This is a genomic window from Oceanobacillus alkalisoli, from assembly GCF_021556485.1.
Lineage (GTDB): Bacteria > Bacillota > Bacilli > Bacillales > Amphibacillaceae > Oceanobacillus > Oceanobacillus alkalisoli.
The window spans coordinates 230,686-285,989 of sequence record NZ_JAKGBW010000003.1; the positions used below are offsets into that span (position 1 = coordinate 230,686).

The window sequence follows — 55,304 nt, forward strand, 5'->3', positions numbered from 1 at the left end:
CCATCAGACCAGGCACCATTTTGAACTTCCTTTGCAGTAGAAAACGGAATTCGTCTTGCCTTTGTTCCAACTACTGCTGACGAGATATCCAGATCGTCAGCATTATAGATTAAATAGTCATCTTCTGTCTGGTTACGGAATATATTGTATTTCGCTTGCTTATAATTTTCGAGTGATTTGTGATAATCAAGATGTGCTTGATAGATGTTTAAGATGACTGCAATATTCGGTCGGAAATCTATTGTACCTTGAAGCTGGAAAGAAGACAGCTCTAAAACTAATGTTTCATCATCTGATAAACTTTCCGCAACCTCAGTAGCTACGATACCGATATTACCAGCTACTTTAACCTGTTGCTTGCTTTCCTTTAACATTTTAGATGCTAGGGTCGTGGTTGTTGTCTTTCCATTTGAACCAGTAATTCCGATTAATGTACCTGGAACAAGCTGATAAGCTATTTCTATTTCCGTTACGATTGGAATATTTCGCTTAACCGCTTCAACTAAGACAGGATTATCATAGGAAATACCCGGGTTTTTAACAACGACCTCAATTCCTTCCAAGACAGACAATGGATGGGAACCAAGAACCATTTCTGCACCGAGTGCTATAAGATCTTGCACCACTGTTGATTTAGTCGTCAATTGCTGGTCGTTTACCCTTACTTGTTTACCGTTTTTGAGTAATGTTTTTGCAGCTGCTGTTCCACTTCTCGCCAAGCCGAGAACAAGCACATGATGATATGGAAAAGCTTTTAGTTTTCTCAATTTAAGCCCACCTCAATAAAAATCCCTAATGCGGCAAACACGAGGCCAACTAGCCAGAACGTTGTTACAACCCGCCATTCCGACCATCCGATCAACTCATAATGATGGTGTAATGGGCTCATTTTAAAGACGCGTTTACCAGTCGTTTTAAAGGAAATCACTTGGATAATAACAGATAACGTCTCAATAACAAAGACACCACCGATAATAACAAGCAGTATTTCCATTTTTGTAAGAATTGCTACAGCGGCAATTGCTCCGCCAAGTGCAAGGGATCCTGTGTCACCCATAAACACTTTAGCAGGATGAGCATTGAACACAAGAAAGCCTAGCAGTGCTCCTGCTGCTGCCAATGAAAAGACCGCGATATCGTTCTGCGGCATCCCGTATAATGCTAAGATAGCAAAAGCACCAAATGCTATAGCTGCTGTTCCTGCAAGCAGTCCATCCAATCCGTCCGTCAAATTGACAGCGTTAGAAGAACCAACAAGCATAAAAATAACTAAAATGGCATAAAACCAGCCAAGTTCCCATTGGATATTCGTCCCTGGAATTTGAATATAGGTTGAAAAATCATTTGCCTGTAAAACGAAAAAGAATAAAAGTGCAATCACAATTTGGCCGATTAATTTCTGTAGTGAGGTTAAGCCGAGATTCCGTTTCAGTGCGACTTTGATGAAATCATCCAGAAAACCTACGAGACCGTAACCGAATAGAACGAACAACAATAGCCACATTTCGTATCCGATTGCTCCGCTCACTTTCCAGATCATGATCAGTGAAGTAATAATAATGCTTAATACAATCATGATCCCACCCATCGTTGGTGTACCGGTCTTTTTTTGATGTGATTCTGGTCCTTCTTCGCGAATACTTTGTCCAAACTTTAATCTTCTTAAAAATGGAATGAAAAGCGGCGAAAAAAGAACAGTAATTAAAAATGATATCCCTATCGTCATTATTAAAGTAGTTATACTCATATCAAGTTCCTCCTCAATTACTGCTCCTTATCTTCTTGCTTCGTCACGATGGCTTCAACCATTGTTTCAAACTGAAGGCCACGTGACGCTTTAAATAAAACAAGACTCATCTTTGTAAGGTGCTGGTTTAATTCGTTTATTAATGCTTCTTTTGTTTCGAAATGTTTACACTGAATTTCACTTTCCTGAACACTATCCGTAATTAATTTTGCTTTTTCTCCATATGTATACAAATGAGTGATTGGAGAAGTAATCACTTCGGCTACCGAACGGTGCAGTGCATCTGCATAATTTCCCAGCTCGAGTATATCTCCTAGTACAAGTATTTTCGTATCGAAGCCTTCCATCTGTTTAATTACTTCTATCGCTGCTTTCATCGATGTTGGAGAGGCGTTGTACGAATCATTCACAATGGTTGCCTGATTTTGTTTTGACTTTAATAATTCAAAACGCATGGCGGAATGTGCCAGCTCTTTTAGGCCTGCTTCCTGTTTCTCTTCAGATATATGCAGTAACTCGGCAATCTGAAGCGCGAACCCAGCATTTTTTGCGTGATGCTTACCAAAGAGAGGCACTTGGAAGCGGCGGCCGTGAGCATTTGTGAAAGATGTCCCATCCACTGTAATATCTACGTCATCCAAGCGGACCTCATTATCCGCATTAAAGCCACAGTTGATAACATCCACTGAATCGTCCGTATGTATAGCTTGTAAGAGAGGTTCATCACCATCAACAATCAACTTGCCGCCTTCTTTCAGCCCATTGATTATTTCAAGCTTGGCTTTGGCAATCCCTTCCCTTGAACCGAGGTATTCGATATGTGATTCCCCGATATTCGTAATAATTGCATAATCCGGCTTTGCAATTTTCGTCAATACATCAATTTCACCGTACCCGCTCATTCCAAGCTCGAGTACAAGCACTTCCGTATCGCGGGGCATACTAAGAATTGTCAATGGTAAGCCGATATGATTGTTCAAGTTTCCTAATGTAGCATGTGTATGGTAAGTTGTCTTCATAATCGCGGCTATCAGGTCCTTCGTAGTTGTCTTCCCATTAGATCCGGTAATCCCAATCACAACTGGATTAATCTTGTCTCTGTAATAGGCAGCAATTTTTTGCAGACCTTCTGTTGTGTCTTTTGTATAAAAGACAGGAAAATCAAGCGGGATGGAAGGGGGTAACTTCTCCAGCTCATCCCACAAGATTGCGACCGCACCATTTTCTATCGCTTGTTCGACATAATCGTGACCATTAAACTGATCACCGACAATCGGGATAAACAAAGAATGATCCACTTTCGACCGGCTGTCTGTTGTAATTCGGTCGATTGCAATTGAATCATCAAGTGATTTTCGATTGTTCGTAAATAGTTGCTTTAATTCTTTTACTGTAAATAACATCGTTAAAACTCCTTATTTAAAAACGCATTTTTAGCTACAACACGGTCATCGAATGGATACTTCCTGCCATTAATCTCCTGGTACGTTTCGTGACCTTTGCCTGCGATGACTACAAGGTCTCCAGCTTCTGCAGCGGACATTGCTTTTTCTATTGCCGTCAATCGATCGATGATGACTTCATAATTATGGACATGCCCATCGAAAATCTGGACCATGTCGTCAAGAATAGCTCGCGGGTCTTCCGTACGCGGATTATCAGAAGTAAAAATTGCATAATCTGCGTGCTTGATTGCTTCTTGCGCCATGAGTGGCCGTTTTTCCGGATCACGGTCACCCCCGCAACCAAGTACACAATAGAGCTTACCTGTTTTTATTTCTTTACATGTTTCAAGAATGTTTTTCACCGCATGAGGAGTATGCGCATAGTCCACAATAATACCAAATGGCTGCCCGAAATCAACCGTCTCGAACCTGCCTGGAATAGGTGGGACAACCTCGAACGTATCTTTAATAATATGCAAAGGAATCCCGTTAACCAATGCAGCAGATCCCGCTGCAAGCATATTATAAATGTTAAACTTCCCAGTAAGCCTACTCGTAATTTTAACCGTTCCGACCGGTGTTTTCAATTGAAATATTGTCCGGCCCGGTAAAAGCTCAATATCATAAGCCATTACATCTGCTTCACGCTCGATACCGTAAGTTACGATTGGAAAAGCACTTGTTTTTTTCAGCGTTTCCGCATAATGATCGTCTGCATTGATAACGGAAAACTTCCTTCTGCCGTCATAGGTATTCCCGAGACGTGAGAATAATTGACTTTTAGCAAAGAAGTAATTCTCTTCACTCTTATGATAATCCAAATGATCCTGCGTTAAATTGGTAAATATTACCGTGTCAAAATCACAGCCGTACACCCTTCCCAAATCAAGACCATGGGAAGACACTTCCATTATTACTTGTTCTACTCTTGAATTCTGCATATCATGAAAGAGTTGTTGGAGGATGAGCGCATCTGGAGTTGTATTACTTGTTGCACTGTATCGGTCACCTACTTTATTGTGAATGGTGCCAATCACACCGGTCTTTTTTCCAAAATGGTTATACAATGCATCGAGAAGGTAACTGACGGTTGTTTTTCCATTTGTTCCGGTTATCCCAATCAAGGGGAGCTTTGTCGAAGGATAATCATAAAATGTATTTACTATAATTGCAAGAGCCCGTACCGAATTATTTACATAAATGACTGGAACCGTGCTTTTCACTCTTTTCTCTGCAATTATGACCTTTGCTCCCTTTTCAATCGCATCTTGGACATAGAGATGTCCATCTGTCTGGAAACCTTCTATACAAGTGAATAGACTCCCTGGCGTTACACGACGCGAATCTGTATGAATAGCAGTAATCTCTATCTCCTCAGATTCTGTCGTTAAGCTTATAAATGGCAGCGCCTGAATCAATTCTCCTAATTTCATCGGTTCACCCTTCTCCTAAGAACTATACCGATGGGAAAAGGATGACAAATCTGCAGGCTTGATTAGTCACTTAAAAATATCCGCACTTTCGCTCCTTCCATCACTTTTTCACCTGGTTTTGGAGCTTGATCAATAATCTTTCCGCCACTTCCGCTAACATCCACAGATAAATTCAGCATAAACTCTGACAGTTCTTGTGGTGTTAGACCAATTAAATCCGGTACTTCAACAAGCGGTTCCTCTGGCCACTGATATTCTTTCTCCAGACCATCTGAACGCTTCTCAACATCCATAACCGGCAAACTATCATCGATAATCTTGCCGACAATTGGTGCTGCAACAACCCCTCCAAATTGAACTGTATTTTTCGGGTTATCAACAGCTACATAGACGACAATCTCCGGATCATCGGCTGGAGCAAACCCAATAAAAGAAACAATATAGTTATTTTGCATATAGCGACCGTCCGGACCTACTTTTTGTGCGGTTCCTGTCTTTCCTCCCACTCGGTACCCTTCAACATATGCAGGTCGGCCCGTCCCCTGTGCAACTACAGATTCAAGTGCATATCGCAGTTCTTCGGACGTTTCCTCCGCAATCACCTGATGCTTAATGGTCGGTTCAATTCTTTCGACAACTTCTTCTGTCACCGGATCAAGCCATTCAGAAGCTATATACGGCTCATATAAAAATCCGCCGTTAACAGCAGCTGCTACAGCCATGACCTGTTGAATCGGAGTTACAGACACACCTTGACCGAAAGCTGTCGTAGCAAGTTCAAGTGGGCCTACATTCTCAGGATTAAAGAGGATTCCATTTCCCTCTCCTTCCAAATCAATCCCTGTTTTCTTACCAAATCCAAATGCATCAATATAAGAAAACAATCTCTCCGTACCAAGCAGTTGCCCTAAATTCACAAATCCAGGGTTACAGGAATTCTGTACGACTTCAAGATAACTTTGGTGACCGTGTCCTCCTCTTTTCCAACAATGGATATGAGTTCCAGCAACATTAATATCTCCATCATCATCAAAATGATCTTCATGAAGATCAACTATCTTTTCTTCCAATGCAGCAGCAAGGGTAATGATTTTAAAAGTAGATCCCGGTTCATATGTGCTCCAGATTGGAAGATTTCGGTCAAACACTTCCGCATCTGCTTCCTGATAATATTCTGGATGAAAGTTAGGTCTTGTCGTCATTCCGAGAATACCACCAGTTTTCGGGTCGACTGCGATGGCCATAGCGCCGTCTGGATTATACTTTAGAGCAGCTAAGTCCATTTCCCGTTCTAAGATTGCTTGTACTTGGGAATGAATCGTCGTTTTTAAATGCAACCCATCCTTTGGTGGGGTATACACGTCCGCAAGTGTATCTAACCGGTTACCACGTGCATCGGAAAAGAATGATAAACTGCCCGCCGTCCCGTTTAATTTTTCATCATAATATTGCTCTAGACCCATTAATCCCTGGTTATCGATACCAGTAAAACCGAGCACATGGGAAAGGGAAGTTTCATAAGGGTAATGTCTTTTCGAATCTTTCGCCAAATAGACACCTGAGAGATTTAACGTACGAATTGCTTTCTCCTCTTCAGCCGAAATCTTAATCCCCTCCGGCCGGATTGTCACACTTGAAGCCTGTCGTGTAATCGTTTCATACACTTTATCAACTGAAGCGCCCAGCACCCCTGCTAACGCTTCTGCTGTCGATTCAGGATCTGTTACTTGCCGCGGAACAATTGTAACGGTTGGAGCCGTCACATTTTCAGCAAGAGGGGTTTCATTCATATCTAATATTTTCCCTCGTTCTGGAGCAAATTGGATATCCCTTGTCCAAAGTTCATTCGCTTCTTCAAACAATTCGTCACCCATTACAAATTGGACATAGGCCAACCTGAGTATGATGGTAATTAAGATAATTAAGGCAAAAAGAAAAACAGTAACGATTCGTTTTTTGACTGTAATCGTGGATACGCGTTTCATACTTGCACTCCTCTTTATAGATAGGCTTGTATCCACTATATGAGTTTCAAAAAACGAATAGAACACTGTTTTCCTTTGTCTTTATTCGTTTATTTCTTCTTGTTCCACTTGCTCTTCCTGTTCTCCGTCTGATGTTTCCTCTTGCTCTTCGTCACCTGGAATTTCTTCCCTTTCTTCCCCAGGTGGTAACAACTCGATGCCAAGATAAGCTCCTTTGCTTAACGCCGTTCCTGGTTCAACGCTTTGCATCACAACATACCCATTTCCAAAGCTTTCAAGTTGTAAATCCATCATGTCTGCCAACTCGACAACTTGACGTTTCGACCAGCCCATGATGTCTGGCATAGCCGGTTCATCTGTAATTAAGATAATATGTTTTGTCGGCAAGGTTTTTTCTCCTGCTGTCACATTCGCTTTCGTGACCTTTGTTCCACTACCAACCGTCGTTACGTTAAACCCTTTTTCTTCAAGTTGAGTGGTTAATTGTTCTGGATCTTTCCCATTCAGTTCAGGTATTTCAACCCGTTCAATTTCCTCTATATCTTCACCGTCCGGATCAATATTCAGGTAATGTAAACCATTTTCCATAACATTTTTTACGATAAAGGAAACAGGTTGGGATCCATATTCACCAGCCTCAAGATCTGGCTGCTGAACAGAGACAAACATGACTAATTCCGGGTCTTCAATCGGAGCCATTCCTAAAAACGAAAAAATCATATTTTCCCTGCCACTTAAATAACCGCCCCCATCCGGATTAGGGATTTGAGCTGTCCCGGTTTTCCCGCCTATAGTGTAGTCTTCCAGACGGAATTGTTTCCCTGTACCATTCTCCCCTTCAACAGCACGCTGTAATAATCCACGCACCTGTTCGGCAGTTTCAGGCGATATTGGTTCTGATGTAACTTCCGGTTCATTCCCGTCAATTACTTCGGATGTTGCGGGATCCACAATTTTATTGATGACATACGGTTTTAACATTTTGCCGTCATTTGCAATCGCTGTTGCTGCTTTCATCATTTGGATTGGCGTCACTGTACTACCTTGCCCGAAGGAGGTTGTCAGTTTTTCACGCGGCCAATTATATAAAATCTCGCCTGTTATTTCTCCTGGTAAGTCGATATCTGTCGGTTTATCAATATCAAATGCATGCAGATATTCTAAAAACTTTTCCGTGCCAAGCTTCTCCCAAACGAGCTTCGAAGCCGCAACGTTTGAAGAACGTTCAAATCCTTCATCAAACGAAATGGTTCCCCAACCCTTTCCTTCGTTCACATCTCGAATGGGGATGATTTTCTCGTTTACATTATATGTTCCGGATAGGTATTTTTCATCCCCGTTATAGACGCCCTCTTCAATGGCAGCAGCCCACGTGAACATCTTCACGGTTGAGCCTGGTTCAATTGGTGTCGAAATAACGTCATTATACCAATTCTGTACATCTGCCGGATTATTCGGGTTATAACTTGGTCGGCTGCTCATCGCAAGGACTTCGCCGGTTTTCGCATGCATGACGACGGCAGTCATCCGCTCCGGGCTATAAGAACTCTCTACAGTAGACATTGCCTCATCAACCAATGTTTGGATTTTTTGATCAAGCGTTAAGTATACATCGTTTCCGTCTTCCGGCTCTTTAATAACTTCATTTGGGTTTAGTAGTTTCGAATTATACAAGTCTCGTTGATAGGAGATATAGCCACTCTCACCTCGGAGCAGCTCATCCATTTGCTTTTCCATACCGGTAACGCCTGCAATTTCAGACCTTATCTCCCCGTCCTCATCCTCGAATTCTGATTCTCTAGCAAATCCAATGATGTGGGATGCGAACATACCGTTAGGATAAAAGCGCATCGCTTCCTCGTCAAAGTATATTCCTGGTAATTTAAGTTCCTCGATTTCTTCTTTTTTGTTTTGGCTAAGTTGTCTTCCAGCATTACCAAATTCCACTTGAAATCGTGGCGGGTCTGCATCAAGTCCTGCTTGTAAGGAATCGCGGATCATACTAGCATCCACCTCCAAGATTGGAGCAAGAGCTTCAGAAGTCTTGTCCACATCCACGACATGCCGTGGTTTTTCTGGGTTTTCCGAGTATGCTTCATCAAGAACAGCGAATACACGGTATGTCGGCCGGTCATAGGCGAGAATCATACCGTTTTTATCGAGGATTTTCCCTCGTTCTGCTGGAAGTGTATAAGAAGCAGTCCGTTTTTGATCCGCCCATTCTTCTAGTGAGATATTATTTACTTCTCCAGTCGCCTGGATATAAATAAACCTGCCCGTTAGAACGATAAAAATCGCCACAAAAAATATAATCAGTATTCCCGCCATCATATGTGTCGTCTTGTTTTTCCTCATACGATAACCTCTTACTCCTGTTCTACTGCTTGCGCTTGTTTTACCTCAGCATTTTGAATGGTTAACCCATGTGACTCAGCAATCGAGATAATACGTTCTGGACGGGATAGTTCTTTCACTTCGAAAGCAAGACCTTCATTTGCGATTTGTTGTTGCTGGACGGATTTTTCAAGCTCTTGCATTTCCCGATTTAAAGCGTCAGTCTGAGAAGATAAAGAAACCATAAATACACCGGCGATGATTAAGCCAGCTGCAATCATCGAATAAATGACTTTTTCTCCCTTCGTAATCCAACCTTGCTTTTTAACTTTAACGGCTACTTTTTTCGGTTCACGATTTGGATTAGGAGACGGATTCGTGTTCCAGCTCCTCGCTTGATTTGCACTCATTATTTTCTCCACCCTTCCTCGTATACAAATGCTTTATCCCATTTTTTTATTTTCTCTACGATTCTTAATTTAGCGGAACGTGATCTGCGGTTTTCTTCAAGTTCACTTTCCCTCGCTACAATTGGTTTTCTTGTAATCAACCGAAACGGCGCTTCATGTTCTTTCGGTATAATTGGTAGATTCCGTGGTGTTTCTTTCGCTGTGCTCCATTTTTTGAATGCCTGTTTGCATAAACGGTCCTCCAGAGAATGGAAGGTAATGACAACAACTCTTCCGTCGATGCTTACGAGTTCTGCTGCCTGATGGAGTGCATCATTAAAAGCAGCCAACTCATCATTTACTGCAATTCGTAATGCTTGGAATATCCGCTTTGCAGGGTGTCCCCCTTTTCTTCTTGCGGGGGCAGGAATTGCTTCTTTAATGATTTCTACAAGTTCAGAGGTTGTCTCAATCACAAAGGTCTTGCGGTAGTCTTCAATTTTTCTTGCGATTTGTTTAGAAAACTTCTCTTCACCATATTGGAAAAAGATGCCGACTAACTTTTCATAAGGCCACTCGTTTACGATTTCCTTGGCTGTCAGTTCACTCTCTTGATTCATCCTCATATCGAGTTCCGCATCCTGATGATAACTGAACCCTCTTTCCCCACGGTCTAACTGTGGGGATGAAACACCGAGATCAAATAAAATACCATCGATTCGTTCTCTATCAAGCTTTTCTAATTCCTTACTGATTTCGCGGAAATTTGCATGAATAAAGCGAATCCGATCCTCGTATGGTGCTAATCTTTTTTTTGCTGCTTCTAGTGCATCAAGGTCCTGATCAAAAGCGATAAGGAGCCCATCTTTGTTCAATCTTGATGCTATTTCTTCTGAGTGGCCTCCGCCACCAACTGTACAGTCTACGTATGTACCATTTGCCTTAATATTCAAGCCTTTAATTGTTTCCTGTTTCAATACACTATAATGTTCAAACAAGCGATCACCTGCTTCAATTACTTCTATCAGCGTCTAGCTCCAGCGCCCAGCGACTAGCGACTAGCGACTAGCGGACTTCCTGAACATCCGTGGGATAAAGAAGAGTTGCCAATTGGCTAAGACATGAGGCTTAGTCGCACTTATACCCTTGCGGTGAAAGTCAACATCAGCTCAAATCTAAAGGAGGGCCGACTAAGTACAGGCCAAGACCCAACTCACGTCTACCCCTAAAGAGGCATGCTTCCTATATCTCCCACTGTCCAGTCCGTACGTCGCTAAACGGTCGCTTGCGCTTTTGTTTTAAATATCAAAATCCAGTAGATTTTCAGCAATCTCAGAGAAGGATTCCTCCGATTCTTCCACGTATTCTTCCCATTTATCACCAGACCAAATCTCCACTCGTTCAGAGACCCCAATGACAACACATTCTTTTTCCAATGCGGCATATGTTCTCAATGTGGATGGAATATTTATTCTTCCCTGTTTATCCACTTCGCATTCAACTGCACCAGAAAAGAAGAAGCGGGTAAAGGCTCTGGCATCTTTTTTTGTTAGGGGGAGTTGTTTTAATTTCTCTTCAATAATCTTCCATTCGTTCATCGGGTAAGCGAACAAGCATTTATCAAGACCGCGGGTCACAACAAAAGTATCCCCGAGTTCTTCACGAAACTTGGCGGGTACAATCATTCTGCCCTTCGTATCAACGTTATGCTTGTATTCCCCCATGAACATATTCTTCTCCCCACTTTCGTAATATTATATTACCACAACCCTCCACTATCCTCCACTTCTTTTTCGTTAATTTTTAACTTTTTCGCTTAAGCTAAAAATAATTAGGGAAATAAAAAAAGAGAAAAGCTGTTATATCAATGTTTAACAGCTTTTCTCTTCTCTTTTTCAAAAGTGGTGGAAAGTGGTGGTAAATGATCCCAATGGGTATTATAAATAAACAACATAGTGTGAGTTTTGGAAAGAAAAGGAAGAACGGGTTACTTCCGAGATAAACGATACACCATATTCATTTAAAAACGGGAAAACATTCCACATCCGTTCTTGCAACCCTTCTTCCGGATGTGTCAATAATTGAATCTCATCAAATTGTGCAAGGTCTTTCGCATACTTCTCTTCCAAAGCAAGTTTCATACGGCGCTTTAGAAACTCAATTTCTCTTTGTACGTAATGAAGATTTTTCTCTGCAAGTGCCCCAACATCATCTCGGATTGATTCTGCCGTCTTTCGAAGCGGTTTATGGGCTTCTGCAATTGTATTCTGCAAATTCTTGGCTAAATCATCAATTGGCGGCTCTTGTTTCGTTAACAGCCATTGTTCCCTTTTCGCCGTGCTTCCCTCGTTAACTGCTTCCTCGACAGTTAAATCTGTGGCATATAAGGCTTTATTGATTGTTTCAGGAAGATAGGTAAATGAAAGTCTAGGCAATACAGGAGGCATTTTCAAATCCAATGCACGGAATGCTGGCTTAAGCAGGGCCCAGTAACTAATTTCTCCTGGTCCACCAATAAATGCAAGTGTGGGCAAGAGGAGTTCTTGCATCACCGGCCGCGTAACAACATTATTACTAAGCTTCTCTGGATTTGTTTCTGCAAGACTCAGTAACTCCTCTGTCGTCAGCTCGATTTCATCTTGCTTACCTTTCCATGTGCCTTGTTCTGTCCGGCTTAGTAAAATTCGTTCTCCATCTAAATGATAGAATAGATGACCATCTGCTGGTTCTAGTTCAAGTGCAGCTGTGTAGCCTTGCTCTTCCAGTTCCTTTGCAACCTCACAAACACCTTGACTGATTTTTGGCTGATTCTCAATCATGCGGACAAAATAATCCTGCTCAATATTTCGGATGCGTTTGTCTGCTGCATCTATCAAGATAATACCTTCTTCTTGAAAAAGCTTATGAATGATCCTGGCAAAGAAATCAGTGAAACTTACAGATTCCCGCAGCGTGTCCGTCACCATTTTATAAATATCTTTCGTATGTATTGTTTCCGGAAGTTTAGAAAAAAGTTCATCGACCCATTTTCCAGCAAGTTCCTGATCGAGTGTAATTTCTGTGACAGGAAGTTTTTTATAATGGGATTGCTTGAGTGGATACTTGTTCAGTTCTGTTCCTTCAGGAAAAAACACATGATTGACTTCCTCGTAATCATGATCTTCTCCAGCTATCCAGAAAACCGGTAATACAGGTACGTTTAAACTCTTTTCCTGTTCTCTTGCAAAATGCAGGATAGAGATTATTTTATTAATTGTATAGAGCGGACCTGTAAGCAGACCAGCTTGCTGCCCTCCCACAACGACAACACTTTCCGGGTTCCGCAGCTGTTCGATGGCTTTTAACGTTGTTTCTCCTGCGCCCCAGGCCGTGTTCCGCTCTGCAAGAATCGTCGCCAATTCTTCGCGTTTGAATGTTCGATTTCTTAACTCATTCATCCTTTCATCCATTGCTCCAAAAGGATGATAATCAAAAAATTGCATAACCGATCTATTGTTTCTATAATCAGTGATCAACTGACCTTGATTTCGTATATTTACCGCGTCGATTCGCATCTGATTCTACTCCTTTATCACGCATTAACGGTCTGCAATACCTCCACCCTTAGACAGGAGAAAAGCCCAAAGTATAAAGATGAAGGCTAAACAGTCCGTATATCCCTGATTCTGTTCAATTTATATTCAGCGGAGATAGCCCCCACTGAATGAAGTTTCACTCTATGAATAAGTCCAAGTTGTATTGTATCTAATTCTGACAGTAATTTCATGTTTCTTGTTTACGTTGCCAAATATTTAATGATTCCTGCAATCATTAAGCAGCCGTAAAGAATAAAGAATAACAAAAATGAAATTCTCCATAATAATTTAGCGGCTTTTTTGAATTGGACATCCCGTCCCGTTCTCCACTGGATAAATATGATTAATGATAAAGAAACGAGCAGGAAAATCAAGACAACCCCAACAAAGCTCCGATCAAATATAATTCCGAGCATAATTGTTACTGCGATAATATATAAAATAGTCGTCCAATTCACTGCAGAATGAAACGCCTTTAACTTGTTCCACTCCCGGATCATACTAATAATATAAACAAGAAAGCTTGCAAGCAGCGGGATTGTAATAAAAAAAGATAGGACATAAACGATAATATCTAGCATTCCGAAGTTTCTCCTTATGTAATTTTTCAATATATAATCCAGTTCCACCACTCAAAACAGTGAATTACTTTCATACAGCGTAAGTGTGCCAAACTCCGAAACTTTCTACTGGAGGTCCGCAGTCCAGACACCTCTCACATCTGCTGAGCGGCCGGCAAGTCTCCTCGCGCTGAGCACTAAGGGGTCTCGCCAGGCTTACCTCCGAACAGGAAGTTCTAATGCCGGCGTTGGTCACAGGACGTGACCGTTCTTTGCCGGCCTTCCGCAGGAGTCTCGAGGTGTCTGCACTGCTACCAGGAAAAGCCAAATTGGAATCACTGTTTAATGTTCTAAAAAAGTATACTCCTTATCGTGGCCGAATAATTTCTATTTAAAATAACCATCTAACCAGTTCAGTTGCCCGGGGGATGGTGACTCCTACGGGAAAAGTACGTGTCCAGACCTGAGCAGGAAGCGGTTTTCTTCCGAGGCAGACTAAGAACGCCACGTCCTGTGGCAACGTCTGCATTAGCACGTCCTTTGCGTCGAGGCTGAGGCCGTGGAAAGCATCCGTCCCCCGGGCAACTGAACGGCGATTGAAGCTCTGAATGAGTGAAAGGGCCAAATCACTCGCGCTGTATGAATGTGTGTAGGATTGTGTATTTTTGATTGCACTATTTTGATTCTACTATATTCGAATTAAGAATGTTACACAACCTCAAGATTTAAAAAAACTATTAATTGATGTATAATTATAAAGACAGTGAATACATTCAATATACTATTGCAATCTAACGTTTCATGAATGAATGAATGGTTAAGATAAACAAAGGGGGATGTAAGCATGAACAAAGTGAAGGTCGAAAATTTATTAATCAACTACAAAACTCTTGAGAAATTTAAGCGATTCAAGGAATATGGCAACCAGGAGCTCTCTATGCTCGAGGATTTACAGAACAACTTTATTGAAAACAATAGTGAATCACCTTTTTATGGAATTTATATCGGAGAGAACTTAATAGCCAGAATGAGTTTATACAGAATTAAGGAAAAATATGATAACTATTTTGACCCGCCACAGGATTATTTAGCGCTTTGGAAACTGGAAGTATTGCCAGACTATCAAGGCCACGGATACGGCAAATTAATGGTGGACTATGCAAAAAGCTTTAATTTGCCAATTAAAACGAGTCCGCGGATCAATTCACAAGGATTCTGGGAGAAAATGAGCTTTCAAAAAGCACAATATGATTTGGAACGGGACCTCGGGGAAAATCCACTAATTTGGCTGCCTCAAGGTGTCCAGGAGAAAGAGGCACAACATAGTCAAGAGACAGAATAAAAATTACCACGTGAAGTTAGCAAATGAACTTCACGTGGTTTTTTTAGACATCCGGATTGCTTTCCATATTTCCATCCACCCAATTCCATAACTTCTCCATTTCACTCCAGGCATTTTTATATCGTTCAAGTTGTTGATTCAATTGTTCATTTTCTTGTTTAAGTCTTTCAATCAATTGTACTTGTTCATTATTTTCGGATTCAGGATTTTTACTTTTCAATTGTTCCAGGAGTTGAATGGCAGACTCAATTGCATTCCTTTCAAGAACCTCTTCACCAGCCTGGAGCGCACGTAATGCTTGGCTGCTCACCTTCTTCCTCTCTTCTTTTGCTTGACGAATAGCAGATTCATACTGTTTCCGAATTGTCGCATTCCAGCGAAAGCCACAGGCCGCTGGTGTTCTTACAAGCTTAGCGGCTACTTCTTTAAACGCTTCCAGCTGGGTATTACCATTCTTAATATATTGCAGGACAGTTTCCGCTAATAATACATCTTCTTCTTTCGTCCATGCATCCTGTCTAGTTTCTTTCATGGCTATCCTCCTCCACTACTTTGCTATCAATGTATGCGGAAACGAGGATTGATAGAATCATGTTTAGCTATTTCTTTTTAGAAAAGTTTTCAATTGCCTGTTTGTGAGTTTCGGATTCCCATAGACTAGCTGCGTTTTTCACTTCTACTTTCATAAGGCTAGGTAGTTCAGCAACATGCATATTAACTTTAAATTGTTCCTTTAATAGACGCATCTGTTCTACTGATCGAGCTATATACTTCTCTAAATACCTTCTAGCTTTCCAATCGGCCGAATCGATTATATCATGGAGCCAGCCTTTTTCCTTCAGTTCATGTGCAGTTAATACAGCTCCTGTTGCAATCCAGTCCAGCGCAAAATCAGGTTGCACTTTTTTATAAAGTAATGCTCCCCCGCCCCAACCAGGCAGGATTCCAATCGTCGTTTGAATAAAGCCGAATTTCGTATTCGCCTTAGCAATTCGGATATCACAGGCAGTCGCAAGTTCACATCCACCCCCTAAAGCGTCTCCATTCAACAATGCAATTACCGGCACTGGAAAATTAACTATTTTTTGAAGTACTTCCATCATCGTTTTTAGTTTAGCAAATGCTTCATTAGTTGATAATTCACCGTGCAATTCATTTAAATCCCCACCAGCAGAGAACATTCGATTTTCTACACCAGTAAGCAATAAAAAATTCAAGTCATCCGCTTCTGCTGCAGCCAGTTTAGCTTGTAACTGATCACCCATATGTAAAGAAATTGCATTTTGTTTCTCTGGTCTGTTCAAGCGAATAATTCCATACCCCTCGATTTTCTTTTCATAGTTAACTACTTCTCCCAAAATCTATCTCCCCTTTACACCATTTCTTTTAATCTCCCATTTATCCCGGTGTAACCGTCCGTAAAACTCCCACCTCAAAACTTTAGGATCTCCGAGAAAGTGTAGGTAGGAAACGTGAGCTAACACCCAAGATGCGTTCCACTAACAATCAGTCAGGGATGAAGCCCCCCCACCGATTGAACTTTCTCTTTATTATACAAGATGACAATAAAAAAAACAGACCACTAAATTGTGATCTGCTCCTCGCTGTTGTCTCCCCGATTAGTTGCTGACAACTTCTCTTCCATCATAATGTCCACATGCTTTACATACGTGGTGTGGCTTCGTTAATTCTCCACAATTTGAACACTCTACCATGCCAGGTACATGTAGTTTTTTATGAGTACGACGTTGGTTTTTTACTTTTTTAGATGTTTTACGCTTAGGTACTGCCATGACCTACACCTCCTTCAAATGAAAAGAACGTTATTCACTATTCATTTTCTTATCTTTATTTTCAAGTAAAGACGCCAATTTTTTTAAACGTGGATCAATGGTTTCTTCCTTTGGTTCTTCTTCTTGAACAAAACTCCAGCCGTCACCTTCTTTAGGTGCTGCGCCCTCTGGATTGGATTCTTCCGAGAACACCCGAAACGGTATACCCAACAGTATATTTTCCATGATATACGGCTTTAAGTCAAGCACTTCTCCTTTAACCGGATGGATTTCATTCTCTAAATCCTCTTCGGTTACATATGGGGAAGTGGAAAATACTTCATCAGCTGTAATTTCATACGGATAATGTACATCAACAAGTGTCCTTGCACATGGTAAAATCATCTCACCTTTAATGGTCATAGAGGCAAATATTTCTTCGCTCTGATCCATTGTAAACAAAACTTTTACCTGCGCTGGTCCGATTCGGCGGATATCATTGTTCATCGTTTCCAATTCTGAAACATCAACTGTTTCTTCCACTTCAAAAGGTCCCTTAAAGTTCTCCCTTTGAATCTGTGAGACAGAAATTTTCATGTTCATCACCTCTAGGCAACAAGAGTTATTTTAAAAGAAAAATGATGTTTTGTCAACATCTTTTCTTTACAGCAAATAAATAAAAGTTTTCCAATGATTTATTAGCTGAAATTTTCTCCCTTTATTTGTTACAATGATAGCACATTAAAGCTGGGAGTTGAAATAAATGAAAGCTTGTGGTGTTGTTGTTGAATATAATCCCTTTCACAATGGTCATGCCTATCATGTCCAAAAAGCAAAAGAAGTATCACATGCCGAAACTGTAATTGCGGTAATGAGCGGTGATTTCCTGCAGCGAGGAGAGCCGGCAATTATCGATAAATTCCATCGAGCAAGAGCTGCCCTATTTTCTGGTGTCGACATCGTATTAGAATTACCATATGCATATGCCGTGCAAAATAGTGATTATTTTGCGAGAGGGGCTGTGCATGTGCTGCATGCAATCGGTGCTTCCAGTATTTGTTTCGGGAGTGAAGCCGGTAATGCGAGACCGTTTATAGCGGCTAATCTCGTACAGAAGGAACGGAAAGATGAATACGAAAAGGAATTAAAAGAACGATTACAACAAGGCCTGTCTTACCCGGAAGCAAGTATGCATGCATCTGCTGCAATTGGACTTGTAAATAACGAACTCGATCTTTCCCAGCCGAATAATATTCTCGGTATGGGGTATGTAAAAACAATTCTCGAACAGAATTTGCCTATGAATATACATACAATCAAACGAGTGAATAATCATTACCATGATCCGGAAATTACGGATTCGATTGCCAGTGCAACGAGTATTCGGAAAGAAATTATCGAGCAACAGAAGCTGACAGCGGAAGCACGTGCAGCACTTCCACTTATTACAGCTAAAGAGCTTAAACAATATAGACAAACCGCTTCCCTTTGGCATGACTGGGAACTTTATTTTCAATTTGTAAATTACCGGGTCCAAACGATGACACTGCAAGAGCTCCGCCAAATACACGGGGTAACAGAAGGGCTTGAATATCGCTTGAAAAGCACTGCTAAACAAGCAGAAAATATGGAGGAGTGGCTAAACCTGATCAAGACCAAACGCTATACATGGACGAGAATCCAGCGTCTTTTCACACATCTACTGACAAATACGAAAAAATATGAACTGGAACCATTTTTGAGTGAAGAACGAGAACTGCCATATATCCGGATGCTTGGAATGACCGAGCAGGGACAAAAATATTTAAACCATGTGAAAAAGGCAATCGAAATTCCTATTTTATCGGGCTATCGTAAAAACATGGATCCTCTCATGCAATTGGAAGAAAAAGCAAGCCTTTCCTACTACAGCATCCTTAAACCCGCCACAAGAAAAAAATTATTTAAACAAGAGCTAGATGGGCCAATTCGAATTGATGGCTAAAAAAGCTTGCGACAGGTAATGTTACGACAACCAACCTGTTCGCAAGCTTTATTATTTTTCTGGAATTGATTCTAAATACTCTAATGCGTCTTGAAAGGTGTCCACTGGTACAATTTCCATCTCTGTCCCGATTTCTTCTGCCTTTTCTTTAGCAACAACATAGTTAGAATCTTCTCTCCCATCCTCATTTGGAGCGAAGAAAATATCAATCCCTTCTCTATCAGCAGAAACAACCTTTTTGTCTATTCCGCCAATCCGATATACATTTCCTTCATAATCAATTTCTCCTGTACCGGCAACCTCATACCCTTTCGTAACGTCTTCCTCGGTTAATTGATCATATATTTCTAAAGCAAACATTAAACCAGCACTCGGACCACCAATTTGGCCGCTGGAGAAGTTAACTTCCGGGTCAACGGTTACTTCCCGATCGGTTACTAAACTAATTCCCATGCCTACCCGTGTATCATCATCGGGAAAATGATCCAATGTTATTTCTTCCGTTAACTGCTCTCCTTCTCTCTGGAAATTAACTGTAATCCTGTCTCCCGCAGCTTTTTCTTCGACATAATTGATCAGGTCTGTTGATTCGGTAATCTCGACCCCATCAATCTGAGTAATCAAGTCTCCCATCTCCAGCTTTCCAATGGATGGCATATCTTCAACAACGCTAACGACATATACACCGGCATAATCAATCGTAATGTCCTGCTCCGCGGCCTCATAAGCCACTACAAGAGAAGCTTCTTGGGAACTTTCCATTACTTGAAGCTGGGCATGCATATAATCATCCGTCGTTATCCCTTCAGGTATTACTTCATGGAGAGGTTTAATCTCGTTATGTGGAAGAACTTTAGCTAGGAGGTAATGAAGTGGTGTAGCCTGCAGCCCGCTAACTGTCACTAAGTACATCTCCCCGTCACTCGTATATCCGTCAGCTACTTCTACAATTGGGTTTAAAGCTTCTGTATTCCCTGGTTTTTGAATATAGAATGGTAACTGATATGTAGCAAAAAAATATAAACCAATGAAGAAAATTAAATAAATAAGTATTTTTTTCTTTGAGAACCTCATCTTCCAGCCGACACCTTCCTTTCGACTAACTATATTCTTAAAGTTGCAGTCATATTCAAAGTCCTAAGCTGCGTATATTGATAGAGAATGTATAGCTTGTACGTAATACGAGCAATTATTCTAGTGTTTATATTTTACACCTTCTAAAATTAGTTGTACAGAAAATAGGGGGCTTTCAATTTGAATCCATTTCTGAAAACAATCGGATTAGCTGCAGTAACGATTTGTTTAACAATATTACTTATTTATTTCCCTGATGAAGCGCTGGCTGCTAGCTTACGTGGATTGAAAATGTGGGGGGAAGTAGTTTTCCCTTCTCTTCTGCCATTTTTTATTACGGCAGAATTATTACTGGCTTTTGGAGTCGTTAAATTTCTCGGCGTTTTATTTGAACCAATTATGCGCCCTCTCTTTAATGTACCAGGTGCTGGAAGTTTCGGTTGGATGATGGGAATGGCGAGTGGATATCCAACTGGTGCAAAAATAGCAGCGAGACTGCGTGAAGAAAAACAATTAACACAAATTGAAGCGGAAAGACTCGTATCCTTTACAAACAATTCAAGCCCATTATTTATTTTCGGTGCGATCTCTGTCGGTCTATTTCATAATGCAGCACTTGGTTTATTGCTTGCGGCAGTTCACTATGGCAGTAATATGATTGTCGGGGTATTCATGCGTTTTTATAAGATTCGAGAAGAAAAATCAGTGGAATATCAAGCAAAAACAAAAAATGGATCTATCTTAATTCAAGCATTGAAACAAATGCATGCGACACGCAGTAAAGATCCAAGGCCATTAGGTGAAATACTCGGAGACGCAGTCTTACAATCCATTAAAACCCTTGTCATGGTCGGTGGGTTTATTATTTTATTTTCCGTTATCGTTCAACTGCTTCACCTTGTACATTTTACCGTGCTTTTCAGCAAACTGTTCGAAGGAATATTCTTCCTGCTTGGGATTCCTATTTCGCTTGGTGTTCCCTTCTTCTCCGGGCTTTTTGAAATTACACTTGGAGCAACATTGATATCAGATATTTCAACGGATTCTTTACTTCCGAAAGTAATTCTTGTCAGCTTCATTCTCGGTTTTAACGGTTTTTCTATACAAGCTCAGGTGGCAAGTATACTTGCTAAAACGGATATCCGCTTCTTCCCCTATTTTTTTGCCCGAGTTTTACACGGAATCATTGCAAGCATCTTGACTGTTATACTTTACAAGCCACTCTATTTGAATCACGGAATAACCGGCAGTGAACTACCTGTAGCAACACAGCCCACAGATTCCTTCTTTGCGAATGCATTCCAACAACTTACGAGTATTGGGCCATTCGTTACGATCATTTTCCTCTGGTTGGGGTTTCTATTGTTTTATAAAGCCAAAAAAACGGGGAGTTAGCATCCTTATTTATAAAGAACGCCAGCTCCCAGTCACTTTACTATTATGCAAAGTTAAACTTCTTTTTTAATGACTCTTCGACAATTTCCGGTACGAGTCCTGTAATATCACCATTATACTGAGCAACTTCTTTTATCATGCTCGAGCTTAGAAAGGAAAATTGATTATTCGTCATTATAAAGAACGTTTCAATATCTTTATTTAATTTTCGGTTCATTGAGGTGATTTGCATTTCATATTCAAAATCACTTATCGCACGCAGTCCACGAATGACCGCATCTGCTTTTTTTTCAGTTGCATAGTGCATCAGCAAAAAATCGGAAGAATCCACGCTTACATTCGGCAAATGCTTTGTCGATTCTTTAATTAAATTCACTCGCTCCTCCACCGAGAATAACGGGGATTTTGCTTGATTATTAAAAACCGTCACAAGAATTTCATCAAATATTTTTGCCCCTCGCTCAACAATATCTAAATGTCCATTCGTAAATGGATCAAAACTGCCAGGAACAATAGCTAGCTTTGACATGATCTAACTCCTTCCTAATTTAAACGGTAAATGGTTACTGCAATTGTACTGCTGTAGACTTCCTGTTTTTGTATCGTCAAATTTACTGTGTCTTCTGGCAGTTCATCTTGTGGATCGTGCTCACAGTAGATCAAACCGCTTTGTTTGATAAGTTCATGTTCCGTAATTTCCTGAATAAGGGATGATAAATTCACTTTTCCGTACGGCGGGTCAAGCAAAATTAAGTCAAAGACAAGCCCCCTTTTTGCTGCTGCCTTTAAAGCGCGGAAAGCATCAGCCCGGAAGACTTCTGCTTGATCTGTCATTTTTACGGATTTTAAATTTTCTTTGATCGTATGTATTGCTTTCCCTTGCTTATCTACAAATATAGCTCGATCCATCCCGCGGCTAAGTGCTTCGATTCCGAGGGAGCCGCTGCCAGCAAATAAGTCCAATACAAGCCCCCCGTCAAAATACGGGCCGATGGATTGGAAGATTGCTTCTTTGATTTTATCCGTTGTTGGTCTAGTTTCACTACCTGGAACAGCTTTTAATCCCTGCCCCTTTCGCTTTCCAGCTATCACTCTCATAGCGGTCACCCCAATTCGACGATTCGACATTATCCTACCACAAAACCAAAAATAATTAAACTTATCTTTACTAATAGTTTACAATTAGCATGTTTGTTTCCTCCAGGTATAACATAACTTCTATCTAGGGTTTGCCGTTCTTTGAGCCTGTATCCGGTCAAAAAAATTCAAAAGAAACCGACACGATTACTTTCATTAGCGTTAAGTGTGCCAAACTCGGAAACTTTCTACCGGGGGTCCGCAGTCCAGACACCTCTCGCTTTCCACGGGCGATTGGTGAGCCTCCTCGCAGGCAAGCCTGCTGCGGGGTCTCACCAAGCCTATCCCCCTTGTAGGAGTCTCGAGGTGTCTGACTGCTACCAGGAAAGGTCAAATTTAGATCACTGTTTATTATTCCAAAGATATAATTTTGATCGTGATATAGCACTGGAATATATGCGATTAATAATAATCATTCCTACCAGTTCAGTTGCCCGGTGGACGGTGACTCCTCCGGGAACAGCACGAGCCTGGAGACCCCGCAGGGCAGAAGCCCGAGGAGGCTCCAGCCGTGCCCGCGGAAAGCACCCGTCCACTGGGAAACTGAACGACAATCAGAGAGCGAACCATGAGAACGCGCAAAATACTTACGCTGAATGAAAGTGATTGGCAGCTGATTGTTCCTGATAGCCGAGCTGGATAGAAAGATTGTTTTTTTCATATTGTATAATTTTTATTTGTTTGTGCATACTAGCATAATGATTCAACTAAACATTTGGTTGGTTGATTCAAACAGAGTATACTTATTCTTCCCCGTAGGTTTTACTCTGGTTTCTCCTCTCCCTTTGTCTTTTTGTTTTCGTCATGGAAACAAAAAGAGCCTGCAGATACTTGTTCTGCAGGTTTTTTTCTTGCTCTGGGTTATATCCCCATTTTATAATCATAATTTTTCGCTTCATCAAACTTCGTATTCTCGTAGTCTGTGCGGACAAAAGGTTTGTACGACCTCTCCACTTTAGATACGAAGGAATGACGGAGCAGCTTTTTCTCGACCATTTCGATATCCTCTTGATTAACATAAACTACTGCATATTTATGCTTCTTGGAGGCATGGATGAGATTACCATATCGTTTAATATGTTTCAGGTTTTTCATATGCTGGAACCATACGATCAACCCTTGTCGCTTTGTGATCAAGATTTTCACCTACCTCATAATAAAAAGAAAGACCACATTTATCATGCATAAACGTTCTCTAATACCCCCACCTCTACTCATGAGGGAAGCCTACAATGTGAAGATGGGGGATATACAGTCCGTAAATCCCTGATTCTGTTCAACTAACACTCAGTGGGAATAGAAAGAAACTTCCATTTAGTGAAGTTTCGCTTTATGATTAAGACGCACAGCCACAAGCGCTGCCACCACTACCGCAGGAACTACAGCCACTATCAGTTAGAAGTGCCCCATCTTTCGGTACTTTTATTTGATTGCTGACGCTAAATGCGATCACTTCACTAATCTCATCTAATAAACTTTGCAGATTTCGTTCCGCAACCTTAAAAACAGCAACACTTTCATGCATATCCATCGCCCGTTTTGTTGAGCGAACTTTTTTCATGATCTCTTGATAATCAGGGTGATAACGCCCAAATCGCTGAATATCATCATAATGTTCTTTTATATCGTTAAAAGCTTTTATTAGCTTTTGCGCTTCTTCATCTTGCTCTAATGATGCTTTTTTCTCCAGGTAATCTTTCATAACATCAGAGTCAAAAACTACTTTTCCAAGCTCTTCAGCATCATCTAAAATCGTTACATATTCCATTGTTGCAATCATTTTTACACCTCCACCCTGATTCTAACACTTAATTGCATTTATGAAAATAAAACGACACTAATCTTTTAAAATGTTTGCAACATTAATCAGCATGGAAGCCATTTGCATTTGATCATTTACACGATTCAAACGGCCGGAGAACGTTTGACCATAGAATACTTTTGCTTCCTTCTCAAGCTCTGGAAGTCTTTTCGCTCCGTCCCTAAGTAAATACCGGTACCACCTTGGCTCCCGCCTCATAAATTCAAGCAATTTTGGCTGCTCACGTAAATAATGGTAAACTGCCTGTTCCATTCACTTCCTCCTAATCCCTAAACCAATCGAAAGGCTGCCCAGTTCTGTTTCCTTTAGTTTCCGGCTTTTGATACAAATTTACAATCTCTTGTACTGTCGCAATCGTTTTACTTAATTGCTGCACTTGTTCTTGAAGTTTATTCACATCCACTGTTTCTGTATATTTTAAAATTTGTTTTACAAAGTCAGGTTTTAAGTCCAGTTTAGAAAATGTTTCGTTTTTCTTTTCATCACTTTCAGCTGTTTCCCTTTTTTCTTCTTTATACTGTTCCCAGTGGATATCATCTTCACCGAGCAGGATCCACTGTTCATAGATCTCCTGCCAGCTCTTCCCATCTTTCCGAATCTTACGGATCAATTTCGGATGACGATTTATAAACGTTTTGAACCGATTCAGTTCTGGATTGGAATGCTCTTCCATATTACTCACCTCATTTGCAATTAGATGTCAGCTTATTACTAAAATATGCAAATGGGTATGAACTGTTCAAACGATTATAAAGCTCACGAACCGCTATAATTTATAGCAACAAATCACTCTCCTTCAGCCTAAGTGTCCGAAACTCACTTCTGGAGGTCCGCAGTCCAGACACCTCTCGCTTTCCGCGGGCGGCTGGTGAGCCTCCTCGGGCTACCGCCCTGTGGGGTCTCACCAAGCCTATCCTCCCGCAGGAGTATCGAGGTGTCTGGACTGCTACGAGGAAAGGTCAAATTTGAATCACTGTTTAATATTCCAGGAGTATAATCTTTATCGTGACGGAATAATTTCTATTTAGATTAATGAATTTCATAATAAGGATTTACCGCTTCTACGCCACAACATGTAGTTGCGTAGAAGCTTTCTTAACTACATGCTGTGGCGAAGAAGCCGCTTTTGGTAATTATGAAATTCATTCAGATAAATCATTAATACCAGTTCAGTTGCCTGGCGGACAGTGACTCCTGTGGGAATAGCACGTGTCCGAAGACCCCGCAGGAAGCGTACTTCTTCCGAGGAGGCTGAGGCCGTGCCCACGGAAAGCATCTGTCCGCCAGGCAACTGAACGGCGATTAGAACTCCAAAAATAGTGAACTGCAAAACACTTACGCTGAATGAGGGTGATTAGCTGTGTTATATGGGATTTGCTAGAAAGTTCTGTGTATAGTAGAAGCGGTAGACTCCTACTCCTAAATGAGTATATTCTTCCTGAAGCAGTGCTTCTCGGTGTCCGTCACTATTAAGCCAACCTTCAACAGCTGCCGGGGCATCTGGATACTGTGCTGCAATGTTTTCCCCAGCAGATATATAAAATAATCCCGTGATAGCTAGTCGCTCCTTTAAGCCATCTCCATTCAGACTATAATGGGAAAAGTAATTATTATCATTCATATCTTTACTATGCTGATATGCAACATCACTCACATCTTCTTCCCACTCTAAGGCTGATTTGTCAAAGCGATTCCTAAGTACATTACTAATATTAAAAATCTGCTGCTCCATCCCTCTCTCCACTTGACTCCATTCATTCTCTGTAAGCTCTGGTTTGTCTGGAAGTGGTCCACGATAGACTACTTCATATGGTTGATGTCGTAATAAGATATCTGCATCCATGAGACGAACGGATGACAGTTCATTCGTAAATGTATCAAAATAAAATTGCAGGAATAAATCATCCGAAACTTTCACTAACGGGCGTTGAATCATATCTTCTTCTGTCATTCGAAATGTATAAGTTGCATATCCATCGGTATAGCTCACTTCTTTTTCAAAAGGAAATTCTTCCCTGATTGATTCGTAGGTTGTACCGATTTGAATTGGTTCTAATGATAAGCCCTCTCCAACAGCATAAATAGTTTGCACGGCGCCATCTTCGATTCCAAATTGGATATAATAATCTTTTTCATTCGTGTAAACCCACCATATATAGTCGTAAGCGCTCAAATCCTTACGTACAGGCTCACCCATCTCACTTGCAAGTTCTTCTGCCGTCTTTCCTATCCATTGATATAAATCGCTCCGTAGCACCTGCTTGCTAGCTGTATGGACAGGCGTTGATTTTGTTTGCAGCATAAGGTTCTTTTCAACTACTACCGAATCTACCTTCTCTTGTTCCTTCCATTCACTTTGTTCTACCCAATAAAATGCAGTGATAATAATAATTGTAAGTAGTACTAAACTTCGTAATATACGCATCGATACAGCCCCTCTATTATGATATATTACATTCTATGAAGAATTAGTATGATACATTCAGTGTTTTCCCTATTATTTTTAATATTAATCCTTTTTAGCCGAGTAGGTTTTTCGTTGCAAATTATTTCTATTCATACTATGATTAAAGAACGAGGATAATGATTAGGGGTGAATAAAATGAGAATTGAAAACACTGGAATTGATGATTTAGTAATTGATTTGAAACCGCTTGATAAGATTACTGGTCAACATGCATTTATTCGTGCTGGACAGTGGGACTATGAACGCGTAACATATGATTACAAGATTGGTTCCAATGAAAAAAATATTACATATTATATCCGTGTTCAGGGCTATGCAACAAGTGGAGATGTAGATCGCAGAGATGCAGTAATCAAACTGTTAACTCCATTACTAGGTAAGCATTATTATCCGCATGGAATCGAGTATGGTGAAGAAGAGAACTTCCCAGAGTCACTCGTAGAACGTGCGCAGACATTACTCACAAGCCTAGCAAATGAATTAAAACCACTTGCTCAAGAAAATGATAATTAAAAAAACAGGTCAGCTATCAAAAATAGTTGACCTGTTTTTTTAAAATCGCATTAATGAATTTCATAATACGTATTTAATGCTTCACCATCACCATATGTAGTTGAGTTGGTTCGTCCCCAACTACATATGGTGATGAAAAAGCCGACTTTGGTAATGATGAAATTCATTCACATGATTTAATTAACTTCTACACTAACTGGGTCGACATCTCTTGATTTTTCCCGGAACCAACCGAAGAATACTCGCACCATTAATGTTAAATAAACCACTTCCTGGAGTGTTTTCATAATTACTCCACCGAATTGCTGATCGTTTATCGTACTTAATGGTGAAAACATTTCTGGACCGGACAACGTTATTTCAATTCCATCAAGCACATCTCCAGGCACACAGATTGCCAATGCTTGCAACCATGCCCCTCCCGCCAAATAAGCTTCATAAGCAGGTGTTTTCGTGAAGATGATTAATACACAAGCAGGAGTTATCAATACCCCATTGGCAAAGATATAGCCGACCTTCAATAAAGGTGTCATTGTATTTATTTCCTTAAATGGCAGTAGCAATGGAATAAATACGATGAAGGCAGCAATTAATAAAATACTATGAATAACGAAATGCCATGCTGGAGCAGACTTTGAAAAATCAAAAACAACTGGTATATGGTAGACAGAAAACAATCCATTAAATAGAAGCAAGGAAATAATCGGCTTCGTCAGTAACCGAATAATTGGACCTAAGGTTTTATTTCTTAGAGCTTTTTCCCAAATCCATAATGGAAGCCCTTTAATGACGAGGATTGGAAAGATAAGCAGGAATACTACCATCTGGATCATATGTGCAGTAAACATCATATGAGATAATAAATCAATTGGCGAACCTTTGACTACGTATAATAGAAATAAAGCTGTATACATCAATATATGCTGCTTAATCGTAGGTTTCTCTTTTCCGCCAAATTTATGGCGATAAGGTCCTGCTACTAAGTAATAAATAACTCCTAACGCTAGACAGAATGTGAAAAAGTATGGACTCCATAAAGCTCTAAAGCCAAATATTTGTAACTCTAACCACATATATAGTCACTCCATAGAATAAGTTTATCAATTTATTATATAACATATTTTCGAGTGAATCTGGTAAAAATGTGACAAATTCGCAAAAAAAGACCGGGAAAATCCCGATCTTTTTTATTTTACCACCAAGTAATAACTCCTAAGGAAAGGATAACAGTAGTTGCAATAATCATCCCGCCGTATATCAATGCTGAAGCTGGCCCGTGCCCTTTATCTTTCAAATGCATGAAATATAAGAATTGGAACATAGCCTGCACGACTGCTAAGACAAACAATAATATACTTAAATAAGCACCGGTCATTAATTGCGTTCCAACAAGAGCAAATGCAATAATCGTAAATGCAATCATTGAAACAAAACTGATTACTTGAATTTTCATTTCATCTTTATTTTCTTGCTTACGGAAAGTATCGAGTCTGTTAGACGTAGTATTTTCTGTCATTTTAACCCACCATCCCCATTAGATATACGACTGTAAAGATGAACACCCATACAACGTCAATAAAGTGCCAGTACAACGCAAACGTGTTATACTTCGGTGCGTTATATGTGTCTAGTCCGCGTTTTGCGTTACGCATCATCAATACGATCAACCAGCTCAACCCAAAAATAACGTGACCTCCGTGGAAACCGACTAACGTATAGAATGCTGAACCAAACGCTGAAGAGCGGAAAGTAAAGCCGTAATCTGTAATATAATGAGCGAACTCATAGATTTCACAAGCTAAGAATGCGAGTCCTAGTAAACCAGTGATCCCCATCCATAGTTGCATTTTCTTAAAGTTGTTATTCTTCATATGGTAAATTGCATAAACACTTGTTAAAGAACTTGTAAGTAAAAGAAGTGTCATTAAGAATACAAGTTCAAGACCATATAAATCCTGTGTCGTTGGCCCGCCTGCAGTAGAGTTTTTAAGCGCAATATATGTTCCGAACAGACTAGCAAAAAGTACCGTTTCACTACCTAGAAAGATCCAGATACCTAGGTGCTTATATTTTCCTTCAGGAGTAGCTCTTGAAGGATCTATAGGAGCTTTATTCGGATTTATCTTATGTGCGCTTCTCCCAATTGTTTCTTGGTGACTCATCTTAATCATCCTCCTTTTCAAGTACTTCTTTGGGGATGTTATAACCATAGTCATCTTTCAGTGATCGAACAATCATACAACCGATGGCAAAGGCCATACCAATGTAAATTAAAATTCTTCCATGGGGTCCATCTAACTGGTAGATAAAACCAAATGATGCAATCGTAAATCCAAGACTCATCAGGAATGGAAGGATGGAACCATACGGCATATGAAGATCATGTAATGGCTCAGCCGGCTTAATCTTACCATCGCCTTCCATTTTCTCAATCCAAAGTGGATCTAATCCACGAGTTAATGGTGTGTGTTTAAAGTTATAGTAAGGCGTTGGGTTCGGCACGGCCCACTCTAACGTTCTACCATCCCATGGATCTCTTGGTGCTGGCTCTTTGAAATACGAAAGCACTACGTTAATTAATAATACAATCACTGCAATACCCATTAAGTAAGCACCTATCGTACTAATTAAGTTTCCTAAATCCAGCTCCTGGTTTTCTAAGAATACCCAGTAACGACGAGGCATACCCATTAGTCCTAAGAAATGCTGGATAAAGAATGTCAAATGGAAACCAGTAAAGAACAGCCAAAACTCAAGTTTCCCTAATTTTTCACTTAGCATTCGGTTAAACATCAGCGGCCACCAATAATGTACTGCCGCAAGTATACCAAATACCGATCCACCGATTATAACGTAGTGGAAGTGGGCAACTACGAAATACGTATCATGGAACTGATAGTCCGCAACTGTAGAACCAAGCATAACACCTGTCATTCCACCAATTGTGAAAGACGGAATAAATCCAAGTGCATAGAGCATCGGAGTAGTTATTTTAATACTGCCGCCCCACATTGTAAGGAGCCAGTTGAATATCTTGATTCCCGTCGGCACGGCGATCGCCATCGTACCAATTGCGAAAAGCGCGTTAGCTACCGGTCCTAGACCAACCGTGAACATGTGGTGCGCCCAAACCATAAATCCTAGAAATGCGATTAAGAATGTAGCAAACACCATCGCGGTATAACCAAATAGTCGTTTCTTCGAGAATGTCGGGATGACTTCACTAAATATCCCGAACGCAGGAAGAACTAAAATATAAACTTCGGGGTGTCCCATTATCCAGAATAAGTGTTGCCAGATAATCGAGTTACCACCTAAAGCAATATCAAAGAACGCTGTATCAAACATACGATCAAACTGCATTAAGAATAATGCAATTGTGAATGCTGGGAATGCGAATAAAATAAGAATACTTGTTACAAGTGTTGTCCACGAGAATAATGGCATTCTCATATACGTCATTCCTGGACCACGCATCAATACAATGGTTGCGATAAAGTTAATTCCACTAATAATTGTACCTGCCCCAGCTAGCTGCAGACCCAATACATAGAAGTTTACACCATGTCCAGGTGATTGTGTAGAAAGTGGAGCGTAGTTCGTCCATCCTGCATCCGGAGCTCCTCCAAAGAACCAACTAGAGTTCATTAGAAGTCCACCGAAAATGAATAACCAGACTCCTACCCCGTTCAAGAAAGGAAACGCCAAATCACGAGCTCCAATTTGAAGGGGCATAACATAGTTCATTAGCCCAAAGAACAATGGCATTGCTGCAAGGAATAACATATTGGTTCCATGCATTGTAATCAATTCATTATATAAGCCCGCAGATACAAAATCATTTTCAGGCGTTATTAACTGAGTTCGAATCAATAATGCTTGAACACCCGCCATCAGGAAGAAAATCCCACCAAAAAGCAAGTACAATATACCGACCTTTTTATGGTCGACGGTGGTCATGTAATCCCATATTACGGTACCCAAGCCTCTTTTTTGAGTAGTAGTAGCACTCAAAGCTTTAACCTCCCTCTTGTGTCTTCCATCCCTTTATAAATATTAATTAGTCGATAATGCCCCCAGCACTTTCAGGGGTAACTTCAGAAGGTTTGAGCTGCATTAAATACTCTGCTATCTTATCAGCTTCTTCTTCTGTTACATCATAGGTACCTGTCATCTTGTTGCCAGGCTTAAGTGTTTCTGGATCCATGATCCAATCAACAAGATTCTCTTTTGTTGGTTCAAGATATCCTACAAAATGAGTACGGTCACCGAAGTTAGTCAAGTTTGGTCCAACACCAGATGGCGCAGATCCAAGCGCGTGACATCCCATACAGTTGTTTTGGAATAAGTCTTGACCTTCCTGTGCAACTGCATCAGCAGGTACTTCTTCCGGATCAACGTTTTGCATATCTGTGATCCACTGTTCATATTCCTCTGGACTTACTGCAATTACTTTGAAGTCCATTAGTGAGTGGGATGGTCCACAAAGTTCGGCACATTTACCCCAATAAACTCCTTCTTCATAAGCTTCAATGTACATCGTATTCACGTTTTCCGGGTTAACGTCCATTTTACCGGAAATTGTTGGTACCCAGAATGAGTGAATGACGTCTGAAGAAATCATATTCAAGTAAACTTTTTCTCCTGTCGGGATATACAAGTCCTGACTTGTTGAGACTTCTTCATCTTGATACTCAAAATGCCACCAGTACTGGTTACCTGTTACATCAACATTAATTGATGTACTTGCTTCTGATGTATCTGCTAGATCGAAGGTGTAGAAAATTGTAGGAATCAAGATAATGATAACGAGAATGATTGGAATGACTGTCCATACAATCTCCAATTTCGTGTTTCCTTCTACTTGCACTGGAATCTCATTCTCCTGACCTTTCTTTTCACGGTAACGGAGCAACACAATTGTGTAAATTACCATTACAACTACGAAAACACCAATCATGATGAATGTAATATAAAGAATCAGATTGAATGAAATTTCTGCCCCATAGCCCTTAGGATCAAGAGCGGTTAAATTTTCTTTTCCACACCCCGCTAATAGGATTGTTAAGAAAGTAAAAAGCATGAGTGCCTTAAATTTCCCCATCCATCTTTTCATGTGTCCATACCTCTCTTTCTTGTTGTTGTTTCCTTATATATTAAGTTTATATTTAAGGACAATAGTTAATTAAATATTGGTAGCGTTACAATAATCATCATTGGAAACAGGATGACGAGATAATTCAATGAATAAATAAATATTCTGTTTGCCCATTTCAAATCGTCTTTAATAAATAATCCCGTAACTGCAAGAATAAACCATCCAATATTTAATGCGGTAGCAATAACTAAAAATGTCGTACCTAGTGATGAGAGCAAAAATGGCAACGGTAACAGACACGCAACATAAACAATGATTTGCCGCTTCGTCATATTGAATCCGTAAACGACAGGAAGCATTGGAACACCGGCTTCTTTATATTCGTCCGCTTTCTTCATAGCAAGAGCAAGGAAGTGCGGTGTCTGCCAGATAAACATGATTAAAAATAATCCGACCGGAACGACATGCAGCTCTGGATAAATCGCATACCAGCCAATTAATGGAGGCATGGCCCCAGAGAAACAGCCGACTATTGTATTTAATGTATACTTCCGTTTTGTCCACATCGTATAGAGCACAACATAAACAAACCAACCAATGAAGGCAAACAATGCAGCATAAACTGTTGTAAACAGAAGCAGCACTCCAAGACCAATAACAGTTGTTACGATTCCAGCTATCAGTACTGCCCGGAGCGAAAATAATCCTGTTACGGTCGGTCGTGACTTCGTTCGGCTCATCTTCGGATCAATATCGACATCATACCAGTTATTTAAAATTGCCCCGCCGGCTATTACTAAACCACTTCCAATCAAGGTCATGATTAATGTGCCGACATGTTCACTGAACGTGAGACCATATATGTAGATAGCTAACCAAAAACCGGCAATAACTGGTATTAAGTTCGAATTGACTATCCCGATTTTGATAAGCGCTTTAACACCTTGCATCAAGCTTTTTACGTCTCTTTTGGCAGGAATTGCTGTGTCACTTACTACATCTGTATACGGCGTTTCCACCTTGTTCATTCTTATTTCCCCCCTTTACCGAAAAAAGCCAAGTTTTTTCATTACCATAGCTAGTTTTACACATGACAAATATAGCCGATAATTACTTTTAATTGTATCATGGAATCATTTAAAATTCTAACTAACCAATAATTACTATTTAAATAAAGTAATTATTAATTGAATGAATTTGTATAATAAAAACAAATCATTGTTTTAGAATTTCATTCTTCCTGAAGCTTAACCCACTCGGCCCTCATACTATTTCTAGCAAACTACAGAGCACATTGCAAGTATTTTTCACTATTTGTACAGTGTTTATGACAATTACGTTAAATATTATTATAAAATCTTAGTACAAATTTGTGAAAAGTTTACGAATAAGAGCAGATTTCTTTGATATTGTTCCTATTTAATATTATTATAAATTTAACTGTTAAGAGTAATACATATTACTACCAAAATAAGTGAGGCTTAAAAAATCATGAAACAATTAAAATGGTTATCCGTTGTCGCGACAATCGGGATGATCTTTGTGCTTCTTGGTGGCGCGCTCGTTACGAAGACCGGATCCGAAGATGGTTGTGGAGATTCCTGGCCGCTTTGTGAAGGACAAGTTATACCTTCTGAGTTCACCTTCGAGATGGTAATCGAACTTAGTCACCGTTTAGTATCAGGTGCAATGGGATTTATCGTTCTATTATTAGCAATCTTAGCATGGAGAAGAATTGGTCATATCCGTGAAGTTAAGTTTCTTTCCATCAGTTCTGTTGTCTTTCTTGTTCTACAAGCCTTAATCGGGGCAGCAGCTGTTGTATGGGGACAATCCGACTTTGTACTTGCATTACATTTCGGAATTTCACTAATCTCATTTGCTACAATCTTTTTATTGATGTTACTCATTTTTGAGGCCGATAAAATGTGGGATTCGGAATCTCTTATTATTAAGAAAAAACATCGTATAGAATTTATCGCCCTGTCCATTTACACACTCGCAGTTGTCTATACGGGAGCACTCGTCCGACATACCGAATCTAGTCTCGTTTGTCCTGACTTTCCATTTTGTATCAATACAGAACCAGCTGGATTAGCGAGCTATAACTTCCAGCAATGGGTGCAAATGGGACACCGCTTTAGCGCAATCATCTTATTCATCTGGACGATTGTACTGTTTGTTAAAATAGTTAAAAACTATAAACACTCCAAAGTAATGATTGGTGGCTGGTCGATTGCACTTACGTTTATTGTACTGCAGGCTCTGTCCGGAGCATTAAGTGTCATAACAATGCTTAACTTGTATGTTGCGCTTGCACACGCTCTATTCATCTCCTGTTATTTCGGAATGCTGAGCTACTATCTGTTGCTATCTAACCGAAGTACGTACAAAGAAAAGCATGGCCTGCTAAATAAGTCGGATAAAGTTATTTCTTAAATAAAAAACATCGCTCAAACGAATTTGAGCGATGTTTTTTTATAGAAAACTGTAAAATATAGGTACTGTGGAATACTAAAGTTGCTAGCAATAGCCACGTCCGGCTACAACGCCCAGCAACTATCAAACTTCACACTCCTTTAATCGATAAAGAAGACTTAGCCGTTTGGTCTTCGTGAGGCTTAGCCGCCCTTATATTCTTGCGGCGCAAGTCAACATCAACTCACTACCTTCACCTGAGTTTCCTTTATCTCAAAGAGAAGAATGGAAGTTCGATTAAGTTCACCCCGTCCTGGGACAACATCGAACTACCTTCCTTCCTGGGAGGCACAGTTTGTACGTTGCTAAACGGGCGCTTTCGCCTTTACTCTTTCATTCAAATTCTACTAAAATATCATCAACTTCTATAACGGAGCCATTCTTTACATATACATCTTTAATCACACCACCGAATGGTGCTTGGATGCTTGTTTCCATCTTCATTGCTTCAGTGGTAAGCAGAGGGTCACCTTTCTTCACTTCGTCACCCTTCTTACAGTTTACACCTAATACTGTACCAGGCATGGTTGCACCAATATGCTTCTCATTGCCCTTCTCTACTTTCGGTCTGAAAGCGACGGATGAGCGAATACTCTTATCTTTAATTTGAATTTCGCGTGTTTGTCCGTTTAATTCAAAGTAAATAACACGGGTGCCGTCTGGCTTGGGCTCGGAGATTGAGACTAGATTAATAATTAAAGTCTTCCCTTCTTCAATTGTCACATCGATTTCTTCTCCGAGTTTCATTCCATAGAAGAAAGTTGGTGTATCCAAAACAGACATGTCACCGTAAGTATCAGTGAAATTCTGATAATCCAGATATACTTTTGGATAGAGCGCATACGCAATAACATCGTGGTCCTCTACCTTTTGCTCGACTTTCTTCTCTAACTCCTCTTTCAATGCATCAAAATCAACGGGTTCTAGTAATTCACCAGGGCGGACGGCGATCGGTTCTTTATCCTTCAAAATCACTTTCTGAAGTTTTTCCGGGAACCCTTGATAAGGCTGGCCGATATACCCTGCTGCAAATTCAATTACCGATTCCGGGAAATCAATCTGATGCCCTTTATCATATACATCTTGTTCTGATAAATCGTTCTGTACCATAAATAATGCCATATCGCCAACCACTTTAGAAGATGGTGTTACTTTCACAATATCCCCAAACATGTCATTGACGAGACGGAACGTTTTCTTAACTTCATTCCAGCGATCCCCTAGGCCAACTGCTTTAGCCTGCTGCTGGAGATTACTATATTGTCCTCCTGGCATTTCATGATTATAAATTTCCGTATGAGGTGACTTCATACCACTTTCAAAATCACTGTAGTATTCTCTAATCCCTTCCCAGTAATGAGAAAGTTTTTCCACCTCGTCAATATTCATTTCAGGCTGACGCTCATGTCCTTCGAGTGCATGATAGAGCGTCTGTCCGCTTGGCTGTGATGTCATTCCTGCAAGGGGACCATTTGCAATATCTACAATATCTACACCAGCATCCACTGCTCTTGCGTACATATAAATACCATTGCCACTTGTATCATGCGTATGCAGGTGGATCGGTAACTCTGTCTCTTCTTTCAATGTGGAAATCAACTGATAGGCTGCCTCAGGCTTAAGTAGGCCTGCCATATCTTTAATCGCAAGAATATGTGCACCCGCATCTTCCAACTGTTTTGCTAGATTCACGTAGTAATCCAAGTCATATTTTGAACGACCTTTATCCAGCATATTACCGGTATAGCACATTGCAGCTTCTGCAATTTTATTGTTGTCTCTAACTGCTTCAATTGCAAGCTTCATTCCTTCAAACCAATTCAAGCTATCAAAGATCCGGAAGACATCGATCCCTTTCTCCGCACTTTTTTCGACGAAAGCATGGATAAGATTATCCGGATAATTTTTATAACCGACCGCATTGCTTGCACGCAGCAACATTTGGAATAGAACGTTCGGCATTTTTTCCCGTAATTGTTCAAGACGTGTCCATGGATCTTCCTTTAAGAATCGATAAGCGACATCAAAGGTCGCCCCTCCCCACATTTCCACTGAAAATAGATTCGATTGGATTCTTGCGGTCGGTTCGGCAATCTGCACGAGATCCTTCGTTCGAATACGAGTCGCTAGTAAGGACTGATGAGCATCACGGAAAGTCGTGTCTGTCAGAAGAACCTCTTTCTGGTTCTTTACCCAGTCTGCTAATGCTTCCGGACCACTCTCATCTAATATTTGTTTTGTTCCATTTGGGATGACCGTATGTTGATCAATTCTCGGAATAAGAAGCTTAGAAAATTCCGGTTTTTCTACTTTTGCTGCTCCCTCTACTCCATTAATGGTTATATCCCCGATATAACTGAGCATTCTTGTAGCACGGTCTCTTGATTTAGGGAATTCAAACAACTCCGGCGTTTTATCGACAAAAGTCGTATCATAGTCACCTGTTATGAACTGTTCATGGTGCATTACTTTTTCTAAGAATTGCACATTCGTTTTTATTCCGCGAATTCGGAATTCTCTAAGGTTACGTACCATCTTCATAATAGCTTGTTTATAAGACTTCGCCCATGTCGACACTTTAACTAATAAAGAATCATAATGCGGGCTGATGATTGCCCCCGAAAAACCATTTCCTGCATCGAGTCTTACACCAAATCCGCCACCTGTCCGGTAAGCAAGGATTTTCCCAGTATCTGGCATAAAGTTATTTAATGGGTCTTCTGTCGTGACTCTTGACTGAATTGCATATCCATCCGTAATGATATCTTCTTGTTTGGGAACTTGAATTTCTTCTCCATGTAAACCGTAACCATCCGCGATTAAGATTTGCGTCTGGACAATATCAATCCCAGTAATCATCTCCGTAATCGTATGCTCCACTTGAACACGCGGGTTTACTTCTATGAAATAGAACTCCCCTTCTGAAACAAGGAACTCAACGGTTCCAGCGTTAAGATAATCTACATTACGCATTAGACTCACTGCCGCCTCGCAAATCTCCTCGCGAAGTTCTTCCGATAAAGTAAGACTTGGAGCAACTTCAATCAGTTTCTGATGTCTGCGCTGGATCGAACAATCCCGTTCATAAAGATGGACGATATCGCCGTGGCTATCCCCAAGAATCTGAACTTCAATATGTTTTGGATTCGTTAACAACTTTTCTACATAAATCTCATCATCACCAAATGCTGTCTTCGCTTCAGATTTCGTGCGGTCATAGGCTTCGGAAACTTCTTCCGGGCTATTCACGACCCGCATTCCCCGACCGCCACCACCAAGGGTTGCTTTAATGATGATTGGATAACCATACTTTTCACCAAAAGTAAAAACTTCTTCTATGCTATGTACAGCACCGCTTCCTGGTATAACAGGAATATCTGCGTTTACTGCTTGTTCGCGAGCTTTTACCTTATCTCCAAACATGTCTAAATGCTTGCTTTTCGGTCCAATAAAGATAATGCCTTCTTCTTCACAGCGTTTAGCAAATTCGATGTTCTCAGACAAAAATCCGTAACCAGGGTGAATCGCATCGATATCTTTTTCTTTTGCAAGTTCGATAATGCCTTCGATATCAAGATATGCATCAATCGGTTTCTTGTCTTCCCCGATTAAGTAAGCTTCATCTGCTTTAAAACGGTGAAGTGAACTTAGATCCTCTTTTGAATAGACAGCAACCGTTCGGATTCCGAGCTCATTACATGCCCGGAATACCCTAATTGCAATTTCTCCTCTGTTTGCTACTAAAACTTTCTTAATATGCTTTAGATTTACCATATTTCCCACCTCTGTTTATTTGTTTTATTTTTCTATTTGTATTATCTTGTTGATTCCCTGTCTCATGTTCCCTTCTTCTCACATTCATTGCGATGTTATTGAGAATTCCCATGGAGATAAGTAATACTAACAATGAAGTTCCGCCATAACTAATAAATGGCAGCGTAACTCCAGTAATCGGTAGCAGACCACTTATAGAACCCAGGTTAATGAATGCTTGGATTCCAACCATCGAAGAAATACCGATGGCAAGCAGTGCGCCGAAGCTGTCTGTACATTTCCTTGAAATAAAGATACCCCTTAGTACAATGGCAGCAAGTAAACCAATTACGATAATTACACCAATAAATCCTAATTCTTCGGCAATGATGGCCATGATAAAATCAGTATGAGCCTGTGTTAAATAGCCTAGTTTCTGAACGCTTTGCCCTAATCCTTCTCCAGTTAAGCCACCAACCCCAATCGCTACATAGGATTGGATTAATTGGTAACCATCTGAGTCCGGTGTTTCAAAAGGTTGATATGCCCCAGTAAAACGTGAAATCCGCTCATCCGTCACCATGGACGGTGCAACGAGGAATAAAAGCCCGATGCCAAAAGCTATTAAAATAGTTAAATGCTTCCAACGGATACCTGAACTAACAATTACAGAACAGGCAATGATAAAGATGATGGAAGATGTACCGATATCCGGTTGAATAATGATCAACCCGATAAAAACACCGGTTAAAATTAACGGAGGGAGTACACCGGTCGTAAATTTATCAATATACGTCTGCTTCTTAGAATATACAGAAGCGAGATACATAATCAGCGCAATTTTGGCAAATTCAGCTGGTTGCAAACTCATTGGTCCGATTCGGAGCCAAGACTTGGCATTGTTTACATCTGTCCCAAATAAAATAACACCAACAAGCATCAGTAGAACACCTATAACAATAAACTTCATCAATTTCTGATAATACTGATAAGGAAACAGACACGTAAACAGAAATCCAATGAAGCCAACACCAAACCAAATCGCTTGCCGCTTTAAATAATATGTACTCTCCTGCCCCTCCACTACCGCAGTGACCATACTGGCGCTATAAACCATCACTAGGCCGAATGCAGTTAATAACAATGGTGTAATGATTAAGGTGTAATCAAAGTATTTTAATTTTTGTAACATCCTTCTTCTCCTCGAGTTGTAGATTTTAACGGAAGGATATCGAAAAACTTTTTATAAAGTATAACACATTTAAATAAATAGTACATACTATTTATAAAAAGTTTTTCTTTCACCCACATTTACTATTGAATTTATCTAAAACAAAGGCGAAAGCGCCCGTTTAGCAACGTACAAACTGGAGCACTCCGGAATGAGATAAAAGAAACACAACGAACGCAGTGAGTTGATGTTGACTTATCGATTAAAGGAGTGTGAAGTTTGATAGTTGCTGGACGCTGGAGCCGGACGTGGCTAGTGCTAGCAACTCTAGCTACCCACAGAATCTTTATTTTATAATTTCCTATATCTAAAACAAAAAAACCTTGCCAAGTTCTTTCAGGCAAAGTTTTGCTGCAAAATCAATACACAAAACGTTCACAACGCATTTTGTGAAGCTTCATGCAAAATATTAAGCTTCTTCTCTAAATTTTCCAGAAGTGCTTTACCTTCATTCTCGCTGATTAAGTTCAAACGCACAGCAAAGTCAATCTCTTTAGAGAGACCAAACATTTGTGTATCTAACACCTCTTCGTAGACTGGGCACTGTGGCATTGTTAAATTCTCTATTTGAACTTCAATTAGTCGTAAAATTCTGTCAGCGTCAGCCTTCAGAAGGGCTTGGGCTTTTTCACGATGATTAACTGTCACCTCAGGAACCATAATAATCCCCTCCAGTAATAAAGACTCCTTCTTATATATTAGCGGTTGCCAAAAAAAAATGCAAACAAAATCGAAGGATATCCTATAAAAGAATTGCTTTTCTTAGATTATGTCTCGATTAAGTGAAAATATTGAAGCAGTTTGATAGAATTATAAGGAATCGATTACAAAGTGTTTCCGAGATTCATAAGGTAATTAAAAAAGATGGGGGCAAAAGAAATGATTATACCACTAAAAGGGAATGTAAAGTTTCCAATTACACTTGATCCAACTGTCTGGATTTTTGATGACAGAAGAATTAAATTTGCAGAAGCATTTTCCGGTGAACATCATGCTAGAGAAGAACAAGAGCATCCATTCAGCTCTGAAGAACGTTTTAACCGGGAAGTAGTTCAAGCAACTAATGACAATAAACCGATTTCCCGTAAAGATGCGGATGAGATTTTAAAATCGACTTATGTGATACCCTTCAAACCATTTTATCAAAATGCAGAAGTGAACGACGGAGCAACCGATGCCACAATTGTCCAAGCAGACGGCAATGAAGTAAGCCTTGGGTTGGAAGAACTCGCGAATAGCTACCTGTTATTTTCCTTTGAAGGTAAGCCATTAAAAGACGATGGTCCTGTACATATTTATTTTAATGACGGCACAAATAAAGATGACCCGATTAAAGGAGTTAACGAGATTATCATTAACTAGCTCAAGTTCCACAATCAAAAACAGCGAATTACTTTCATTCAGCGTAAGTGTTTTGCACGTTCTCATGGGTTGCTCTCTAATCACCGTTCAGTTGCCCGACGGACGGATGCGCATCCTAAGGCACTGCTAGAGCTCCTCGGGCTGAGCACTAAGGGGTCTCCAGGCTCGTGCTGTTCCCGCAGGAGTCACCGTCCCCCGGGCAACTGAACTGGTGAAGATGATTATGTTAAATAGAAATTATTCCATCACAACATCAGTGTGAAGATTACATTTATAGAATAATAAATAGTGTTCCAAATGAAGTTTTTCCTGGTAGCAGTCCAGACACCTCGAGACAGCTTTCGGACTAATTATTTTCATTTGACAAGAATTCCTGCGAATATTTTAATTTATTCTGCTAAAAATAAGTAAAGCTTTACTTAGGAGGTATGAATAATGGATATTCGTAAATGGGTCTTTCTTGCTTTTAGTCTTGTCACGCTTTTCGGATGTCAAAGTAATGACAATGCAGCACGAGATGATGACCAATCAACTAATCGTTTCATGCAAGTGGAAAATAGAAATGAAACTGAAAATACACAGTTAACGAACACAGAAATAGCGGAGCATCTTGCAGACGTCGCTAGCAATGTACCAGAAGTAAACGAAGCGTCAGCGGTTGTTGCTGGGCCATATACGATTGTCGCTATTGATGTGAACGAAGATATTGACCGCTCCCGGGTCGGAACAATTAAATATACCGTTTCTGAAGCGTTATATCATGACCCATGGGGTAAAACCGCTGTTGTTGTAGCTGACGCGGACCTCATGGCTCGAGTACGGGGAATGGGTGACCAAATCCAGGCTGGCTATCCTGTCCAAGGTATTGTCGAAGAACTTGCGGCGATTGTCGGGAGAGCGATACCTGAATTTCCAATTATGGACGATGTGCCAATAGAACAAGATGATAATAAAGAAATGCTTGATGAAAATGACAAGAATGAATTAGAGAAAATAGAAGATGAACAGTCACGTCACCGAAAAGAATAACGAGAAACGGAGGCATTCCTATATTATAAGGAGGCCTCCGCTTTATTAATTATCACACATGAACCGTCTGTAACACCCCGGCTAAATGAAGTTTCACTTTATTGGAGAGGCGTTTCTTCTTGCTTTTCATTATAGTACTGAACACCAAACTGTGAGCCTTCTGATACCATTTTGGCGTTTTCCAAATCCGCGGCGTCTTTCGCATCCATCTGATCTGGGTGACCGGCTTTTTCAAAAGTCGATTCTCCTGTATCCATTTGTTTATGGAGAAGATTATTTACGGATTCTTTTATTTTCGATTTTTGTGATTCATTCAGGAAAAAATAGCTTGCTGCACCTGCTCCGATAACACCTGCGCCAACTGCTGTAATTATATTACGCTTTTTCATCGATTTTCCCTTCCTTTCCAACACGAAGTTATATTTATATTCCCCTATAAAAAAGAATAAAACCTTTAATTGACGAAAAAGATTTTCCTAGCTTTTACCTAGTATGATATACTTATTTCATCATCAGGATGGATGAGGTGAAAGGATGCAAGTTAAATGTACAATATGCGAAAAAATCGATGAACTTCCTGACGACTCATTTAAAGCGAAACGACTAAGGAACCGCCGAACTTATATGTATTTATGCGATGAATGTTACGAGCGGATTGGAATAAAAACAAAAGCAAGACACGCAACAGGCAAATTCAGGCTTTATGAAGAGCATAAGGAAGAAGATGAATATATTTAATTTTAGCATTAAAAAACGCCCTACGAGGCGTTTTTTGCTTTTCTTTGCATATGAAGTCTTGTACGGTAAATTACAAGGACAATACAGATGATAACAAGACTTTCTGTCATCGGTAACCTCATGATGCTGAATATAGTCGTAATATAATTACCGAGAACGAGCATGAAGTAGACAAAAATGTTTTTCCCGACGGATAACTTTCTTGCAAATCCAAGCTTATAAGCGATTGCTGAAAGTATAAGGTTGATGAAATACAGCGTCCAGAAAATATTGTCTATGCCAAAGTTGTCTACGATATAATCTAATACAAAGCTAAACGATCCTGTCATACCAATTAATCCCCCAATAACATTCGCTCATTCCATCATACTAAATCTTTTAAATTCATGCTAGACAAAAGGAAGAATAAATTATTACAATCTAGGGACAGGCAGCAAATCAGCTCCGAAAGCTTTCTCTCGGAGCTGTTGAATAACCTTTATTTATTCGATTTATTAGCAATCTCTTCTCTTAGCAACTCTTTAAATACATCGCTTGAGACAGTCGTTGTTGCTTTTTCACCGTAGCGACGGTACGTTACTGCATTTTCTTCAATTTCTTTGTCACCGAGTACGAGTGCAAATGGAACTTTTTCAGTTTGAGCTTGGCGAATTTTATAACCAATTTTCTCATCACGCTCATCCACTTCGACACGGATTCCTTCTCTTGTTAATGATTCAGCGACTTGTTTTGCATAATCGAAATGCACCTGCGGAGATACTGGAATTACTTTCACTTGTACTGGAGCTAACCATGTTGGAAATGCACCTTTGTATTCTTCGATTAAGAATGCAACGAAGCGTTCCATCGTTGACACGACGCCTCGGTGAATCACAACGGGACGGTGTTCTTTTCCGTCTTCTCCGATGTACGTTAAATCAAAGCGTTCCGGAAGCAACACATCAAGTTGTACGGTGGAGAGTGTTTCTTCTTTACCGAGGGCTGTCTTCACTTGAATGTCGAGCTTCGGTCCGTAGAAAGCTGCTTCTCCCTCTGCTTCCACGTAATCAAGTTCCAATTCTTCCATCGTTTCTTTCAATTGACGTTGTGTCATTTCCCACATTGCATCGTCATCAATATATTTTTCCTTATCTTCCGGATCACGGTAAGAAAGTCTAAAACTATAATCTTCAATTCCGAAATCTTTATAAACATGCTGGATTAACTCAACAACCCGCTTAAATTCATCTTTCAGCTGGTCTGGACGGGCAAAAATATGTGCATCATTCAACGTCATTCCGCGTACGCGCTGTAAACCTGCAAGTGCCCCGCTCATCTCATAACGATGCATTGTTCCAAGTTCAGCAATCCGGACCGGTAATTGACGATAACTCCATAATTGATTTTTAAAGACCATCATATGGTGTGGACAGTTCATTGGACGGAGTACTAATGTTTCGTTGTCCATCTCCATGGACGGGAACATATCTTCTTGATAATGATCCCAGTGACCACTTGTCTGATAAAGTTCTTTACTACCAAGAACAGGAGTATAAACATGGTCATAACCTAGCTTTTCTTCCAGGTCAACGATGTAGCGTTCAACGATTCTCCGGATTGTCGCACCTTTTGGTAACCACAGTGGTAATCCTTGACCGACTTTTTGAGAGACAGTGAATAAATCGAGTTCTTTACCGAGCTTGCGGTGGTCCCTTTCTTTTCTCTCTTCCAATATTTTTAGATATTCTTCAAGCTGAGATTTCTTTTCAAATGCTGTTCCGTAAATTCGCTGCAGCTGTTGATTATCGCTATCGCCTCTCCAGTAAGCACCAGATATACTAAGTAATTTAAAGACTTTTATTTTGCTTGTACTCGGCACATGCACACCGCGACATAGATCAAAAAATTCGCCCTGCTCATAAATCGTTACCGTTTCACCTTCTGGAATAGCATCAATTAATTCAAGCTTCAGGTTGTCACCGATTTCTGCAAAGCGTTTCTTCGCCTCGGCTCTTGAAACCTCAACCCGTTTAATTTCTAAGTTTTCGTCCACGATACGTTGCATTTCTTTTTCGATTTTCGGCAGGTCTTCCGGAGTAAGCGCATGCTCCATATCCATGTCATAGTAAAATCCTTCTTCAATGACTGGGCCTACTCCAAATTTCACGTCACCGTATAGCCGTTTGATTGCCTGAGCAAGCAAGTGTGCTGTTGAATGACGCAGGATATCAATTCCTTCATCATCTCGGTATGTTAAGATTTGGATCTCTCCGCCGTCTTCAATCGGGCGTCGTAAATCCCACGGTTCACCGTTAAGCTTAATTGCTAATGCTTGTTTTCGTAATCCTGGTGAAATGGAAGCTGCAACTTCTTCCCCTGTTGTGCCTTTTGAGAATTCCTTTTTATTCCCATCCGGGAAGACTAACGTAATTTCTTCTGCCATCACAAGTCATCTCCTATAACAAATTTATAAGTAAAACAATAAAAAAACCGTCTCTCTGCATTCATGCAAAGGGACGGTATATTTCTATAACGTGGTTCCACCCAAATTCCGATTTTTAAAAAATCGCTTCTAGTCTTTAACGCAGATTAGACGCTGCCGTTTACTTCAATTCCACAGCAGAGCTCAGAGGTGGTAATTATCTGATTGTATACAGAAAGCTTTCAGCCGGGGCTTCCTTCTCTTATCTATACAAATATACAAATAATCATGTCCTCTTCATCGCTTGATTTGTATGATTACTTGTATTATAGCGCCCGTTTATTAGAAAATCAAGTGTTGAAATTATTTTGCTGTACGCTATTTATTTCTAATGGTGGAATACGTGTATGGAAAATCCTTGTATGCTTGAATGTCGACCCTCTCCTGGAATATATTCAGGATTGTTTGGGTCCTGGGGCTTGAAGGATCGTCCACATACAATTTTATTTTCTCTGGAGCGAGTGCAATCAACGGTGTCAGATTCCATTCTTCTTCAGGTAAACCAAACAGATATAGGGGGACTTTTTCCATGATGGAACGCAATTCCACTTTAGAATACGGTCTGCCGCTAAGCTTATAATAACTGAATATATTTCCTCCAACCACATGAATCAGCGGTACGACAGGTTCTTTCTTAACGATGTATTCTCTTAGTGTATTAATGAATGATTGATGTTCTTCTTCTCGCTTGAACTCATCAATGGCCAGTCCAACATAATGGATAAGGTCTTGTTTGAAAGCCTTCATGCCAGTCTGAACAATCCAATCGAAATGTACATTTTGTGCATTGCGGATGTGCATAAGGAAAATTGCACGTAATAATTGAACTGGATGCTTATTTTTACGCAGTATTTTACAATCCTCATCCTCTCCAGTTACAATCCATTCTGCATGCTCATAAATCTGCTCGATTTCATGCCCATCTGTAAAATAATAAGTATCTTGAATGATTTCATTGATAATACTCCTTAACCGATGTGTGACATAAACATTGACCAAAGATACAGCGATCGACTGGAAAATGATTTCATTTAATGGTTCCTCGTTAATCGTAAGTTGATTCCCACGTTTTTCATGGACTTGCCAATACACAGCGATCTGTTTGTTTTGCTGAAATAATCGCTCACAAAAACTTATGACCTCCTTGTCCGACTCAAAGAAAATATCCATTTTTTTCACATCACCCTCATTTACAACCAAACTGCTATATTATATGGACGAGTTGTGAAAAAAATGATAAAACTGCTAAAACTAGTTTTAAGTAAAAAAACTCCCTTCTAGTATTAATTCCATTTTTTACTAGAAGTTGTGTTCAAAAAGGAGGATAAAAAGGACCGAGAAATTCGAGGCGGCGAAGCTTTTCGCACCGGAATGTACGTTAGTAGGTACATGAGGAGCGGAAAAGCGAGCCAACGAAGAAGTTCGAAGTGTCATTTTTACCGGACTTTTTGAACAACCTCTAGAGAGTTCATTATTTCCTGCGGTTATAGCCTTGAACTTGCATGATGTCGCTCACTTGTTGGATTCGCTCAATGATTCTTGCTGCCTTTAGTGTTTCAACACCTGTTCTTGTTGTTGCAAGATGGGTTTCGAGTTGTTCCAAATTATAATTAGATGTGAAGAAGACAGGCAGCCCCTCCATCATGCGGTATTGCAGAATGGAACTTAAAATTTCATCTCGGAACCATGCGGAATGCATCTCAGCACCGATGTCATCTAACATGAGAATATCAGTCGTTTTAAAGAGATCCATCTTCTTGTTTACGGAGTCATCTTTTAACGAGGCCTTCATTTCTCTTACAAATTCAGGCATATAAATGATCGTTGATGATATATTGTACTTTTTTAATTCATTGGCGAGAGCTCCTAATAGGAAAGTTTTTCCTACACCAAAAATCCCGTGTAAGTATAAGCCTTTTTTCGGTATCTCCTGTTTCGCTTGTTCCAGAAAGTCAAATATTTTTAATAATACTTGCGTTCTCGAAGAATCATTATCAATATCAGATAGTCTCGCCTCTAATATTTCTTTTGGCATGTATAGACTCTGAATTAATTTATTCTGCTCTTGTTCCTTTTCGGCAAGTAATCTGCTATGACATTTTTCATAACGGATATGAATCTCATCCCCTGTCACTTGCAATATCGGTGAGTACCCCTGAACCATATTTATACATTGCCCAAAGGATGCACATTGATCGCATTGCTTTGATTGAGACTTATATTCATATAATTTAATTAGACTTTTATCAATCTCTTCTTGACCTAATTCCGGGTGAATAGCGAGGAACTCTTTAATTTCTGCATCTTGAAGGAGTTCTTGTTTCATTTTTTGATAATTTTCTTTAAAACTTTCACTTCGATTCATCCACGCTTTTAAGCTTGACTGGATTGGTTTCACTAAAAATCACCCTTTTAACGACTCGTTTAATTTCCTTCTGAATATTGTTGCAGCAATTGCGCGACCTTCCATTGCTCATTGTTCATCGCAGGAGTTTCTTTTTCTTCTTTTTTCTCTTTATGTTTCCCTGACTTGTACCAATCCGGTACAATATCATTACTAGCGGTCCGCCCGTAATTTCTTTGTTTATTATCTGCTCGTTTTGCTTTCGCTTGTTCATAATTCGCCTTTTCTTTTTTCGCAAATTCCATTGCTTCTCTTGCTGTTTGTAATTTCGCCCGGGACCAATGACTTGCGATTTTCTCTAAATATGCTCTGGACAGTTTCATGTTTGTCTGGAGTAGCACATAATGAATAAGAACATTCATGACGGCTGGCGGGAGTCCTTGTGTCGTCATTACATCACTGATTAATTTCATATCTTGGGCGGATGCTGAACTTCCGCTTGATAAGTCTTCGAGTAATTGTTTCGGCGTAATGGTTTCTAATTCACGAATTAATAATTCTTCTCTCGTAAGCGGCTTTTTCAGATCTTCCGCTTCGGCCGTTTGCTCGTTCGCTTCTTTCTTCTCAACAAGTCGAATTGGCCGGCTATTACTTTTCGCCACGTAAATATCATGACAAGCTTGTTTAAACTCTTCCCTATCGAGATAATTCTCCTCATTCAGTGACCAATTGACCGCTTTATCAATTTCAAAGCTTTCCAAGTCATAAAGGATGAGCATATGAGAAATCAATTTCCGATTTTCTTTTGTCAGGACTCGGTAAACAGGTATCATCCGCTGTTTTAACATTTGTTCCAGCCACTGAAAATCGACGGTTCCATCTTCTTCAATTGCCACATGTTCGGAAACAGTCACCTGAACCATGCCTTCTGTAGGGGTAGTTTGGAACACTTCTTGAAAATCCACGGTAATATTCTCACCAGTTTCCAAATTTTCATTTCCCGCGAACAGTTTTTTTAGCTGGTTAAACCTCTGCTCTCCAAGATGATGATAGAGGAGGGAGGAACACATCGCTTCTTCAAAGAAACTTTTTGAATCGAACGGACACTGCAGGTCATATGTGTAAACCGTAAGTTCGTCCTTTTCTTGTTTAAATGTTCGTAGTAAGCCGATAGCTTCTAATTTCAAACGGGCATCATAAATTTTATCTAGTGGCAGCATCATATAATTCATTAATGTATGATGTGTTTGCGGTATTCTTTCAGCCTGCAGGGATACTTCATTCGTAAGTGTCAAATAAAGCATGAGTGCCTCAGAACCGATAAGCGGTTGATATAGATGTGTCAATGATTGCAAATAATCGACAGGCAATGCTTTGTCCATTCGAACAAAAAATCCATCGACAGGCAATAGCTGTCCTATGCTTTTCACTGGATATTCACCCTTTTTATTCTTCCTTTTCCGCTTCATCTTGTTCTTCTGTATTAATCAATTCTTTCAATTCATCTAGAAAAACAGTTACATCTTTGAATTGACGATAGACTGAGGCAAAGCGAACATAGGCCACTTCATCAACCTTAGAAAGTCTCTCCATCACCATCTCTCCGATTAATTCCGAGTCCACTTCTGACGAACCGAGACTTCTTAATTCTTTTTCAACCTCAAGCGCAATCTCTTCCATCGTTTCAACAGGAACCGGCCGTTTCTCACAGGCCCGGATTAACCCGCGAGTCAGTTTGTCCCGGGAAAATTCTTGACGCATCCCATCTTTTTTAACGACGATTAATGGAACTTCCTCCATCCGTTCAAATGTTGTGAAACGCTGACCACATCGTTCACATTCTCTACGACGACGAATCGCTCTTCCGTCTTCAATTGGACGGGAATCGGTTACTTTTGTATTTTTATAATTACAGTTTGTACAATGCAACTTCGCTCACCTCTCTACCTTCAAACAAGTTCATTTTTTAGGATAGAAGCTCCCACTTCTAAATGTAAAAATAATATATCCTTTATTTTAACATGTTTCCGTGAAATCTTCTATCCGATTCAAAAAACGGCATTTTTAAATTCTAAAAAGATGCATCTTCGTCCGGCTGCCCACAGAACGAAAAATGCATCTTTTAGAAGTTTCACGTTATGATATTTTAGCAGTTTGTTTGTACAATAGCGATTCGCCGACTAATTTCGTCAGATCAAGAACGCGTGCAGAATAGCCCCATTCATTATCATACCAAGCAAGGACTTTAATCTTCTTATCCTCCATGACAATTGTTGATAACCCGTCAATGATTGCTGATGAATCAGTTGTTGTAAAATCGATGGACACAAGCGGGTCCTCCATATAACTAATGATACCATTATAATCTCTTGCCGCTGCATCTTTAAAGGCACAATTCACTTCTTCCACCGTAACACTTTCTTCTACGTCAACAACTAGGTCAACAAGTGATACATCAGGGGTAGGAACTCGTAATGCCATACCGTGCAATTTGCCATTCAGATGTGGTAATACTTCTCCAAGTGCTTTCGCAGCTCCTGTGGAAGTTGGGATAATGGACTGTGTGCAGCCACGCGCACGGCGCAAGTCTTTATGTGGGTTATCCAAGTTCTGCTGGTCGTTTGTGAATGCATGAACCGTCGTCATTAATCCGTTCACGATACGGAAACGATCATCCAGTACTTTCACAACCGGTGCTAAACAGTTCGTCGTACAGGATGCATTCGATACAATATGGTGGATATTTCCGTTATATTCCTCATCATTTACACCAACAACGATTGTTTTATCGATTTCTTTACCGGGTGCCGTAATTACGACCTTTTTCGCACCAGCTTGAAGATGCAATCCTGCTGTTTCGTTTGTCTTAAACTTTCCTGTCGCTTCAATCACAACATCTATATTAAATTCTTTCCATGGAAGCTTATCTGGTTCCCTGGAACTGACAAGCTCGACTTTTTTTCCGTTAATTTCCAGCGCATCATCAAGCGCTTTCACTTCCCCTTCAAAAATACCATGAACACTATCATATTTTATTAAATGTGCCAACGTTTCGGGTGGATAGCTCGCATTCACTGCTACGACTTCAAATTGTTCATTTACAACAGCTTGACGGAAAACCATTCTCCCGATACGTCCAAACCCATTAATTGCGATACGAATTTTATCCATCTTTAACCCATTCCTCCCAATAAGTTATACTTTATTATGTATTACTACAATTAGTATAACACATTAAGTCTGGGATGTGTGCTATTTCCATCATAATTACAATATTTTAATATTATCAAAGTTGGATGTTCTTATTCATATCTTATGCAGGCTGTTTGATTTCGGCACTGCTACTAGTTATCTGCTTCGAGCACATTCCATTCTTTCAGCAGTTGCTTCAATTGCGTATATGTTTCTTCCTTTGATCCATTATTATTAATCGTTCTATCAGCCCTAGCCGCTTTTTCCTCCACTGGCATTTGCGATAGAATTCGCTGCATCGCCTCTTCCTCTGTAAATTCGTTTCGTTTCATTAATCGCTGTAATTGAATCTCCTGATTGACATAAACGACGAGGGTTTTATCTGCAAAATGTTCGAGCTTACTCTCAAACAGCAACGGAATATCAAGAACAATACAACGATTTCCCGACGTAATGAAGTGGTCTCTTTTTTCAATCAATCTTTTCCGTATCGCAGGATGGACGATATTATTTAATTGCTTCCGTTTCACCTCATCGCTAAAAACAATTTCACCGAGCCGTTTCCGGTTAAGTGTCTGATCTTCAAGCAAGATATCCTCACCAAAAGACTGAACAACTTTTTTATAAGCTGTTTCTCCAGGTTCCACTACTTCTCTTGCTAATATATCTGCATCAATGACCGGAATATCAAGTTCTCTAAACATGTTAGCAACGGTACTTTTCCCTGTTGCAATACTGCCAGTCAAACCAATGATTAAACTCAAGATTTTCTCCCCCCTTTAGAGTGGCTGGCATTTGGTACATACGTGGGTACCTCTGCCAGCCACTTTCATTTTTATTATTTCTTGTCCGCACTGTTTGCATTGTTCATTTTCTTGCCCATAGACGAACAGCTCCTGTTGGAACATGCCCATCTCGCCAGTTGAATCCACATAAGAACGGATTGTTGTACCTCCCGCCTCAACAGCTTCAGTCAAGGTGATGATTGCCGCATCTTTAATTTTTTCAATCTCACTATTTTTTAACGTGTTTGCCCGTCTCATCGGGTGTACCCCTGCTTTAAACAACGTCTCGTCCACGTATATATTGCCTAGACCAGTTACAACCGATTGATCAAGCAATACTGCTTTAATCAATCGCTCCGTCTTATTCAGTTTCTCTTTGAAATAAGAAAAACTGAAGGACGAATCAAATGGTTCTGGGCCTAATTTACGAAGTGGGTCGTGTGCCATCTCTTCCCCAATTGGATAAAGATGCATCGTGCCAAATTTGCGGACATCATGATAATACAGTGCATCCCCGTCTGTAAAGGTGAAAATAACATGGGTATGTTTATCTTTCTCTGTTTCTGTTGGAACAACCCGATACTTCCCTTCCATCCGTAAGTGGGAAACCAAACAGTAGTCATCCAAATAAAATAACAGGAATTTCCCTCTCCGGCTTAGCCGCCTTATCGTCTGGCCAATCAATAGATGCTTAAACTGTTCCACATCTTCCGGATGCTTAATAATCTTTCCCCAATGAACCTCAACTGCTGCAATTGTTTTCCCTTGAGTTAAATGTTCAAGTGTTCGTTTTATCGTTTCTACCTCTGGTAACTCCGGCATTTCCTAGTCTCCTTATTTAGCGTCAAACCAGCTTTTCCCGTACTCATAATCAACTTTGAGCGGTACGAGTATTTCAATCGTCTGTTCCATTGTTGCTGGTACTATTTCAATTAATCGATCCAATTCCGATTTCGGTGCTTCTAAGATCAGTTCATCATGAACTTGCAGAAGCATACGGGCTTCGAGCTTCTCTTCTTTTAATTTATGATGAAGGTCGATCATTGCCTGCTTAATAATGTCAGCGGCACTTCCTTGAATCGGCGTATTCATTGCTGTTCGCTCTGCAAAACTTCTTCTATTGAAATTCCGGCTTGTAATCTCTGGTAAATATCTTCTCCGGTTCATGATTGTCGTTACATATCCCTGCTGTTTTGCAGTTTGAACAATGTCATCCATATAATCCTTTACCCCTGGATAACTTTCGAAATAACGTTCAATGAATTGCTTCGCTTCTTTCCGAGTGATTCCAAGGTTTTGTGAAAGACCGTAGTCACTAATTCCATAAACGATACCGAAGTTCACCGCTTTTGCTTGCCTACGCATATCTGATGTCACTGCATCTTTCTCAACATGGAATACATCCATCGCAGTCCTCGTATGAATATCCATATCATGTTGGAAAGCATCTACCAGTTTTTCATCTTTTGCAAAATGAGCGAGCACCCGTAATTCGATTTGCGAATAATCTGCAGCAAAAATAATCCTATCCTTCTCAGATGGTACGAATGCGCGCCTGATTTTCCTCCCTTCTTCCAAACGGATCGGGATATTTTGCAAGTTAGGATCGACCGAACTTAATCTTCCCGTTTGAGTAAGTGCCTGGTTGAAGCGGGTATGAATCTTGCTTGTATCCTTATCCACAACTTTCAATAGCCCTTCAATATAAGTGGATTGTAATTTTCCAAGCTGGCGATAGAGCAAGATCTTCGGAATAATTTCATGTTCTTGTTCCAATTGTTCAAGTACATCAGCAGCTGTCGAGTAACCGGTCTTTGTCTTTTTAATGACAGGTAGCCCTAATTTTTCAAATAAAATCGGTCCGAGCTGTTTCGGGGAATTAATATTAAATTCTTCACCGGCAAGCTCATGAATTTCATGAATTAACGTATCTAATCTTGCTTTTAAATCGACTTCCATTTCTTTCAGACGGTCTGTATCGACTAACACACCTTGATGCTCCATCTCACCTAAAATTAAAGCAAGCGGCATTTCCAGCTCTGCCAGTAATTCATATTGCTCATTTTCCTTCAATTGCTCGGTCATACCTGCCTGTAATTCAAATAATGCGAGCGCTTTTCTTGCAATATGCTCAGCTGTTATTTCTTTTTCAGGCACCTTCATCTTAGCGCCTTTCCCGTACACTTCCTCATCAAAGAGGATATCCGTATAACCGTGTCTGTTTCCAATTGCCGGGATATCATGATTGTTCTCAGATGGATTCAAGAGATACGATGCTAGAAGCATGTCAAACGTAATCCCCTTGATTCCAATATTATTTCGAAGGAGAGCAACAACTGTTTCTTTTGCATCAAACACAGCTTTTTTCATCGCTGGATCTTCTGCCCACGTTTTAAATGCAACGGATTCGAGAGCGAGATCCGTCGGGATAAAATAATTACCTGATTCATTGACTACACCAAATCCGACAATCGGAGCCTGATGATAATTCTCTTCAATGATTTCAACGACTAACGCACTATCACCACTAAAGATTGTTTCATCCACTTTTGAAACAATTTCATAGTCAAGCTTTCTCATTGGAACTGTTTCTTCTTCCTCTTCACCTGCATCTGCTGCAAATCTGTTCAGAAGCGAATTGAACCCGAGTTCCTTGAAAACAGCAATCACTTGATTCTTCTCAAACCCGGTAAAAACAATATCATCTGTTGAGATACTAATCGGAGACTCACGGTCGATTGTAACAAGTTTTCTACTCATAAAGGCTTCCTCTTTATGATTCGTAAGATTTTCTTTTAATTTCTTCCCGCCTATTTTCTCAATGTTTTCATATACTTCTTCCAGTGTCGGATATTGCTTTAACAGTTTTAAAGCAGTCTTTTCACCAACTCCCGGTACACCTGGGATATTATCGGAACTATCACCCATCAGCGCTTTGAAATCAATTACTTGCTCAGATGAGATGCCGATTTTTTCCTCAAGGAAGGCGGGAGTATATTTATCAACCTCACTGATTCCTTTTTTCGTCACATGGACGGTCACGTGATCAGACACAAGCTGTAAGAGGTCTTTATCCCCCGAAATGACTGTAACTTCCCAGTCCTCGTTATCCCCTACCTTGGAGAAAGTTCCGATAATATCATCCGCTTCATACCGTTCCAACTCATAATGAGGAATTTGAAAAGCATCAAGCAATTCCTTCAGAACCGGAAATTGTTCCGACAATTCAGGTGGTGTCTTCTGTCTGCCACCTTTATATTCTTTATACGTGTCGTGACGGAAGGTTGTCTTTCCTGCATCAAAAGCGACAAGCATATGAGTCGGCTTCTCTTCTTCCAATATTCGCAGTAGCATCGTCGTAAAGCCGTATACAGCGTTTGTATACACACCTTTATCATTATTTAATAAAGGCAGGGCAAAAAACGCCCGGTAAATAATACTGTTTCCATCGATAAGCACTAATTTATTTCCCATCCGGATTCCTCCAATTTACATTCTCGTTACTCTTATTTTATCACTCTAGGCCAATAAAAGACAAAATAACGAAATTCCCAGCTTGATGCCGGTCATCGTAATTATAAAAACGAAAAAAAAGAGGCTGGGACATAACTAGCCAAAAATAATAAAAAAAGAATCCAAGTCATTAAAATGCGGCTTGGATTCATTTTTGATAGAAATTTATCATCGTTATTTATTTTTTTGGAGTTTTTGGCGGTGAACTTCCTCAAGTTTACCGCCATTAATGCAAAGGCTAATTCATTTGTCGCCTTTTGTTTTCCTCGAACGGAAAAACGAGTGAAACCTAAATTAGCCTTCAAAAATCCGAAAACTGGCTCCACGTCAATTTTACGTTTGCCGT

General features: G+C 40.1%; 52 protein-coding genes and 1 other annotated feature (1 of these 53 running past the window's edge). Of the genes, 8 read left to right on the forward strand and 44 right to left on the reverse strand.

Annotated elements, in window-relative coordinates; genetic code table 11:
• The 11 genes from murD to LZD48_RS05100 form a co-directional block, all read right to left on the reverse strand.
• Window positions 1-767 carry the 5' portion of a UDP-N-acetylmuramoyl-L-alanine--D-glutamate ligase gene (murD, locus tag LZD48_RS05050; RefSeq protein ID WP_235761647.1) on the reverse strand. 583 nt of this gene lie to the left of the window's left edge, so 767 of the gene's 1,350 nt are visible here — the first part of the coding sequence; its start codon is at window positions 765-767; the stop codon falls past the left edge of the window.
• Window positions 764-1,747, reverse strand: coding sequence for a phospho-N-acetylmuramoyl-pentapeptide-transferase (gene mraY, locus LZD48_RS05055; RefSeq protein WP_235761648.1), 984 nt, complete (start codon window positions 1,745-1,747; stop codon window positions 764-766). The genes murD and mraY overlap by 4 nt, the downstream gene beginning before the upstream one ends.
• 17 nt (window positions 1,748-1,764) lie before the next feature.
• A complete protein-coding gene (locus LZD48_RS05060) occupies window positions 1,765-3,150 on the reverse strand; it encodes a UDP-N-acetylmuramoyl-tripeptide--D-alanyl-D-alanine ligase (RefSeq protein ID WP_235761649.1) in 1,386 nt (461 codons plus the stop codon).
• Between the two features lie 2 nt (window positions 3,151-3,152).
• Window positions 3,153-4,625 carry a UDP-N-acetylmuramoyl-L-alanyl-D-glutamate--2,6-diaminopimelate ligase gene (locus LZD48_RS05065; protein ID WP_235761650.1) on the reverse strand — a complete coding sequence of 491 codons (1,473 nt, stop codon included), beginning with the start codon at window positions 4,623-4,625 and terminating at the stop codon, window positions 3,153-3,155.
• A gap of 62 nt (window positions 4,626-4,687) precedes the next feature.
• Window positions 4,688-6,610, reverse strand: coding sequence for a stage V sporulation protein D (locus LZD48_RS05070; RefSeq protein ID WP_235761651.1), 1,923 nt, complete (start codon window positions 6,608-6,610; stop codon window positions 4,688-4,690).
• A gap of 81 nt (window positions 6,611-6,691) precedes the next feature.
• Window positions 6,692-8,965, reverse strand: coding sequence for a penicillin-binding protein (locus tag LZD48_RS05075; protein ID WP_235761652.1), 2,274 nt, complete (start codon window positions 8,963-8,965; stop codon window positions 6,692-6,694).
• An 11-nt stretch (window positions 8,966-8,976) separates the two neighbouring features.
• On the reverse strand, window positions 8,977-9,354 hold the full coding sequence (gene ftsL, locus LZD48_RS05080) for a cell division protein FtsL (protein ID WP_235761653.1): 378 nt from the start codon (window positions 9,352-9,354) through the stop codon (window positions 8,977-8,979).
• Window positions 9,354-10,331 (reverse strand): 16S rRNA (cytosine(1402)-N(4))-methyltransferase RsmH, encoded by a 978-nt coding sequence (gene rsmH / locus LZD48_RS05085; protein WP_235761654.1) that lies wholly within the window; start codon window positions 10,329-10,331, stop codon window positions 9,354-9,356. The genes ftsL and rsmH overlap by 1 nt, the downstream gene beginning before the upstream one ends.
• Window positions 10,332-10,631: 300 nt before the next feature.
• Window positions 10,632-11,063 (reverse strand): division/cell wall cluster transcriptional repressor MraZ, encoded by a 432-nt coding sequence (mraZ, locus tag LZD48_RS05090; RefSeq protein ID WP_235761655.1) that lies wholly within the window; start codon window positions 11,061-11,063, stop codon window positions 10,632-10,634.
• Window positions 11,064-11,270: 207 nt separating this feature from the next.
• On the reverse strand, window positions 11,271-12,887 hold the full coding sequence (bshC, locus tag LZD48_RS05095; RefSeq protein ID WP_235761656.1) for a bacillithiol biosynthesis cysteine-adding enzyme BshC: 1,617 nt from the start codon (window positions 12,885-12,887) through the stop codon (window positions 11,271-11,273).
• A gap of 221 nt (window positions 12,888-13,108) precedes the next feature.
• Window positions 13,109-13,489 carry a DUF3397 domain-containing protein gene (locus LZD48_RS05100; RefSeq protein WP_235761657.1) on the reverse strand — a complete coding sequence of 127 codons (381 nt, stop codon included), beginning with the start codon at window positions 13,487-13,489 and terminating at the stop codon, window positions 13,109-13,111.
• 823 nt (window positions 13,490-14,312) lie between these two features.
• Here LZD48_RS05100 and LZD48_RS05105 point away from each other — a divergent pair.
• Entirely contained in the window at window positions 14,313-14,810 is a 498-nt protein-coding gene (locus LZD48_RS05105) for an N-acetyltransferase (protein WP_235761658.1), read from the forward strand.
• 43 nt (window positions 14,811-14,853) lie between these two features.
• Here LZD48_RS05105 and LZD48_RS05110 read toward each other — a convergent pair whose 3' ends face one another.
• The 4 genes from LZD48_RS05110 to LZD48_RS05125 all read right to left on the reverse strand — a co-directional run bounded on the left by LZD48_RS05110 (window position 14,854) and on the right by LZD48_RS05125 (window position 17,179).
• Complete coding sequence (locus LZD48_RS05110) at window positions 14,854-15,342, reverse strand: RsfA family transcriptional regulator (protein WP_235761659.1); 489 nt, start codon at window positions 15,340-15,342, stop codon at window positions 14,854-14,856.
• A 67-nt stretch (window positions 15,343-15,409) separates the two neighbouring features.
• Window positions 15,410-16,168: an enoyl-CoA hydratase/isomerase family protein gene (locus LZD48_RS05115; protein WP_235761660.1), complete on the reverse strand. Its 759-nt coding sequence runs from the start codon at window positions 16,166-16,168 to the stop codon at window positions 15,410-15,412.
• A 261-nt stretch (window positions 16,169-16,429) separates the two neighbouring features.
• Window positions 16,430-16,603: a 50S ribosomal protein L32 gene (gene rpmF / locus LZD48_RS05120; protein ID WP_188855635.1), complete on the reverse strand. Its 174-nt coding sequence runs from the start codon at window positions 16,601-16,603 to the stop codon at window positions 16,430-16,432.
• Between the two features lie 30 nt (window positions 16,604-16,633).
• Window positions 16,634-17,179, reverse strand: a complete 546-nt coding sequence (locus LZD48_RS05125; protein ID WP_235761661.1) for a YceD family protein — start codon at window positions 17,177-17,179, stop codon at window positions 16,634-16,636.
• Between the two features lie 166 nt (window positions 17,180-17,345).
• Between LZD48_RS05125 and LZD48_RS05130 the strand changes: the two genes are divergently transcribed.
• Window positions 17,346-18,566 (forward strand): nucleotidyltransferase, encoded by a 1,221-nt coding sequence (locus LZD48_RS05130; RefSeq protein ID WP_235761662.1) that lies wholly within the window; start codon window positions 17,346-17,348, stop codon window positions 18,564-18,566.
• 51 nt (window positions 18,567-18,617) lie between these two features.
• Here the strand turns inward: LZD48_RS05130 and LZD48_RS05135 are convergent, their stop codons facing one another.
• Entirely contained in the window at window positions 18,618-19,640 is a 1,023-nt protein-coding gene (locus tag LZD48_RS05135) for a SepM family pheromone-processing serine protease (protein WP_235761663.1), read from the reverse strand.
• Window positions 19,641-19,820: 180 nt separating this feature from the next.
• On the opposite strand from LZD48_RS05135, the gene spoVV reads away from it, so the two are divergent.
• Complete coding sequence (gene spoVV / locus LZD48_RS05140) at window positions 19,821-21,035, forward strand: dipicolinic acid transporter SpoVV (protein ID WP_235761664.1); 1,215 nt, start codon at window positions 19,821-19,823, stop codon at window positions 21,033-21,035.
• A 43-nt stretch (window positions 21,036-21,078) separates the two neighbouring features.
• On the opposite strand, the gene coaD is transcribed toward spoVV, so the two are convergent.
• The 7 genes from coaD to LZD48_RS05175 all read right to left on the reverse strand — a co-directional run bounded on the left by coaD (window position 21,079) and on the right by LZD48_RS05175 (window position 26,419).
• Window positions 21,079-21,564 carry a pantetheine-phosphate adenylyltransferase gene (coaD, locus tag LZD48_RS05145; RefSeq protein WP_235761665.1) on the reverse strand — a complete coding sequence of 162 codons (486 nt, stop codon included), beginning with the start codon at window positions 21,562-21,564 and terminating at the stop codon, window positions 21,079-21,081.
• A 14-nt stretch (window positions 21,565-21,578) separates the two neighbouring features.
• Entirely contained in the window at window positions 21,579-22,133 is a 555-nt protein-coding gene (rsmD, locus tag LZD48_RS05150) for a 16S rRNA (guanine(966)-N(2))-methyltransferase RsmD (RefSeq protein ID WP_235761666.1), read from the reverse strand.
• Between the two features lie 900 nt (window positions 22,134-23,033).
• The gene (locus tag LZD48_RS05155; RefSeq protein WP_235761667.1) at window positions 23,034-23,309 is read right to left on the reverse strand and encodes a YlbG family protein; all 276 of its coding nucleotides are present in this window, start codon (window positions 23,307-23,309) and stop codon (window positions 23,034-23,036) included.
• A gap of 199 nt (window positions 23,310-23,508) precedes the next feature.
• Window positions 23,509-23,952, reverse strand: coding sequence for a YlbF/YmcA family competence regulator (locus LZD48_RS05160; protein WP_235761668.1), 444 nt, complete (start codon window positions 23,950-23,952; stop codon window positions 23,509-23,511).
• 57 nt (window positions 23,953-24,009) lie between these two features.
• Window positions 24,010-24,246: a YlbE-like family protein gene (locus LZD48_RS05165; RefSeq protein WP_235761669.1), complete on the reverse strand. Its 237-nt coding sequence runs from the start codon at window positions 24,244-24,246 to the stop codon at window positions 24,010-24,012.
• 10 nt (window positions 24,247-24,256) lie between these two features.
• Complete coding sequence (ylbD, locus tag LZD48_RS05170) at window positions 24,257-24,667, reverse strand: spore coat protein YlbD (RefSeq protein ID WP_235761670.1); 411 nt, start codon at window positions 24,665-24,667, stop codon at window positions 24,257-24,259.
• A 690-nt stretch (window positions 24,668-25,357) separates the two neighbouring features.
• On the reverse strand, window positions 25,358-26,419 hold the full coding sequence (locus LZD48_RS05175) for a CAP domain-containing protein (protein WP_235761671.1): 1,062 nt from the start codon (window positions 26,417-26,419) through the stop codon (window positions 25,358-25,360).
• Between the two features lie 177 nt (window positions 26,420-26,596).
• Here LZD48_RS05175 and LZD48_RS05180 point away from each other — a divergent pair, with 177 nt between their 5' ends.
• Window positions 26,597-26,974 (forward strand): YugN family protein, encoded by a 378-nt coding sequence (locus tag LZD48_RS05180; RefSeq protein WP_235761672.1) that lies wholly within the window; start codon window positions 26,597-26,599, stop codon window positions 26,972-26,974.
• Between the two features lie 176 nt (window positions 26,975-27,150).
• On the opposite strand, the gene ctaG is transcribed toward LZD48_RS05180, so the two are convergent.
• The 6 genes from ctaG to cyoE form a co-directional block, all read right to left on the reverse strand.
• Entirely contained in the window at window positions 27,151-28,047 is an 897-nt protein-coding gene (gene ctaG / locus LZD48_RS05185; protein ID WP_235761673.1) for a cytochrome c oxidase assembly factor CtaG, read from the reverse strand.
• A gap of 119 nt (window positions 28,048-28,166) precedes the next feature.
• Entirely contained in the window at window positions 28,167-28,490 is a 324-nt protein-coding gene (locus LZD48_RS05190; protein ID WP_235761674.1) for a cytochrome C oxidase subunit IV family protein, read from the reverse strand.
• Window position 28,491: 1 nt separating this feature from the next.
• Window positions 28,492-29,136 (reverse strand): cytochrome c oxidase subunit 3, encoded by a 645-nt coding sequence (locus LZD48_RS05195; RefSeq protein ID WP_235761675.1) that lies wholly within the window; start codon window positions 29,134-29,136, stop codon window positions 28,492-28,494.
• Between the two features lies 1 nt (window position 29,137).
• The gene (gene ctaD / locus LZD48_RS05200) at window positions 29,138-30,934 is read right to left on the reverse strand and encodes a cytochrome c oxidase subunit I (RefSeq protein ID WP_235761704.1); all 1,797 of its coding nucleotides are present in this window, start codon (window positions 30,932-30,934) and stop codon (window positions 29,138-29,140) included.
• Window positions 30,935-31,034: 100 nt separating this feature from the next.
• Window positions 31,035-32,090, reverse strand: a complete 1,056-nt coding sequence (gene coxB, locus LZD48_RS05205; protein ID WP_235761676.1) for a cytochrome c oxidase subunit II — start codon at window positions 32,088-32,090, stop codon at window positions 31,035-31,037.
• A 65-nt stretch (window positions 32,091-32,155) separates the two neighbouring features.
• Window positions 32,156-33,100: a heme o synthase gene (gene cyoE / locus LZD48_RS05210; RefSeq protein WP_438822745.1), complete on the reverse strand. Its 945-nt coding sequence runs from the start codon at window positions 33,098-33,100 to the stop codon at window positions 32,156-32,158.
• Window positions 33,101-33,560: 460 nt separating this feature from the next.
• On the opposite strand from cyoE, the gene LZD48_RS05215 reads away from it, so the two are divergent.
• Window positions 33,561-34,511 (forward strand): COX15/CtaA family protein, encoded by a 951-nt coding sequence (locus tag LZD48_RS05215; protein ID WP_235761706.1) that lies wholly within the window; start codon window positions 33,561-33,563, stop codon window positions 34,509-34,511.
• Between the two features lie 372 nt (window positions 34,512-34,883).
• Here LZD48_RS05215 and pyc read toward each other — a convergent pair whose 3' ends face one another.
• From pyc to LZD48_RS05230, 3 genes are all read right to left on the reverse strand, one after another.
• Window positions 34,884-38,324, reverse strand: a complete 3,441-nt coding sequence (pyc, locus tag LZD48_RS05220) for a pyruvate carboxylase (RefSeq protein WP_235761677.1) — start codon at window positions 38,322-38,324, stop codon at window positions 34,884-34,886.
• Window positions 38,302-39,495 carry a putative lipid II flippase FtsW gene (gene ftsW, locus LZD48_RS05225; protein WP_235761678.1) on the reverse strand — a complete coding sequence of 398 codons (1,194 nt, stop codon included), beginning with the start codon at window positions 39,493-39,495 and terminating at the stop codon, window positions 38,302-38,304. The genes pyc and ftsW overlap by 23 nt, the downstream gene beginning before the upstream one ends.
• 414 nt (window positions 39,496-39,909) lie before the next feature.
• Complete coding sequence (locus LZD48_RS05230; protein ID WP_235761679.1) at window positions 39,910-40,194, reverse strand: Fpa/YlaN family protein; 285 nt, start codon at window positions 40,192-40,194, stop codon at window positions 39,910-39,912.
• Window positions 40,195-40,413: 219 nt separating this feature from the next.
• Between LZD48_RS05230 and LZD48_RS05235 the strand changes: the two genes are divergently transcribed.
• Together LZD48_RS05235 and LZD48_RS05240 are read left to right on the forward strand one after the other, a co-directional pair.
• Window positions 40,414-40,896 (forward strand): hypothetical protein, encoded by a 483-nt coding sequence (locus tag LZD48_RS05235; protein WP_235761680.1) that lies wholly within the window; start codon window positions 40,414-40,416, stop codon window positions 40,894-40,896.
• Window positions 40,897-41,331: 435 nt separating this feature from the next.
• Window positions 41,332-41,925, forward strand: a complete 594-nt coding sequence (locus LZD48_RS05240; protein ID WP_235761681.1) for a YhcN/YlaJ family sporulation lipoprotein — start codon at window positions 41,332-41,334, stop codon at window positions 41,923-41,925.
• A gap of 98 nt (window positions 41,926-42,023) precedes the next feature.
• Here LZD48_RS05240 and LZD48_RS05245 read toward each other — a convergent pair whose 3' ends face one another.
• Window positions 42,024-42,314, reverse strand: a complete 291-nt coding sequence (locus LZD48_RS05245; protein ID WP_235761682.1) for a YbyB family protein — start codon at window positions 42,312-42,314, stop codon at window positions 42,024-42,026.
• Between the two features lie 145 nt (window positions 42,315-42,459).
• On the opposite strand from LZD48_RS05245, the gene LZD48_RS05250 reads away from it, so the two are divergent.
• Complete coding sequence (locus LZD48_RS05250; RefSeq protein ID WP_235761683.1) at window positions 42,460-42,663, forward strand: YlaI family protein; 204 nt, start codon at window positions 42,460-42,462, stop codon at window positions 42,661-42,663.
• Between the two features lie 20 nt (window positions 42,664-42,683).
• Here LZD48_RS05250 and LZD48_RS05255 read toward each other — a convergent pair whose 3' ends face one another.
• From LZD48_RS05255 to LZD48_RS05305, 11 genes are all read right to left on the reverse strand, one after another.
• Window positions 42,684-42,992 carry a YlaH-like family protein gene (locus LZD48_RS05255; RefSeq protein WP_235761684.1) on the reverse strand — a complete coding sequence of 103 codons (309 nt, stop codon included), beginning with the start codon at window positions 42,990-42,992 and terminating at the stop codon, window positions 42,684-42,686.
• A 149-nt stretch (window positions 42,993-43,141) separates the two neighbouring features.
• The gene (thrS, locus tag LZD48_RS05260; protein ID WP_235761685.1) at window positions 43,142-45,085 is read right to left on the reverse strand and encodes a threonine--tRNA ligase; all 1,944 of its coding nucleotides are present in this window, start codon (window positions 45,083-45,085) and stop codon (window positions 43,142-43,144) included.
• 66 nt (window positions 45,086-45,151) lie between these two features.
• Window positions 45,152-45,374 (reverse strand) — a binding site (T-box leader).
• A 68-nt stretch (window positions 45,375-45,442) separates the two neighbouring features.
• Window positions 45,443-46,294: a sporulation protein YtxC gene (ytxC, locus tag LZD48_RS05265; RefSeq protein ID WP_235761707.1), complete on the reverse strand. Its 852-nt coding sequence runs from the start codon at window positions 46,292-46,294 to the stop codon at window positions 45,443-45,445.
• Window positions 46,295-46,595: 301 nt separating this feature from the next.
• Window positions 46,596-47,522: a primosomal protein DnaI gene (gene dnaI / locus LZD48_RS05270; RefSeq protein WP_235761686.1), complete on the reverse strand. Its 927-nt coding sequence runs from the start codon at window positions 47,520-47,522 to the stop codon at window positions 46,596-46,598.
• Window positions 47,523-47,548: 26 nt separating this feature from the next.
• Window positions 47,549-48,898: a replication initiation and membrane attachment family protein gene (locus LZD48_RS05275; protein WP_235761687.1), complete on the reverse strand. Its 1,350-nt coding sequence runs from the start codon at window positions 48,896-48,898 to the stop codon at window positions 47,549-47,551.
• Between the two features lie 16 nt (window positions 48,899-48,914).
• Window positions 48,915-49,397: a transcriptional regulator NrdR gene (nrdR, locus tag LZD48_RS05280; protein ID WP_235761688.1), complete on the reverse strand. Its 483-nt coding sequence runs from the start codon at window positions 49,395-49,397 to the stop codon at window positions 48,915-48,917.
• Window positions 49,398-49,604: 207 nt separating this feature from the next.
• A complete protein-coding gene (locus tag LZD48_RS05285; RefSeq protein ID WP_235761689.1) occupies window positions 49,605-50,639 on the reverse strand; it encodes a glyceraldehyde-3-phosphate dehydrogenase in 1,035 nt (344 codons plus the stop codon).
• Window positions 50,640-50,812: 173 nt separating this feature from the next.
• Window positions 50,813-51,424, reverse strand: a complete 612-nt coding sequence (gene coaE, locus LZD48_RS05290; protein ID WP_235761690.1) for a dephospho-CoA kinase — start codon at window positions 51,422-51,424, stop codon at window positions 50,813-50,815.
• Between the two features lie 15 nt (window positions 51,425-51,439).
• Entirely contained in the window at window positions 51,440-52,267 is an 828-nt protein-coding gene (gene mutM / locus LZD48_RS05295; protein ID WP_235761691.1) for a DNA-formamidopyrimidine glycosylase, read from the reverse strand.
• A gap of 12 nt (window positions 52,268-52,279) precedes the next feature.
• Window positions 52,280-54,919: a DNA polymerase I gene (gene polA / locus LZD48_RS05300; protein ID WP_235761692.1), complete on the reverse strand. Its 2,640-nt coding sequence runs from the start codon at window positions 54,917-54,919 to the stop codon at window positions 52,280-52,282.
• 101 nt (window positions 54,920-55,020) lie between these two features.
• The coding region (locus LZD48_RS05305; RefSeq protein WP_438822746.1) for a transposase at window positions 55,021-55,304 on the reverse strand (284 nt) is incomplete at its 5' end.

What these genes read in the sequence shown, in the direction of transcription:
- LZD48_RS05105 (WP_235761658.1), top strand. Translation starts at nt 14,313, where the DNA reads ATGAACAAAGTGAAGGTCGAAAATTTATTAATCAACTACAAAACTCTT.
- LZD48_RS05165 (WP_235761669.1), bottom strand. Translation starts at nt 24,246, where the DNA reads ATGGAACAGGCAGTTTACCATTATTTACGTGAGCAGCCAAAATTGCTT.
- polA (WP_235761692.1), bottom strand. Translation starts at nt 54,919, where the DNA reads ATGGGAAATAAATTAGTGCTTATCGATGGAAACAGTATTATTTACCGG.
- mutM (WP_235761691.1), bottom strand. Translation starts at nt 52,267, where the DNA reads ATGCCGGAGTTACCAGAGGTAGAAACGATAAAACGAACACTTGAACAT.
- LZD48_RS05250 (WP_235761683.1), top strand. Translation starts at nt 42,460, where the DNA reads ATGCAAGTTAAATGTACAATATGCGAAAAAATCGATGAACTTCCTGAC.
- LZD48_RS05240 (WP_235761681.1), top strand. Translation starts at nt 41,332, where the DNA reads ATGGATATTCGTAAATGGGTCTTTCTTGCTTTTAGTCTTGTCACGCTT.
- ctaD (WP_235761704.1), bottom strand. Translation starts at nt 30,934, where the DNA reads ATGACCACCGTCGACCATAAAAAGGTCGGTATATTGTACTTGCTTTTT.
- coaD (WP_235761665.1), bottom strand. Translation starts at nt 21,564, where the DNA reads ATGTCAAAGCTAGCTATTGTTCCTGGCAGTTTTGATCCATTTACGAAT.
- ytxC (WP_235761707.1), bottom strand. Translation starts at nt 46,294, where the DNA reads ATGGATATTTTCTTTGAGTCGGACAAGGAGGTCATAAGTTTTTGTGAG.
- LZD48_RS05100 (WP_235761657.1), bottom strand. Translation starts at nt 13,489, where the DNA reads ATGCTAGATATTATCGTTTATGTCCTATCTTTTTTTATTACAATCCCG.
- ftsW (WP_235761678.1), bottom strand. Translation starts at nt 39,495, where the DNA reads ATGTTACAAAAATTAAAATACTTTGATTACACCTTAATCATTACACCA.
- LZD48_RS05190 (WP_235761674.1), bottom strand. Translation starts at nt 28,490, where the DNA reads ATGACAGAAAATACTACGTCTAACAGACTCGATACTTTCCGTAAGCAA.
- LZD48_RS05245 (WP_235761682.1), bottom strand. Translation starts at nt 42,314, where the DNA reads ATGAAAAAGCGTAATATAATTACAGCAGTTGGCGCAGGTGTTATCGGA.
- ftsL (WP_235761653.1), bottom strand. Translation starts at nt 9,354, where the DNA reads ATGAGTGCAAATCAAGCGAGGAGCTGGAACACGAATCCGTCTCCTAAT.
- LZD48_RS05180 (WP_235761672.1), top strand. Translation starts at nt 26,597, where the DNA reads ATGAGAATTGAAAACACTGGAATTGATGATTTAGTAATTGATTTGAAA.
- mraZ (WP_235761655.1), bottom strand. Translation starts at nt 11,063, where the DNA reads ATGTTCATGGGGGAATACAAGCATAACGTTGATACGAAGGGCAGAATG.
- thrS (WP_235761685.1), bottom strand. Translation starts at nt 45,085, where the DNA reads ATGGCAGAAGAAATTACGTTAGTCTTCCCGGATGGGAATAAAAAGGAA.
- bshC (WP_235761656.1), bottom strand. Translation starts at nt 12,887, where the DNA reads ATGCGAATCGACGCGGTAAATATACGAAATCAAGGTCAGTTGATCACT.
- LZD48_RS05065 (WP_235761650.1), bottom strand. Translation starts at nt 4,625, where the DNA reads ATGAAATTAGGAGAATTGATTCAGGCGCTGCCATTTATAAGCTTAACG.
- ylbD (WP_235761670.1), bottom strand. Translation starts at nt 24,667, where the DNA reads ATGGAAGAGCATTCCAATCCAGAACTGAATCGGTTCAAAACGTTTATA.
- LZD48_RS05135 (WP_235761663.1), bottom strand. Translation starts at nt 19,640, where the DNA reads ATGAGGTTCTCAAAGAAAAAAATACTTATTTATTTAATTTTCTTCATT.
- LZD48_RS05060 (WP_235761649.1), bottom strand. Translation starts at nt 3,150, where the DNA reads ATGTTATTTACAGTAAAAGAATTAAAGCAACTATTTACGAACAATCGA.
- LZD48_RS05230 (WP_235761679.1), bottom strand. Translation starts at nt 40,194, where the DNA reads ATGGTTCCTGAGGTGACAGTTAATCATCGTGAAAAAGCCCAAGCCCTT.
- LZD48_RS05255 (WP_235761684.1), bottom strand. Translation starts at nt 42,992, where the DNA reads ATGACAGGATCGTTTAGCTTTGTATTAGATTATATCGTAGACAACTTT.
- LZD48_RS05075 (WP_235761652.1), bottom strand. Translation starts at nt 8,965, where the DNA reads ATGAGGAAAAACAAGACGACACATATGATGGCGGGAATACTGATTATA.
- LZD48_RS05235 (WP_235761680.1), top strand. Translation starts at nt 40,414, where the DNA reads ATGATTATACCACTAAAAGGGAATGTAAAGTTTCCAATTACACTTGAT.
- LZD48_RS05070 (WP_235761651.1), bottom strand. Translation starts at nt 6,610, where the DNA reads ATGAAACGCGTATCCACGATTACAGTCAAAAAACGAATCGTTACTGTT.
- LZD48_RS05195 (WP_235761675.1), bottom strand. Translation starts at nt 29,136, where the DNA reads ATGAGTCACCAAGAAACAATTGGGAGAAGCGCACATAAGATAAATCCG.
- coxB (WP_235761676.1), bottom strand. Translation starts at nt 32,090, where the DNA reads ATGAAAAGATGGATGGGGAAATTTAAGGCACTCATGCTTTTTACTTTC.
- pyc (WP_235761677.1), bottom strand. Translation starts at nt 38,324, where the DNA reads ATGGTAAATCTAAAGCATATTAAGAAAGTTTTAGTAGCAAACAGAGGA.
- mraY (WP_235761648.1), bottom strand. Translation starts at nt 1,747, where the DNA reads ATGAGTATAACTACTTTAATAATGACGATAGGGATATCATTTTTAATT.
- rsmD (WP_235761666.1), bottom strand. Translation starts at nt 22,133, where the DNA reads ATGAGAGTGATAGCTGGAAAGCGAAAGGGGCAGGGATTAAAAGCTGTT.
- rpmF (WP_188855635.1), bottom strand. Translation starts at nt 16,603, where the DNA reads ATGGCAGTACCTAAGCGTAAAACATCTAAAAAAGTAAAAAACCAACGT.
- LZD48_RS05125 (WP_235761661.1), bottom strand. Translation starts at nt 17,179, where the DNA reads ATGAAAATTTCTGTCTCACAGATTCAAAGGGAGAACTTTAAGGGACCT.
- LZD48_RS05110 (WP_235761659.1), bottom strand. Translation starts at nt 15,342, where the DNA reads ATGAAAGAAACTAGACAGGATGCATGGACGAAAGAAGAAGATGTATTA.
- ctaG (WP_235761673.1), bottom strand. Translation starts at nt 28,047, where the DNA reads ATGTGGTTAGAGTTACAAATATTTGGCTTTAGAGCTTTATGGAGTCCA.
- LZD48_RS05130 (WP_235761662.1), top strand. Translation starts at nt 17,346, where the DNA reads ATGAAAGCTTGTGGTGTTGTTGTTGAATATAATCCCTTTCACAATGGT.
- cyoE (WP_438822745.1), bottom strand. Translation starts at nt 33,100, where the DNA reads ATGAACAAGGTGGAAACGCCGTATACAGATGTAGTAAGTGACACAGCA.
- LZD48_RS05175 (WP_235761671.1), bottom strand. Translation starts at nt 26,419, where the DNA reads ATGCGTATATTACGAAGTTTAGTACTACTTACAATTATTATTATCACT.
- LZD48_RS05285 (WP_235761689.1), bottom strand. Translation starts at nt 50,639, where the DNA reads ATGGATAAAATTCGTATCGCAATTAATGGGTTTGGACGTATCGGGAGA.
- LZD48_RS05160 (WP_235761668.1), bottom strand. Translation starts at nt 23,952, where the DNA reads ATGATTGCAACAATGGAATATGTAACGATTTTAGATGATGCTGAAGAG.